This window comes from Alteromonas sp. KUL17, from assembly GCF_006538305.1.
GTDB lineage: Bacteria > Pseudomonadota > Gammaproteobacteria > Enterobacterales > Alteromonadaceae > Alteromonas > Alteromonas macleodii.
Genome location: NZ_BJKJ01000032.1, coordinates 1 through 46,913 on the forward strand (window position 1 = coordinate 1; position 46,913 = coordinate 46,913).

General features: G+C 44.7%; 38 protein-coding genes. 20 read left to right on the forward strand and 18 right to left on the reverse strand.

What is annotated here, in order from left to right:
- The first annotated feature begins 70 nt into the window (after window positions 1-70).
- The 5 genes from KUL49_RS18750 (at window position 71) to KUL49_RS18770 (ending at window position 4,940) form a co-directional block, all read left to right on the forward strand.
- Window positions 71-922, forward strand: coding sequence for a hypothetical protein (locus KUL49_RS18750; RefSeq protein ID WP_242633894.1), 852 nt, complete (start codon window positions 71-73; stop codon window positions 920-922).
- Complete coding sequence (locus KUL49_RS18755) at window positions 919-1,875, forward strand: hypothetical protein (RefSeq protein WP_308805577.1); 957 nt, start codon at window positions 919-921, stop codon at window positions 1,873-1,875. The genes KUL49_RS18750 and KUL49_RS18755 overlap by 4 nt, the downstream gene beginning before the upstream one ends.
- 208 nt (window positions 1,876-2,083) lie before the next feature.
- Complete coding sequence (gene udk, locus KUL49_RS18760) at window positions 2,084-2,707, forward strand: uridine kinase (protein WP_014950808.1); 624 nt, start codon at window positions 2,084-2,086, stop codon at window positions 2,705-2,707.
- A gap of 12 nt (window positions 2,708-2,719) precedes the next feature.
- Window positions 2,720-3,931: a NupC/NupG family nucleoside CNT transporter gene (locus KUL49_RS18765; protein ID WP_131138256.1), complete on the forward strand. Its 1,212-nt coding sequence runs from the start codon at window positions 2,720-2,722 to the stop codon at window positions 3,929-3,931.
- Between the two features lie 169 nt (window positions 3,932-4,100).
- The gene (locus KUL49_RS18770) at window positions 4,101-4,940 is read left to right on the forward strand and encodes an isopenicillin N synthase family oxygenase (RefSeq protein ID WP_014950810.1); all 840 of its coding nucleotides are present in this window, start codon (window positions 4,101-4,103) and stop codon (window positions 4,938-4,940) included.
- Window positions 4,941-4,995: 55 nt separating this feature from the next.
- On the opposite strand, the gene KUL49_RS18775 is transcribed toward KUL49_RS18770, so the two are convergent.
- Entirely contained in the window at window positions 4,996-6,153 is a 1,158-nt protein-coding gene (locus KUL49_RS18775) for a lipopolysaccharide assembly protein LapB (RefSeq protein ID WP_131138257.1), read from the reverse strand.
- 285 nt (window positions 6,154-6,438) lie between these two features.
- Here KUL49_RS18775 and KUL49_RS18780 point away from each other — a divergent pair, with 285 nt between their 5' ends.
- The 3 genes from KUL49_RS18780 to KUL49_RS18790 all read left to right on the forward strand — a co-directional run bounded on the left by KUL49_RS18780 (window position 6,439) and on the right by KUL49_RS18790 (window position 8,702).
- Window positions 6,439-6,945, forward strand: coding sequence for a fasciclin domain-containing protein (locus KUL49_RS18780; RefSeq protein ID WP_039228607.1), 507 nt, complete (start codon window positions 6,439-6,441; stop codon window positions 6,943-6,945).
- A 222-nt stretch (window positions 6,946-7,167) separates the two neighbouring features.
- On the forward strand, window positions 7,168-7,587 hold the full coding sequence (locus KUL49_RS18785) for an MAPEG family protein (RefSeq protein WP_014950813.1): 420 nt from the start codon (window positions 7,168-7,170) through the stop codon (window positions 7,585-7,587).
- Between the two features lie 134 nt (window positions 7,588-7,721).
- Entirely contained in the window at window positions 7,722-8,702 is a 981-nt protein-coding gene (locus KUL49_RS18790; RefSeq protein ID WP_131138258.1) for a diguanylate cyclase domain-containing protein, read from the forward strand.
- 32 nt (window positions 8,703-8,734) lie between these two features.
- Here the strand turns inward: KUL49_RS18790 and KUL49_RS18795 are convergent, their stop codons facing one another.
- From KUL49_RS18795 to KUL49_RS18810, 4 genes are all read right to left on the reverse strand, one after another.
- Window positions 8,735-9,424 (reverse strand): 3'-5' exonuclease, encoded by a 690-nt coding sequence (locus KUL49_RS18795; RefSeq protein WP_131138259.1) that lies wholly within the window; start codon window positions 9,422-9,424, stop codon window positions 8,735-8,737.
- A gap of 4 nt (window positions 9,425-9,428) precedes the next feature.
- Window positions 9,429-11,258 (reverse strand): putative nucleotidyltransferase substrate binding domain-containing protein, encoded by a 1,830-nt coding sequence (locus tag KUL49_RS18800; protein WP_131138260.1) that lies wholly within the window; start codon window positions 11,256-11,258, stop codon window positions 9,429-9,431.
- Window positions 11,259-11,356: 98 nt separating this feature from the next.
- Window positions 11,357-13,063, reverse strand: coding sequence for a sodium:solute symporter family protein (locus tag KUL49_RS18805; protein ID WP_131138261.1), 1,707 nt, complete (start codon window positions 13,061-13,063; stop codon window positions 11,357-11,359).
- A 3-nt stretch (window positions 13,064-13,066) separates the two neighbouring features.
- Window positions 13,067-13,333 (reverse strand): DUF4212 domain-containing protein, encoded by a 267-nt coding sequence (locus KUL49_RS18810; RefSeq protein ID WP_014950817.1) that lies wholly within the window; start codon window positions 13,331-13,333, stop codon window positions 13,067-13,069.
- 257 nt (window positions 13,334-13,590) lie between these two features.
- Here KUL49_RS18810 and KUL49_RS18815 point away from each other — a divergent pair, with 257 nt between their 5' ends.
- Window positions 13,591-17,034 carry a PAS domain-containing hybrid sensor histidine kinase/response regulator gene (locus KUL49_RS18815; protein WP_131138262.1) on the forward strand — a complete coding sequence of 1,148 codons (3,444 nt, stop codon included), beginning with the start codon at window positions 13,591-13,593 and terminating at the stop codon, window positions 17,032-17,034.
- Between the two features lie 47 nt (window positions 17,035-17,081).
- Here the strand turns inward: KUL49_RS18815 and KUL49_RS18820 are convergent, their stop codons facing one another.
- Window positions 17,082-17,705 carry a mechanosensitive ion channel family protein gene (locus tag KUL49_RS18820; RefSeq protein ID WP_131138263.1) on the reverse strand — a complete coding sequence of 208 codons (624 nt, stop codon included), beginning with the start codon at window positions 17,703-17,705 and terminating at the stop codon, window positions 17,082-17,084.
- A gap of 538 nt (window positions 17,706-18,243) precedes the next feature.
- On the opposite strand from KUL49_RS18820, the gene rimK reads away from it, so the two are divergent.
- The 4 genes from rimK to KUL49_RS18840 are packed head-to-tail and all read left to right on the forward strand — an operon-like array spanning window position 18,244 to window position 21,739.
- Complete coding sequence (gene rimK, locus KUL49_RS18825; RefSeq protein WP_014950820.1) at window positions 18,244-19,149, forward strand: 30S ribosomal protein S6--L-glutamate ligase; 906 nt, start codon at window positions 18,244-18,246, stop codon at window positions 19,147-19,149.
- A gap of 48 nt (window positions 19,150-19,197) precedes the next feature.
- Window positions 19,198-20,229, forward strand: a complete 1,032-nt coding sequence (locus KUL49_RS18830) for a succinylglutamate desuccinylase/aspartoacylase family protein (protein ID WP_014950821.1) — start codon at window positions 19,198-19,200, stop codon at window positions 20,227-20,229.
- A gap of 17 nt (window positions 20,230-20,246) precedes the next feature.
- Window positions 20,247-20,681: a RimK/LysX family protein gene (locus KUL49_RS18835; RefSeq protein ID WP_014950822.1), complete on the forward strand. Its 435-nt coding sequence runs from the start codon at window positions 20,247-20,249 to the stop codon at window positions 20,679-20,681.
- 59 nt (window positions 20,682-20,740) lie between these two features.
- Complete coding sequence (locus KUL49_RS18840) at window positions 20,741-21,739, forward strand: amino acid ABC transporter substrate-binding protein (RefSeq protein WP_242633895.1); 999 nt, start codon at window positions 20,741-20,743, stop codon at window positions 21,737-21,739.
- Here KUL49_RS18840 and KUL49_RS18845 read toward each other — a convergent pair.
- Together KUL49_RS18845 and acs are read right to left on the reverse strand one after the other, a co-directional pair.
- Window positions 21,699-22,343, reverse strand: a complete 645-nt coding sequence (locus tag KUL49_RS18845; RefSeq protein ID WP_014950824.1) for a response regulator transcription factor — start codon at window positions 22,341-22,343, stop codon at window positions 21,699-21,701. The genes KUL49_RS18840 and KUL49_RS18845 overlap by 41 nt on opposite strands.
- An 18-nt stretch (window positions 22,344-22,361) precedes the next feature.
- Window positions 22,362-24,308 (reverse strand): acetate--CoA ligase, encoded by a 1,947-nt coding sequence (acs, locus tag KUL49_RS18850; RefSeq protein ID WP_131138264.1) that lies wholly within the window; start codon window positions 24,306-24,308, stop codon window positions 22,362-22,364.
- Window positions 24,309-24,553: 245 nt separating this feature from the next.
- Between acs and KUL49_RS18855 the strand changes: the two genes are divergently transcribed.
- Entirely contained in the window at window positions 24,554-25,717 is a 1,164-nt protein-coding gene (locus KUL49_RS18855) for a DcaP family trimeric outer membrane transporter (protein WP_014950826.1), read from the forward strand.
- Window positions 25,718-25,809: 92 nt separating this feature from the next.
- Here the strand turns inward: KUL49_RS18855 and KUL49_RS18860 are convergent, their stop codons facing one another.
- The 3 genes from KUL49_RS18860 to KUL49_RS18870 all read right to left on the reverse strand — a co-directional run bounded on the left by KUL49_RS18860 (window position 25,810) and on the right by KUL49_RS18870 (window position 29,268).
- Window positions 25,810-26,964: a Na/Pi symporter gene (locus KUL49_RS18860; RefSeq protein WP_131138274.1), complete on the reverse strand. Its 1,155-nt coding sequence runs from the start codon at window positions 26,962-26,964 to the stop codon at window positions 25,810-25,812.
- Window positions 26,965-27,074: 110 nt separating this feature from the next.
- Window positions 27,075-28,127 carry an aldo/keto reductase gene (locus KUL49_RS18865; protein WP_014950828.1) on the reverse strand — a complete coding sequence of 351 codons (1,053 nt, stop codon included), beginning with the start codon at window positions 28,125-28,127 and terminating at the stop codon, window positions 27,075-27,077.
- An 82-nt stretch (window positions 28,128-28,209) separates the two neighbouring features.
- Window positions 28,210-29,268 carry a chemotaxis protein gene (locus tag KUL49_RS18870; RefSeq protein WP_131138265.1) on the reverse strand — a complete coding sequence of 353 codons (1,059 nt, stop codon included), beginning with the start codon at window positions 29,266-29,268 and terminating at the stop codon, window positions 28,210-28,212.
- Window positions 29,269-29,661: 393 nt separating this feature from the next.
- On the opposite strand from KUL49_RS18870, the gene KUL49_RS18875 reads away from it, so the two are divergent.
- From KUL49_RS18875 to KUL49_RS18900, 6 genes are all read left to right on the forward strand, one after another.
- Window positions 29,662-32,139 carry a S8 family serine peptidase gene (locus tag KUL49_RS18875; RefSeq protein WP_131138266.1) on the forward strand — a complete coding sequence of 826 codons (2,478 nt, stop codon included), beginning with the start codon at window positions 29,662-29,664 and terminating at the stop codon, window positions 32,137-32,139.
- A gap of 92 nt (window positions 32,140-32,231) precedes the next feature.
- Complete coding sequence (locus KUL49_RS18880; RefSeq protein ID WP_014950831.1) at window positions 32,232-33,077, forward strand: DUF6689 family protein; 846 nt, start codon at window positions 32,232-32,234, stop codon at window positions 33,075-33,077.
- Between the two features lie 154 nt (window positions 33,078-33,231).
- On the forward strand, window positions 33,232-34,071 hold the full coding sequence (locus tag KUL49_RS18885; protein ID WP_075177944.1) for a GAF domain-containing protein: 840 nt from the start codon (window positions 33,232-33,234) through the stop codon (window positions 34,069-34,071).
- Between the two features lie 79 nt (window positions 34,072-34,150).
- Window positions 34,151-37,309 (forward strand): serine/threonine-protein kinase, encoded by a 3,159-nt coding sequence (locus tag KUL49_RS18890; RefSeq protein ID WP_131138267.1) that lies wholly within the window; start codon window positions 34,151-34,153, stop codon window positions 37,307-37,309.
- Complete coding sequence (locus KUL49_RS18895; RefSeq protein ID WP_131138268.1) at window positions 37,302-37,991, forward strand: sensor histidine kinase; 690 nt, start codon at window positions 37,302-37,304, stop codon at window positions 37,989-37,991. Before KUL49_RS18890 ends, KUL49_RS18895 begins: the two co-directional genes overlap by 8 nt.
- On the forward strand, window positions 37,988-38,617 hold the full coding sequence (locus KUL49_RS18900; RefSeq protein WP_131138269.1) for a response regulator transcription factor: 630 nt from the start codon (window positions 37,988-37,990) through the stop codon (window positions 38,615-38,617). Before KUL49_RS18895 ends, KUL49_RS18900 begins: the two co-directional genes overlap by 4 nt.
- 274 nt (window positions 38,618-38,891) lie before the next feature.
- On the opposite strand, the gene KUL49_RS18905 is transcribed toward KUL49_RS18900, so the two are convergent.
- The 7 genes from KUL49_RS18905 to KUL49_RS21550 form a co-directional block, all read right to left on the reverse strand.
- A complete protein-coding gene (locus KUL49_RS18905) occupies window positions 38,892-41,339 on the reverse strand; it encodes a S8 family serine peptidase (RefSeq protein WP_131138270.1) in 2,448 nt (815 codons plus the stop codon).
- A 223-nt stretch (window positions 41,340-41,562) separates the two neighbouring features.
- Window positions 41,563-42,105: a hypothetical protein gene (locus KUL49_RS18910; protein WP_014977495.1), complete on the reverse strand. Its 543-nt coding sequence runs from the start codon at window positions 42,103-42,105 to the stop codon at window positions 41,563-41,565.
- A gap of 108 nt (window positions 42,106-42,213) precedes the next feature.
- Window positions 42,214-42,831 (reverse strand): ankyrin repeat domain-containing protein, encoded by a 618-nt coding sequence (locus KUL49_RS18915; RefSeq protein ID WP_131138271.1) that lies wholly within the window; start codon window positions 42,829-42,831, stop codon window positions 42,214-42,216.
- 150 nt (window positions 42,832-42,981) lie between these two features.
- Entirely contained in the window at window positions 42,982-44,538 is a 1,557-nt protein-coding gene (locus KUL49_RS18920) for a catalase (RefSeq protein ID WP_131138275.1), read from the reverse strand.
- A gap of 56 nt (window positions 44,539-44,594) precedes the next feature.
- Window positions 44,595-44,771, reverse strand: a complete 177-nt coding sequence (locus KUL49_RS20880; RefSeq protein ID WP_155279885.1) for a hypothetical protein — start codon at window positions 44,769-44,771, stop codon at window positions 44,595-44,597.
- Window positions 44,772-45,044: 273 nt separating this feature from the next.
- The gene (locus tag KUL49_RS18925) at window positions 45,045-46,397 is read right to left on the reverse strand and encodes an alkaline phosphatase PhoX (RefSeq protein ID WP_131138272.1); all 1,353 of its coding nucleotides are present in this window, start codon (window positions 46,395-46,397) and stop codon (window positions 45,045-45,047) included.
- 431 nt (window positions 46,398-46,828) lie between these two features.
- The coding region (locus tag KUL49_RS21550; protein WP_131138255.1) for a hypothetical protein at window positions 46,829-46,913 on the reverse strand (85 nt) is incomplete at its 5' end.

The following is a 46,913-nucleotide window of genomic DNA, read 5'->3' on the forward strand; positions in this document are numbered from 1 at the left end:
ATCTATTGCAATAAATAACCTTAACTGATGAAATTACCCAATAAATCGTTAATTCATTTGGTCGTTTTTTTTGACGAATCTTAGACTTATTGCATCCGGAAAGTGGGTAATATTTTTTATCGCTGCTATTACTTGCGGCTCGATAAGCTATTTCCAAAATTTAATATATTATCCAGATATCGCCCCTCAGACTGGCCAATATTTAACCTGCGAAACAGGCTTAGAGCGTAATACAGACGCTTTTTCTGTTTATGTTACAGACGCGAAAATTGCTGAAATGGCGAGAGAGAAGTTGTGTAGCAACTACACGATAAAAAGGCAATACGGCAAGGTGAAAGTTACTGTTGGGCAGAACGATTATGACACTTTTCGTTATATTAATCACGGTGTTGTCGATTTGGTATTGGTTAAGAGCAACGTAGTCGATGCCTTTGGTGCAGACGAGATTTATGGTTTTACTAAAATCGCCTCACACCCTGATTATTCTGCCTTTTTCATTGCAGTACACGAGAGACCTCAGCTTTCTAAAGAGTACCTGTTAGGTAAGCGTATTGGTCTTCTCGACTATCCAAGCAGTCGTTCGGGACATATTGTCCCAAAAACTGTTATGCAAAACTTAGGGTTGAGCGACAGTAATATAGATGTTGTATATTACAGTTCTCACCAAGAATTAAGGCAAGCTTTGCTTGCTGGAGACATCGACATTATCTCCTCATACTGGGCGGAAGACGATAAGGAAAAGTTCTCAAGAAACTATGCTACACCGTTGCAAGAGAGTGTGAGTGGAATGCAGTGGTACTTGAAAATGCAAACGCAAAATACCGACTTATTCTGTGCTATGCAATCGGTGGTTCACGAAATCGCAACGTCACACCCAAGACCCTATTACAAAACCATATCGCTTGAAGAAGGGTGTAAATGATGGGCAATAAGAGTATTCATTTCAGGTCTCGAGCATTTATCTCATGCATTACTTTAGCACTTGTGGCGAGTCTACAAATAGTAGCATTTATTGCCCAATTTCTGTCATACCAGTCTTCTTTACATCAAGCCGTAGATAACGTACAAAAAAGAATTGGTTTAGATAGTGCGTTTCTAGATGTTGGAAATAAAACGCTTAACACACCTGTCAATCAATTTGCTATTTCCCAATATTTGGGACGACTAAACGATACCCTCAAACAGGAAGGTTACCCTGTTTTAGTAGAAAGAATTCAAGGTGTAACTTTAGATTCAGAGGATTTCAGGTCCTACCCTAATGTAATTACAGTCAATTTTGTTAATGCTGAACAAGAAATTAATGTCAATTTGCGTAGCAAATCGGCTTCAAGCTTTTTAACCTTCAATTGGAGCGGATTTATCATTTCGTTGTTCATAGCGCCCCTATTTTTTGTTTCAAATAGAACGAGAAAAAGGCGTAATGCTATTGAAGAAATCGCCCCCGCGTCTCCCAAGCTCGTAATCAATCTAAAAGATAAAACCATTTCTAACGGTATAGATGAGAAAGCAGTGACGCTGCAGAATAAGCCCCTGTGTTTCTATACTGCGCTAGTTAGGTACTGCATAGATAATCCACTGGAACCACTGCCTCCTCACAAAGATGTGCCACAAGAACTAATGACATTAGCAAACAAGTGCTTCGGCCGACTTATCGAGTTGGGTCACACTAAACGTAAACGTCCAGATTTCAATGCGAACTTAGATAAAACTCTAAGTGAAATAAGGGCAGCTCTCGACGAAGTGTTTTCGGCTTACAACGTAGAAAAAGAAACTTATTATCCACCTAGAGCACAGGGCGAAGGCTCTCGCTCAAAGCAACACTCATACGCGCTACCTAATGTTAAGGAAGAGGATATAGAAATTATTGGAAACTAGTGCATTCTTAATATTGACAGTTAAAAACTGACCACTTGGAGAACTTTTTGGTATTTTTTGCATGCTGACTAAACGCCCTGCAATACCTTGAAAATACGATAAAGTTCTAGCAAAGACCGATCCAAAAACCGAGAACTTGTGAATATAACATTGATTCGCGAGGCCTAAACGCGTATCTTTGCACCAACAAAACCAGCTTTATAGTACTATGCAATCGCCACTTATTATTGCCATTTCTGGAGCTTCTGGCTCTGGGAAGTCTCTTTTTACAAAAAATTTGTTTAACGGCTTCAGTGCTCAAGGCCGCCCAGTTCAAGTGTTGCGCGAAGATCACTACTACCGCGCGCAAGATCATCTTCCCATGGAACAACGTGAGAAGAATAACTATGATCATCCAAATGCATTTGAACATGAGCTCTTGAAGGCACATTTGCAAGCATTGCGCGATGGTCAACCCATTGATTATCCCCACTATTGCTATAAAACGCATACGCGTTTGCCTGAAACTGAGCGCCTCAATCCAGCGCCGGTAATTATTCTTGAAGGCATTATGTTACTTGCCCGTACTGATCTACTTCCTTTGTACGACGTGAAGATCTTCATTGATACTCCTCTTGATATTTGTTTGATGCGCAGAATGATGCGCGACCTAAAAGAACGCGGTCGTAGTATTGAATCTGTGGCAAAACAGTACGAAGAAACTGTTAAGCCTATGTATCATCAATTTATCGAACCTAGCCGCTTCACTGCCGACGTAGTAGTGACGCAAGGTGGTAAAAACCAAATTGCATTAGATGTGATCAAATCACACATCCAGCAAGCGCTTCTTTAAGGGAACATTACTATGGTGAGTTTACTGGGCATTGCAGTCCTTCTGGGTATTGCCTTCGCGTTATCATCGGCGAAACGCAATATAAATTGGCGCACCGTTGGTGGCGCATTTGCTATTCAAGCATCCGTTGGCGCGTTTGTCCTGTATTCTGAACCTGGTAAAGAAGTATTGTTGAGCGCGACGCGTTTTGTCGCCAACATCATTGCTTATAGCCAAGAAGGCATTAATTTCTTGTTCGGTCCTATTGGCGACAAGTCGATCGCGTTTATTTTTGCCTTTAACGTGCTTCCAGTTATCGTGTTTTTCTCGGCGCTTATTGCCGTTCTTTATCACCTCAAAGTAATGGGTTTGATCATCAAGGTTATCGGTGGCTTTTTACAGAAAGCGCTGGGAACTAGCCGACCTGAATCCATGTCTTCTGCTGCCAACATTTTTGTGGGCCAAACAGAAGCGCCTCTTGTGGTTCGCCCTTTTATTCCACACATGACGAGCTCTGAGCTATTTGCCATTATGGTGGGTGGTTTGGCGTCAATTGCTGGTTCAGTAATGGCGGGCTACGCTGGCATGGGGGTAGATCTTAAGTATTTGCTAGCAGCCAGCTTTATGGCTGCGCCAGGTGGCTTACTTATGGCAAAAATCATGTTGCCAGAAACCAGTAAGCCAAATGAAGATTTACATGACGTAGATGCTGAAGATACCGGCTACGCCAATGTATTTGATGCAGCCGCCAGTGGCGCAGCGTCAGGCATGCAGCTTGCGTTAAACGTAGGCGCCATGCTGCTCGCTTTCATAGCACTCATTGCCATGTTCAACGGCCTTATTGGCTGGACAGCATCGCTATTTGGCTATGAAAACGTTACGTTTGAAGGGATCCTGGGTTATGTGCTTCAACCTCTCGCATGGGCAATCGGCGTACCATGGGAGGAAGCGCAACTTGCAGGTAGCTTCATTGGTCAGAAAATGGTGGTTAACGAGTTCGTTGCTTACCTTAATTTTCTAGAGAACCAATCACAGCTATCTGAAGCATCTCAGGCCATTATCACCTTTGCACTCTGTGGTTTTGCAAACTTCTCTTCTATCGCTATTTTGATGGGTGGAATTGGTGCCATGGCACCAACACGCAGAAAAGAAATTGCGAGACTGGGGTTAAAAGCTGTTATTGCTGCAACGTTATCTAACTTAATGAGTGCCGCGCTAGCGGGCTTTTACCTCTCTCTTGGTTAAATTTCATTAATTTGGACCAGTTGGTCAAGATTTTACTAGACTAACTGGTCAGGTTTCTGTAAATTACGCGCAAATTCCTCGCGGGGTTGATTTATGTCAATTTCTGCGACTTTTTTCTGTAGCCCGTCTACCTTTATAATGCCGCAGTCAAAATATACGGGATAAAGTTATGCAATTAGTTGCTGTTGATTACCAAGCGGAAAACGCACAAGAAGAATTCGTGAAGTCACTTCGCGAGACAGGGTTCGGTGTTTTAAAAAATCACCCTATCCAACAGTCATTAGTTCAAGGTATTTACGACAATTGGCAGGGCTTCTTCGACAGTGAAGAGAAGAACGATTACCTGTACAACAAGGGTAAACAAGACGGATTTTTCCCTCAGAGCGTATCTGAGGTAGCCAAAGGCTTTACGAAAAAAGACATTAAAGAGTATTACCACTTCTATCCGTGGGGTCAGTGTCCAGAAGCGCTACACCCGCAGATTTCCCAGTACTATGGGGAAGCAAACACACTAGCGAAAGAGCTATTGGGTTGGATAGAAAAACATTCTCCTTCAGAGGTGAGCGATAAGTACAGTCAACCGCTGGGTGACATGATCAAAGATTCTGATCAAACCTTGCTACGTATACTGCACTACCCACCACTAAAAGGTGATGAAGAAGTAGACGCAATTCGCGCAGCTGCTCACGAAGATATTAATTTGATTACTATCTTGCCTGCAGCCAACGAGCCTGGATTGCAAGTACAAGCTAAAGACGGTAGTTGGATTGAAGTTCCGTGTGATTTCGGGAACTTGATTGTGAATATTGGCGACATGCTTCAAGAAGCATCTGGCGGATACTTCCCATCAACTACGCATAGGGTTGTAAACCCAGATGGTGCTGACATGACGAAATCTCGTATTTCATTGCCGCTGTTCTTACACCCTAGACCAGATGTTGTTCTTTCAGAACGTCATACCGCAGGGTCATACCTGCAAGAGCGCCTTCGTGAGCTGGGCGTTATATAAATTAAGTTCCTTTTGTAGTGTTATTCTTTTGCCGCAGCTAGTCTGCGGCTTTTTTTTAACTGCTTGCTAACGTTGCCAGTTTTGACGAATAGCGTTGCTTTTCTTGCTCATTGGACGAATACCTGACCGCTCGCTCTAGATAACGTTGAGCTTCACTTACATCACCTAACTCGTGATAGGCCTTTGCCATCCCAAATAGAATCTCATGGCGCGCATTATCAAGTCTTAGTCCTCTTTCGTAATGAACTATTGCCAATGCAATATCACCTGCCTCAAGTGCCTGTTCTCCTAAAATGTAATGGTAATAAGGATTATGCTTCCGCTTAGCTTCTACCATTTGCGTTATTTTTAAAGCCTCGTCATCTCTATCTTGATAAGTGTAAAGAATGGATAAATTTTCCCATGCGGTTAAGTTTTCTTCATTTAACGATAGTGCGTGTTTGTATGTCATTTCAGCCTGCTCATATTCACCCACCATCCTATAAAGCACACCTAAGTTCACCCAGCTCTGCTGAAGTTCGGGAGCGACTTTTGCTGCTGCACGAAAATAGCTGTAGGCCCGAGTGTAGCTGTTCGCCACTAAGGCATCTGCTCCTTTGTTGTTGTAATACATTGCTATTACTTTGTTTTTGGAAACGGCATTTCTTGGGAAGTAATTTCGCAGCATTTGTGGATCAAAATCAACGTCTGCCCACGTTCCTCCCACAGCTGCAACAGGACTTTCATTTGGCAATGAGAGTCGAAGGTTAATGTGCCCATTCAGTAAGCTATACCCTTCTCGTCGTGTCCAGTATTCCGGAATTTCCACCTCGTAAAATGTTGCATTGAGTCCAACGTGTTCTGCCAAAGCGTACGCCATAATAGAAAGAGACAGGCAGTTCGCGGCTCGGTTATTAAATGTTGTATTTGCCGTTGTATTTGCGCTGTTACGATAAAGCATCCCACGATCAGAATGATCGAAAATTGCTTTTACTAACCCTTTTACATTCTTTTGCAGGATACTTTTTTCGTAAACTGCCCCCTCGGCAAAAAACTGTGCGTCTTCGTCTAAGTAAAAAATTTCATCTGAAGACTCTACGGGAAATAACGTATAGGAAGGAAAGAGACTGTCATTTAACAGAGTGGGCGCAGCTTTTACATGCTGATTATCAGTAGATTGGCAAGCGGCAAGCACTATGCATAACAACAAAGGAACAGCGAGTCGAGCATTCATAATAGGCACCTTTCTTATTTACTCGATAGATTAAGTATAGCAGAGCGCCATGAATTTACATTTTATTTACAACTCACTTTAAAGCCCGTTCAACGCATAATTTTACTCGCTTCATTAGGTGCTCATACATTGCGACTTGGCATTACACAAAGTTAATCATCAAATTTCCCTGAAGTGCCGTAACAATTTTCAGTTCAGTAGCTTTCAGTGGCGTAGGTCAGTAGTTGACGAAACGAAGGATGTTGAATTTCACTTAACGTAATGTAATAGGTAAAAGGAAAGAGTATGAAAAAGTTAATTAGTGCGTTCTTCTTAGTTGTATTGAGTGCCTCAGCGGTTGCTGGCCATCATGCAAAGGATGGACATAAAGATATTGTCGACACCGCAGCAAGCAACGACATGTTCTCAACACTTGTCACCGCAGTTAAGTCTGCAGACTTGGTCACTACACTAAAGGGAGACGGGCCATTCACTGTTTTCGCTCCCACCGATGAAGCTTTTGCTGCACTCCCGGCAGGCACCATTGAAATGCTATTGAAACCTGAGAATAAGCAAACCCTTGTTAAAATTCTCACTTATCACGTAGTAACGGGTAAAGTCACAGCAAAAGATGTAGCTGGGCTATCTGATGCCACTACCGTCGAAGGAAGCAAGGTAATGGTCTCAACTGATATGAATAAGGTTATGATAAACGACGCAAATGTGATTAAAGCCGACATCATGACGAGTAACGGTGTTATTCACGTGATCGATACTGTGTTGCTTCCAAACGATGTTAAAGCGGCGCTGTAATCCCTCTTGCAAAGAAAAGCGCTGAAAACGAAAGCACTAAAAATTAGTGCTTTCGTTCATCGATTTATGCATGTGCTTCGATCTCTTCAAGAAGTCTGGGCGTAAAAACATTAAACGGTTAGTTGGTCACGGGCATGTTTAACATACGCATGTTTAAACAAACCTTCGTTGTCATCTAACCAGTCGTCTGAATCCATTCAAGGAATAAAGAAAGGAGTTCACGTGTTCACAGTCTACACATATAGTATTGCGGGTCTTTTGCTTATAAGCTTTACCGTTTTCGTGCAAAACATCGTTGCCGCTATCGCTCACAGAAAACAGTCTCGCTATATTCCTGGGAAAGTCAGCGAGGAATTGAGTCATGATAGTTTCGTATTCAGAAGCCACAGAACATTTCACAATTCGCTCGAAAATATTCATCAGTTTACGCTCCCAGCTCTTCTTTGCATTTTTCTTGGCGCATCAACCAGCATACTTGCAGCACTTGTTTGGATTTACGCGCTAAGTCGCATCATTCATATGGGACTGTATTACGCAATCGCTACAGAAAAAAATCCAAGCCCAAGAAGCTATTTTTATATGATAGGTACGCTGTGTACCTTCGGCGTATTTGGCCTTGCAGTGTTTAATTTGTTTTCTTAGAAACGATATAAAGTAAGAAGATAAGAGTGAAATTGAACCAAATGGTTAAATATTAAACTTTTGGTTAATCCACATTTTCTAAAATTAGGCGTACTCTTGAACCTGAACACTCACTTTTGTGTTTAGGAGTACTTGTGTATATTGAACAAGTTGGCGACCGAACTTTAGCAGATTGCAAAGTACTGATTGTCGACGACCAAGCCAGCAGCAGACTTGTTCTGGAAACTTTACTTGAAGACACAGTCGCCTGCGCCTCTGTGGGCTCAGGTAGAGAAGCAATTGAATATTGCAAGTACCATACGCCTGACCTAATCCTCATGGATGTTTCAATGCCCGAATTAGACGGGCATCAGACCACCGCATTGTTAAGAAAAAAGCCGTTGTGTGCTCACATTCCTATTATTTTCGTGACCTCTTCGTCAAGTGATGAAGAAGAGTCGAGATGTTGGGAATCAGGCTGCGTTGACTTTGTGGTGAAGCCGGTAAACGCTTGTACCCTACGCAACCGTGTAAAATCACACATCAATCACAAGCTTAGAAACGATTTGCTCGAAAAGCTTATCTATGTAGATAAGTTAACAGGTGCCTACAATCGCCACTATTTAGACGACTATTTACCCCGTTTAGTGAGAGATGGGTTGCGTAATGTTACTCCTCTCTCCTTGGTTATTTTTGATGTTGATCACTTTAAACTGTTCAATGATATGTATGGTCATATAGATGGCGATAGCTGTTTGTGGAAGGTCAGTAAAACGATCAACGACGCCCTTCTTCGACCTATGGACAAATTAGTGAGAATTGGCGGTGAAGAGTTTTTGGTTATTCTGCCTAACACCGATGTAGACGGTGCGAAGGCCGTCACTGAGCGCTTATTGCGAACGGTTTATGACCTGAATATTCCTCATGCGGCATCTGAGTATGAGCGCGTTACGCTAAGTGCAGGCTTAGCCGTCAAGCATGCTGATGACAATAAAACTATAGACTACGTCATGTTAGAAGCAGACAAAAATCTGTATGTGGCTAAAACCTCTGGACGGAATCAACTCGTGTCGCCGACAGCGGTAAGCGCTGGCAAAATAAACGCACCGAGTCACCCCACAAAACTTAAGGCCTAGGCACTATAATTAGCATTGCCTCGCTTTAGACGCTAGTGCGGTGCTCCCAGCTTAAAACGGCCGACAGCATTCGTGTGAGCCAAAGACTCGAGTGAATTCTCCCAAGTAATTCCCAATTCATTTAGCTGGGCGTAAAACAATTGTATTGTCGCTAACGCATCATCTAGTGCGTTGTGTTCAGGAAACGCGGGTAAGTCTAATCGTTGCCTACAAACCGTTAGCGTTGCACTATTACTCGGTAACACCTGATGTTGTTTGTTTAACTGATAAAGTGCGAGCTGAAGCGTATCAATATAGAGCACTTCCATCTGCGGTAATCCACACCGTTTGAAGGCACTATCAAGCGCTATCAAATCTAATCGCGCATTGTGAAAAATTAGAACATGTGTCTTCAGTAGTGGTAGCAATGAATTGATGGCGTCTGCTAAGCCTTCGCCTTGTTGCAAAATATCTAAGGTCAATCCGTGTATTACAGGGCTTTGTCCTAAGTCCGCTGACGTATTAATAACGTGATAGCCACTGGAGGAAAGCGTAATTTTTCCAGCTGAACCACTTACATAGCCAATCGATGTAATTTGAGTTGTCACAGGGTCTAACGATGTGAGCTCTAAATCAACAGACGCCAAAGGGGTGTCGCCCAACGTTTTATCACGTAACGACTTTCTGAATTGACGCTTCCCAAACAGTACCGATGCACAGGCTTCGATTATTCGCGTTATCATGGGGTTAACTTACGCCGCCAGAGAACTTCATAACCATTGCTTGATTGGTTCGTTCTATAGCCTTGAATGCGGCTTTTAGCTGATGCTTTTCTATCGATGATAAACTTGAAACCGACACACGATTGTCCGTTACTTTATTTTCCAACTGATGACGCCAACGCAAACGATTTAAAAATAGCCAAATATCACGTAGGTTAGTCGCATCTCTTTTTGAGAGCTGTGAATTTTCCGATAGCGCGTCTAACCGGGCAAGTGTATTAGGCAACGTCACGCCATCAGCTAGCGCGTATATGCGGGCGATATTGTTGATTAAGGCCACGGCTCGGGTTTTAAGGTCGATCACGTCCTTCTCTTTACGGCCTTTTTCATAAATGAACTTTTGAAACATGGAAAGCGGAACCGATATTTCGTTACTATTTCTCGTAAGCGCTGCTAAGAACATATTTTGCTTCATCAAGGGGGCCCTTTGACGCTGCAACTGCTTAAATAAACTTATATCCCCGGCTGCGCAGCGAACATCAAGAAAAATATTAAAGTGCATAATCGCATCTTTAGTTGGCGCCTTTACCCATCGCTTAGCTTCTTCAATGGCTTCTTCAAGTGAGAGTCTAAGCTTAGGATTGCTCGCCATAATATTACCATCGCACAGTTTAATGCCGCATTTGGCCAAACCGTTACACACATAATCAGCCATTTTTGCGAAATATTCTGCTTGCGCTTCGCTTGGCCGCTCAGCAAGAAGCAGTCCATTATCTTGATCCGAACCCATCGTCTGATCTTCTCTTGCCTGTGAGCCATAAACAAGCCACGCAAACATCATGGGTGCTTTACCGTTAGCCTGTTGGAAAAAGCCAATAAGCTTTCTTGTCATAATATCGGTAGCTTGAGACAAAATTTTGCCAGCAATGTCATAGTCCCCTGCTTTTTTCGCATGAGCAGAGAAATAATGCGGCAATTGCCAGGATAGCCGTGTTAATTCGTAAAGGTTTTCCGCTTTGCTTAGCTCTCCAATTATAAAAAGAACGTTACCACGCTGATGACGAATAATATCGCTGGCTGTCACCATACCCAATGGCACAAGGGTTTGCTGGTCGATAACGGGTAAGTGATGGATGTTCCTTTCGGTCATAAGCGCCAAGGCATCAAATAGCGTTCTATTTCCCATTATCTGCGCAGGATTAGGCGTCATTATATGGCTGACTGGAAGATGAATATCGAGAGAGGCAGCAACCACTCTTGAACGTAAGTCTCGGTCGGTGATAATGCCAATAAGCTTATCTTCTCGTGTAACCAGCAATGACGATACTTTCTGAGTTGTCATAAGCTGCGCCGCGGCTGTAATTGAGGTTTCTACGTCCACCGACACGGGAGACTTATTAATAACATCCTCAAGCCCTTTATAAAGCCACATGGAATTACTATCGGAAATAGCATGGTTTTGAAGGGCATTATTGCGCAGCCCATCAAAAAAATTTCGAATTGCTGGCAGTTCAAATAACGGGGTAACAGCAGATGCTTCAAAACAGTAAACCAGACCTGGGCTGTCTACACTGATGCTTAATGAAAAATTACGTTTTTCCATTATATTGGTGTAGCCGAAGTAGTCGCCCTCACTTAAATGGCGTAAAGGGGCATCTGAATCTTGGACGGAAAACTGTCCATTTTGAATAAGAAAAAGTGACGCTTCGCCCTTTTGCAGGTCGCCCACATTATCCGCTGTCAGGTAAATCAATTCAGTATGTTTTACTAGCTCAAGCTTTTGCTCTTTATCCAGCACGTCAAAAGGTGCTGATGTGTTGAGAAAGTCTTCAACTTGTTTAGCCATCGCAGTCATAGGAAATGTCCAGTTCACAAAAAGAAAAAACCAACCTACTCACTTTCGCCAGTAGATTGGTTTTATTTTGCTAAAGCCTATCTTAAGGCAACATTAGTTTAGTGCGCTGATGCTTCACCCGCTCCCTTAGGATAACGAATGCTTTCAACCAGTTCTTGGATTTCTTCTGGCGCTTCATCTGTTGCTTTGAACACAAGGAAAGCCACAATGAAGTTCACCATCATACCTAAAGTACCAATACCTTCAGGAGAAATACCAAACCACCAGTTGTCAGACGTATTGGCCGCTGGGTTTACAAATTTGAAGTAAATAATGTAAGCCGCAGTGAAGGCAATACCTGAAATCATACCAGCAATAGCACCTTTATCGTTCATGCGCTTGCTGAAGATACCCATAATAATTGCCGGGAAGAAACTCGACGCCGCTAAGCCGAAGGCAAATGCCACCACCTGTGCAACAAAGCCTGGCGGATTGATACCGAAGTAACCTGCTATAACAATGGCCACCCCAGCAGCAAGTCGCGCATACATGAGCTCGGCTTTATCGGTTATGTTTGGCATAAAGTTTCGTTTCAGTAAATCATGGGAAACAGAGGTTGAAATAACCAGCAGCAAGCCTGCGGACGTTGACAGTGCTGCTGCCACACCACCCGCTGCAACGAGTGCAATAACCCACGCAGGTAAGTTCGCAATTTCAGGGTTAGCCAATACCATGATATCGCGGTCAACTTTCATTTCGTTGCGCTCGTCACCCGAATAGAACATCTTGCCATCACCGTTCTTATCCTCATATGTGATAAGGCCAGTTTGTTCCCAGTTTTTAATCCACGACGGCGCTTCTTCATAGCTGGTTCCCGTCATTTCAGGTCCATTAATGGTTTCGATCATATTCACACGGGCAAACGCTGCTAGTGACGGTGCTGTGGTATATAGAATTGCGATAAACGCTAGTGCATAGCCTGCAGATTTACGCGCATCGTGAACTTTAGGCACAGTGAAGAAGCGAACGATTACGTGTGGAAGACCCGCTGTACCTACCATTAACGCAAAGGTGATAAAGAATACATCAATGGTACTTTTTGTTCCTGAGGTGTATTCGTTAAAGCCTAACTCGACAGATAAATTATCGAGTTTCTGCAGCATATGCACCCCCGAACCGTCTGCTAAGGTTGCACCAAAGCCGGTTTGCGGCAGGATATGTCCTGTTACCATCATAGAGATAAATACCGCAGGTACAATGTAGGCGAAAATCATTACACAATACTGTGCAACTTGCGTGTAAGTAATGCCTTTCATACCGCCAAGTACGGTGTAGAAGAACACGATAACCATACCGATAACCACGCCAGACACAATATCAACCTCTAAGAAGCGGCTGAATACCACACCTACGCCACGCATTTGACCTGCAACGTATGTAAAGCAAACGAAGATTGCACAAAATACAGCAACCGTACGCGCGGTTTGTGAGTAATAACGATCCCCAATGAAGTCAGGTACCGTGAATTTGCCAAATTTACGTAAATAGGGAGCTAAACAAAGCGCAAGTAGAACATAACCACCTGTCCACCCCATTAGATATACTGCACCGTCATACCCCATAAATGAGATAAGACCCGCCATTGAAATGAACGAGGCTGCCGACATCCAATCTGCTGCCGTTGCCATCCCATTCATAACGGGAGGTACACCGCCACCTGCAACGTAAAAATCGTTAGTTGAGCCTGCGCGAGCCCAAATAGCGATAGCGATATAAAGCGCAAACGATGCGCCAACGATAATAAACGTTAAAGTTTGAACGTCCATGATTTACTCCTCATCTACGCCGTAGCGTTTGTCCATGGCGTTCATCTTCGCCATGTAGACAAAGATCAATGCAACAAATACGTAAATTGCGCCCTGCTGTGCAAACCAGAAGCCTAATTTAAAGCCAAAAAATTGGATTTCATTTAAGATATCGACAAAAATAATGCCGGCACCGAATGATACGATAAACCAAACAACTAAAAGCTTGGCGAGAAGAGCGAGATTCTCCCTCCAATACGCTTTTTTGTCCTCTTCGTTTCTAAATGCCATTGTTTCACCCTCATGTCAGGTTAATTGATTGTTATGATTTTACATATTCCTAACGCCCGGCTTTGTTAACGTTATTGCTGCGTGTCACGTGGTTGAGGAAAGACAATCACAGGCAGCAAAGTCAAGCATTTAGGAGCTCGCGTATTACTCTAGACCTGCCTTTAAAATTTCAAAATGAGACCATGGTCGTAGGTAGACCATGGTCGAAATGATTATAATAGCAACAGCATTGTTAAAACTAAGTTAAAAGGAACGTTATGGTTTTTGGTTGGGTAACACTTGCAGTACTGTACCTCTTCTTGCTGTTTTCACTGGCGAGTTGGGGTGAAAAGAACTCGCCCACCGCTAGAGCACTAACGTCACATCCCGCTATATATTCGCTGGCCCTCGCTATTTATTGTACTGCATGGACTTTTTTCGGCATGGTAGGCCAAGCAAGTAGAGACACCTGGATTTACCTGCCAATCATGCTTGGGCCTATTCTCGTTTACGTCTTGGGTTATAAGTTTATTTACAAGTTAACCCTCGTCAGCAAGAAGCAACACATCACTACCATTTCCGACTTCATCGCGTCGCGCTATGGAAAGCGCCAAACCGTAGCTTTGGTAGTTACGCTTATCGCGCTCCTTGCCACTATTCCTTATATCGCGCTTCAATTAAAAGCAGTGGGCGCTACTTTCCAACTTCTTACTCAGCAGCCTAACAGCAACGGCATTATTATTGCCGCCACTGGTTTCATCGCGGCATTCGCAATATATTTCGGTACTCGGCAAACGGACGTCACCGAATACCGACGGGGTTTGATGCTGGCTATCGCCTTCGAGTCGACCATTAAATTACTGGCGTTAGTGCTGGTTGCCATTGTTGGTTATAGTGCGTGGAAGCGCACCCAGTCTGGTCCATTTTTCGAAAGTTTCACCAATGAAATAGCCTTGGCGCAGTTTGGTTCGTTTACTTTTATCGCTCAAACTATCATGGCGGCAGCGGCCATTGTTTGTTTACCTAGACAATTTCACGTTGCCATTATTGATAACTTAAGCCTAGGCCATCTGCGCACGGCAAGGTGGTTATTCCCTCTTTACCTGACCATCATTTCAGCGGTAATTCCTATTATTGCCATTGCAGGCAAAGCCATTTTTGCTGGCGGTAATATCGAGCCCGACTCTTACGTACTGTCGCTGGCTGTATTTTCAGAGTCAGTTCTTCTTCAAGTGATTGTTTTTGTAGGCGGGCTCTCTGCCGCAACAGCTATGATCATTGTGGCAACACTCACACTGAGTACTATGCTCACCAACGATGTGATTCTGCCGCGTATTCTTGCATTTACAGGCAATACCGATGACAAACAGGACGTGTCGAGCAAAATCAGGCTTATTCGCCGTATCGTCATCGCGTTTATCTTGCTTATGGCGTTTTTGTACCACCAGCAAATGACCAGCAGCCGCTCGCTTCATTCAATTGGGCTTATTGCGTTCTCGTTAGTTATCCAGCTTATGCCAGCCATTGTTGGCGGACTTTACTGGAAGCGCGCGCATGCGCACGGGGTTTACGCAGGGCTAATGGTGGGACTAGTGATTTGGGTGTTGTGGCTTGTACTTCCCATCGTGAGCGAGCAAGTTTCACAAATGGAACAAAACGAACTCATTAGCCAAGGCGCTATGATTAGCTTAGCGGCAAACAGCTTTGTTTACATACTCTTTTCACACTTTGCACCGCAGCGTCTTATCGACAGAATGCAAGCTGAAGCCTTTGTGTCTCCTGCCATTTCCACTAACAATACCGTTAAAGCGCAGGCAACTAACGTGACCGTCTCCGATCTTATAACGCTATTGTCGACCTTTATGGGATCCGGTCGTTGTGAACAATTGTTGGAACAATATCAGCAACTCAATAATTGCCAATTAAAGCACGACGATACGCCGAATGAGTCGTTTTTATCATTTTGCGAACGCGCCTTGGGTGGCGTTATTGGCGCATCGAGTGCCAAAGTACTGCTAGACAGCGCATTGCGTGGTAAGAAGATGGACTTTACCGAGGTTATCAACTTCTTCGATGACACAACGCAAGCCATGCAATTTAATATGACTGCACTACTCACGTCACTTGAAAACATGGACCAAGGTATTAGCGTAGTCGACAAACACTTAAATTTGGTAGCGTGGAATAAACGCTATGCCAACCTCTACCCTTACCCTGATAACTTGTTGGCAGTAGGTACGCCTATAGAAAAGCTTATTCGGTATAACGCTTCACAAGGTGAGTTCGGCACAGATAACGTAGACGGTGAAGTAGAAAAAAGGCTGGCTCATTTGCGCTCTGGTATGCCCCATCGCTTCACACGACAACGAATGGATGGACGGGTTATTGAGATGGTAGGTAATCCTTTACCTGGCGGAGGCTTCGTAACAAGCTTCAACGACATCACCGGACACGTGGAAATACAGCAAGCGCTTGAAGAATCAAACATTGACCTTGAGGCTCGTATTAAGAAGCGCACTGAAGAAGTACACTCCATAAACGCCGAGCTTCGACTTGAAATAGAACGGCGCTCTGATGCCGAGAAAGAACTGATAAGGGCACGAAAGGCTGCAGAAGATGCCAATGCCAGTAAAACCCGCTTCTTGGCGCTTGCAAGCCATGATGTTTTGCAGCCGCTAAATGCGGCCAAGCTCTACGTGAGCGCCCTTGAAGAACAAGAACTGACTGAGTCAGCGCTAGCCATTATTCAAAAGCTTAGCCATAGCGTGACGTCTAGCGAAACACTGATTGGCACTTTGCTGGATATTGCACGCTTGGATCAAGGTGAAATGAAACCCGATATTGAGTCTATTGATGTAAGGACCCTGCTGTCACCACTTGTGGACGAAATGGCGATGCGCGCGCGGGAAAAAGGACTTGGTTTTAAAGCGATTATACGCCCGTGCTGGGTAAAAGCTGACAAAACGTACTTATACCGAATAACCCAAAACTTGCTTTCAAATGCGGTGAAATACACGGAAAGTGGACGCGTCTTGTTCATTATTAAGCCTGTCAAAGACACCGTTTATTTCAAAGTTATCGACACAGGCATTGGCATATCTACCGATAAAAAAGACAGCATTTTTGGTGACTTTTTCCGCGCAAACGAAAGCAAGGAACACGGTATAGGTCTTGGCTTGGGGGTTGTTCGACGTTTAAGTCTGCAGTTGAACAGCGATATTAGTGTTACCTCGAAAATAGGCAAAGGCAGCTGTTTTGCGTTTAGCTTGGATAAAGCTGAGCCGAAACAGGTATCCAACGTTACAGCAAAGCCCCGCAGTACAACATTTACAGGCATGGACGTGCTTTGCGTGGACGATCAAAGAGAGAACTTAGATGCCATGCAGACCCTATTACAGAAATGGGGAGTCAATGTGGTGCTTGCGAACAACTGGGATGACGCTTTAAAAGTCTGTGAGACTATTCAGCCTCAAATCTTACTCATGGATTATCAGCTCAGTCATGACAGCGAGAAAAATGGGCTGGCTTTGATTGAAGAGATAAGACATCGACTTAACATTGTGGTGCCAGCAGCGCTCATAACGGCGACACCAGATGAAAGCTTAGTTACACAGTGTAAAGCCCAAGGCGTAAACTTCTTAGCTAAACCGCTAAAACCAGCGAAACTGCGCGCACTACTTCAAAGTATGACGCGCTACATCAGGGAGGCGAAAAACGTGTAGCTAGTAGCTCGCTGCAGGTTTTTCGCTATATGTGTAAGGAAAGACGTCTAGAGTAATTCGTCGTGTGGTTTACTTTCTTCAGTTTTAACCACCGGCGTTTCTACGCTCGATTTCGCCACCACTTTCCCCATTGCTCCCCACTTCTCTTTAGGGTTGAGCAAAACAGGACGGGTTAAAATTAGGTTATTAGGATACATGAGGGTTTCACGTTCAGCGGTAAGCAAGCGCGTGCTAAACGGCCCTACATCGGCAATCACACCTTCAATGAAGTTATCGCCGTCGAGAATGCGCACATAATTACCTCTGCGATACGCTACGTTTGTGAGCAAAATAAAATACGCAGTGATGTTACTGATGAGTGACCAACTAGCAAAAAGCGCAACACCGGTTACCGTGATGATAGAAGTGGAAAGCACTAAGAGCCCAGAAAAATCGATCCCCCATGCTAGCAACAACAAGGCTAACGATACCGTAGCGACAATAACCCGTGCAGCAAAAAGTCCTTTAATAGCACTATTTGATTTTAACTTTGACTTTACGATATTGGTTTCTAATTTTGGCAGCAACTTGCGAGACATTGCCAAATAAATTAGTAAAACCAAACCACTCCACACGACATTTGACTGGTATTGAGTTAACCACGCCAAAAACCCATGCCACCACTCATTCATTAACCCAAATCCTCACATTTTTTGTTAAGCAGACTGACCTTAAATTCTGATTTTACGTTAAAAAGGCCAACGCGCTCTAATGCTAACGTGAAAAACAGTCAAGTTCATGCATTAAAAGCAATCGACACAACAAGAATTATTCGTAAGACACCCCCGAACACTTACATTAGTATGCGCGCAAAAATGACTTGTCTAATTAATACCAGTCCGCATAGATAATTACCCACTCAGCGAGAGTTAAAATGTTCGTAATCGCGGCGTGTTACCGCAGGCATAGTGGTTCTACATCAAGGTGACACAACAAAGAGTACGGACATTTTAAACTCGCCCTTCGGGAAGGTCTGGCAAGCTTCCTAGCTTCATTCTGGGAATTTGAAAGGGAACAGCCATTCCTGCATTCCCACGCTTCGCTAGGAAACTTGCCAGCGCCTTCTGAATGGGCAATTATCTATACGGATTGGTATCATCACGTTCTAACGTGGTAATAGATTGGTCAATAAAACGACAAAATAAAACACAAACTACAGGCTTTTTTATAATGCGCATTGCAATTCTTTCTAGAAATCCTCGTCTTTACTCTACTTCACGCTTAGTCGAAGCTGGGCAGGCTCGCGGGCATCAGGTTGACGTTATCGATACCATGCACTGCTACATGGATATCACCAGTGCGCGACCGTCGGTTCGCTATAACGGTAAGCGACTACCCTATTACGATGCAGTGATCCCGCGAATTGGCGCATCGGTTAGCTTTTACGGCACATCGGTCGTTCGCCAATTTGAAATGATGGGCACATACAGCCTTAACGAGTCAGTAGCGATTAGCCGCTCTCGAGATAAATTGCGTTCGTTGCAGCTTTTATCACGTAAAGGCATCGGTATGCCGAGAACAGGCTTCGCACACCACCCTGACAAAATCGACGATGTTATTAAGACGGTTGGCGGCGCCCCAGTGGTTATTAAGTTGCTTGAAGGCACGCAAGGTATTGGCGTGGTATTGGCAGACACGCAAAAAGCGGCAGAGTCGATCATTGAAGCCTTTATGGGTCTTAACGCCAGTATTTTAGTACAAGAATTCATTAAAGAAGCGGGCGGTGCAGATATTCGTTGCTTCGTGGTAGGTGGAAAAGTTGTAGCAGCGATGAAGCGCCAAGCAGCACCTGGGGAATTCCGCTCTAACCTTCACCGTGGCGGTCAGGCAAGTTTAGTTCGTCTAAGTCCAGCGGAACGCAAAACTGCGGTAGATGCGGCTAAAACGATGGGACTAAATTGTTGTGGCGTAGATATTCTTCGTTCGAACAACGGTCCAGTCGTTATGGAAGTAAACTCTTCGCCGGGCCTTGAAGGCATTGAGAAAGCGACCAATAAAGATGTCGCCAGCATGATCATCGAGTTCATTGAAAAAAGCGCAGAGCCGCACAAAACAAAAACCCGTGGAAAGGGCTAGCGCCCTTTAACCTTTGCTATGCAATAACGTAAATATAGGAAAACGTTAGTGGTAAATGATGTTTTAAGAATTGGGGGTGAAAACATTGCTCCTGGCGAAACAAAAAAGATTGAGTTAGAAATGCCGCCGTTGTACACGGCCACCAATATGAGCATTCCGGTTTACGTTAAACGAGGAAAGCGACCAGGTCCCATTATGTTCGTCAGCGCAGCCATTCACGGTGACGAATTAAATGGCATCGAAATAGTAGGCAGACTTATCCGCTCAAAAGCGATTGAACGCCTAAGAGGAACCCTTATCGCGGTGCCTATGGTTAATGTGTACGGCGTACTAAACCAGTCTCGTTATTTACCCGATAGACGCGATTTGAACCGCAGTTTTCCAGGGAGTAAAAAAGGTTCGCTTGCCGGTAGATTAGCCAACTTGTTTTTCAAAGAAGTGGTAAGTAAGTGCGATGTCGGCATTGACCTTCATACCGGCGCTATACACCGTAGTAACTTGCCTCAGATTCGCGCTGACTTAGACGACCCAGAAGTACTGGAAATGGCAAAAGCGTTTGGCGTACCTGTACTTCTTAACGCAGAGTTACGCGATGGCTCTTTGCGCGAATCGGCCAGTGAAAGTGGCGTTAAAATTCTGCTTTACGAAGCAGGCCAAGCGTTACGTTATGACGAGTTTTCTATTCGTGCCGGCGTAAGAGGCATTATTAATACCATGCGTCATTTGGGCATGCTGAATAAAAGCCGCAGTAAGGGCCACAGTATCGAGCGTTTTATAGCGCGCCAAAGTGGATGGGTTCGCGCGCCAGAAAGTGGCTTTGTGACGCATCTAGCACAGCTAGGTGACCATGTTGAGAAAGGTGACAAACTGGCCATTATTGCTGATCCGTTTGGCAATTATTTAGACAGCCTTGAAAGCCCTGCAGAAGGTGTTGTAATTGGTAAACAAAATATTCCGCTTACCCAAGAAGGTGAAGCGGTATACCACATTGCATACTTTTCAGAGCCTGATACTGTTGCAGAACACGTAGAATTATTACAAGACAATTTATTGCCACCAGAACAGGGTCCTGTTTTATAAAATTGGTAGAAAAACTGATGAACAATAAAAAAATTGTTGGTGCGGTAGAGCTGTGCGATTTACCCAAACTCGCCATCTCTGATTTGAACGTACGCGTTGATACAGGGGCGGCAACGTCTTCACTTCACGTTGATAACATTGAAGAGTTTGATCAAGACGGTGAATTATGGATTAAATTTGATATTCATCCGGACATTCACAACGTTGAACGCGTGGTTCGCAGAGAAGCACGTGTAGAAGGACAAAAACGCGTAAAAAGCTCAACGGCTACACTTGAGAAGCGCTATGTTATAATTACGCCTATAATAATGGACGGGTACCAGTGGGATATTCAGTTAACCCTAACGGACCGCTCTGAAATGACCTATTTGATGCTGCTCGGAAGAGAAGCGATGAGTGGTCAATTTATTGTAGACCCCGAACACGACTTTTTGCTGACGGGGAAAGACTAGCAATACAAGTTTGCCAATGGTTAAACAACGTTAATACCTGCGGCAACTTGCAGTAAGGCATGCGTTTAGTGCATGAAATACAAAATATGGACGTTACGAAAAAAGCCCTAAGTGTTGCCGCTTTACTGTTGAGTGTATTTACACTATTGAGTGCTCATGCTCAGCAGCAAAACACAAATGAGGTAAGTACTGACTTACCTCACACCGTTCTCCGCTTGCCAAATATTCATCCTGGACGAGACGCCGTATACGCCTACGCTAAACGTCTTCTCACAGAATCACTGCGCGTTACTGAACCTCAATACGGTTCTTTTGAACTGATTGTCAGCGACCAAGAAACGGCGCAAGAACGTCAACTACGCAGCCTTGAACACAACATGCTAGACGTGACGTGGAGCGTTACCTCGACAGAGCGTGAACGTCAGTTCCTGCCCATTCGCATTCCCATTATGGCGGGTCTTTTTGGTAAGCGTGCACTGCTGGTCAGAGAAGGCGATACGCGACTTAAAGAAGTAAAGTCATTAAACGCGTTACGAGCATACCGCGCGGTTTTGGGCTACGACTGGCCCGATACGAAGATATTTCGCGCAAACGATATCCCAGTGTTGGAAACGACCTACCGGGCGTCATTTCGCATTGTTTCGGAAGGCTTCGCCGATATGTTTCCAAGAAGCGTAATGGAAATCAAAGAGGAGCTATCAGACAAAACCCTTTCTCGCGGCCTAACTATTGATGAACACCTTATAATATCGTATCCAAGCCCCATCTTTTTCTTTGTAGGAAGCGACAATCAGGCATTAGCCGGGCGGATAGCTGAAGGTCTGTTAAGGCTCTTCGAAACGGGTAAGTTTCAGGAGCTACTGTTAGCTCACGATAACTTTAGAGAAGGTATGGCACTTACCGAAGGGCGAACGGTTATTGAAATTGACAATCCTTTGCTCAGTGAACAAAGCCGCTTGGCATTAGAAAAGTTCTTACCGGAATTTGCTACCTCAGAAGCCGTGCTTAAGTTCGACGTTACTGAACCGGCGGCTCCAACTCAAGTTGTGAAGCAATAAGTACCGCTTGTGTGCGGTTGTTTATGCCCAACTTTTTAAAGATAGCAGTAACATGCGCTTTAACCGTGGCCTCTGCGATATCTAAATTAAAGCCAATTTGCTTGTTAAGCAAGCCGTCTCGCATGTAACAAAGCACCTTGTATTGCGAAGGTGTTAGCGAGGCAACTTTGTCCGCTAATTCAGAGAACTCTTCATTCACCTCATCAACGTCTTCACTTAAGTTATCAGGTAGCCATACATCGCCATCCAGAATTGCTTCTACGGCGTTTGCAATATCTTGCGCACTGGCAGTTTTTGGGATGAATCCTAGCGCGCCCACGCTAATAATCTTTGAAATAAGTGTGGTGTCTTCTGTGCCAGAGACTACGGCAACAGGAAGTTCGGGAAAGAGTTTTCGAATATGCAGCAAGCCAAACAAATCATTGCTACCCGGCATGTGCAAATCAAGCAGCAATAAGTCGATATCCTCGTTGTTGAGAATATCGACTGTAGTGTTAAGGTCTCCCGCCTCTTTGAGGGTTAAGGCTGGAAGTGACAACGACAACGCGCCTCTTAGTGCATCGCGATACAGCGGATGATCATCAGCGATTAGAAGGGTTATCATTGTCTATATCCTTAGTTTCTACTTATTTAGACGTTCCTCTATCAGTGTATCAACAACCGATGGATCCGCCAACGTAGATGTGTCACCTAATTGCTCATGCTCATTGGCGGCAATCTTACGCAAAATACGGCGCATTATTTTACCAGAGCGGGTTTTAGGTAATCCGCGAGACCATTGGATCATATCAGGTGTAGCAATCGGGCTTAGCTCTTGACGCACCCACGCCTTAAGCTCTTTAGTAAGGGCTTCATCTGCTTCAACCCCTTCATTTGGCGTTACGTAAACGTAGATACCCTGCCCTTTGATATCATGTGGGAAGCCAACAACGGCAGCTTCAGCCACTTTAGGATGGGCAACAAGTGCGCTTTCGATTTCAGCGGTGCCCAAACGGTGTCCAGAAACGTTTAACACGTCATCTACACGACCGGTGATCCAGTAAAAGCCATCTTCGTCGCAACGAGCACCATCACCGGTGAAGTACACACCTTTGTAAGCGCTAAAGTAGGTGTTGATAAAGCGCTGATGATCGCCATAAACCGTTCGAGCTTGGCTCGGCCAGCTGTCTTTAATAACAAGATTACCTTCTGCTGCCCCTTCAAGCTCATTACCGTCAGCATCAAATAGCGCAGGCTGAATGCCGAAGAATGGACGAGTCGCTGAGCCAGGTTTCAACTCCGTAGCGCCAGGTAAAGGCAGGATCATGTGTCCACCTGTTTCTGTCTGCCACCATGTATCGATGATAGGACAACGGCTCATACCAATTACGCGGTGGTACCATTCCCATGCTTCAGGATTAATAGGTTCACCTACTGTTCCTAACAGACGAAGCGATGAGACATCACACCCTTCAGCTGGAACATCTCCGTGGGCCATTAATGCGCGGATCGCAGTTGGTGCGGTATATAAACTATTTACTTTGTATTTTTCCACTACCTGAGCAATACGCTTAACGTCTGGATAGGTTGGTACACCCTCAAAGAACACTTGTGATGCGGCGTTCACCATAGGGCCATAAACCATGTAGCTGTGGCCTGTGATCCAGCCTACATCAGCGGTACACCAATAAACATCGTCTTCTTTGTAGTCAAAGGCATATTTAAAGGTCATCGCAGAATATAAGAGATACCCGCCCGTGGTGTGTACTACACCTTTTGGCGTTCCAGTAGAGCCTGATGTATAAAGGATAAACAGTGGGTCTTCCGCGTTAATTACCTCTGGTTCACACTGCGCTGACACGCCATCAACAGCGTCATGCCACCACACATCGTGCTTAGCATTCCAGTCTACTTCTCCTCCTGTGAGCTTATGAACTAAAACATGAGTAATAGACGGACACGCATCACCAGACAGTGCTTTATCCACATTCGCTTTCAGTGGAATACTTCTTCCAGCACGACGGCCTTCATCAGCAGTAATCACGACTTTGGCGTTGCTGTCATTGATACGATCGGCAATAGCGTTAGGTGAAAATCCACCGAAAATCACCGAGTGCACTGCACCAATTCGGGCACACGCTAGCATGGCGTAGGCAGCCTCAGGTACCATGGGCATGTAAATCGCAACACGATCACCTTTTGCTACGCCCATTTCTTTAAGTGCATTCGCTAATTTACAAACTTCATAGTGCACTTGTTGATACGTGATATCTTGGCTATCTTCTGGTGAGTCACCTTCCCAGTGAAAGGCGACTTTTGTGGCATTATCAGCTAGATGGCGGTCAATACAGTTATAGCTGGCATTTAACTCACCATCTTCAAACCACTTAATAGACACATCGTTTTCACCAAACATTGTGTTTTTAATTTTGGTGGGCTTTTGATACCACTCAAGCATGGATGCGTGCTCAGCCCAGAACGCTTCAGGTTGCTCTACAGATTGCTTATACATCTCATCATATTGAGATGCGGTTAAATGTGTAGACTGAAGAATGTTCTCAGGCACAGGATAAGTTTTGCTGGCGGTCATAAAGATTGCCTCCAATATCAATGATGTAAAATTCTTGTTGTATGGTGAAACACTCTAGCCATTCACCCACAAAGCAAAATGAGACTTTGGTCTTAGCAGCATACAACTAAGGTTCTACTAGAAAAGTATTACGACTATAGTCTTATGCGACCATTGGCTTATTTAATTTTGAGATAATAAGTACACAATCAGCAATGCTAACGTTGAATTTACATTTATTTAACCACTTTTTTGGAACAGACACGATGAAAGCTAAAATAAAAAATACGGCTACAGCAGTAGCGCTGTGCCTGGCAGCATCTACAGGTGCAGCACAAGCAGCAACAATCGGCGACACAAGTGTGAAATTCACAGGCTACATTAAAGTCGACGCTATGGTTAGTGACTACTCAGATGGCACCATTGCATCAGGTAGCGTAGGTCGCGATTTCTATATTCCTTCACTAACACCTGTTGGTGGCGTTGACGAAGATCCACAATTTGACGCGCATATCAGAACGTCACGATTCCGCTTTGCTACTTCTACTCCAACTGCTGAAGGCGATACCATTAACGGTGTTTTCGAGCTCGACTTCATTGTAACGAGCGGCGGTGATGAGCGTATCAGTAACTCTTACGTGCCTCGTGTTCGCCATGCATACCTTACCTACAAAAACTGGTTGGTAGGTCAAACTTGGACGACATTCATGGACGTTGGTTCACTACCAGAGTCTCTTGATTTCATTGGTACGACTGACGGTATTACCTTTGGTCGTCAAGTTATGGTGAGATATACCAACGGCGGCCTTCAGCTTGCGCTTGAAAACCCAGAATCAACCATTACGCCATTTGGCGGTGGTAGCCGAATTACGAGTGACGACAACAGCGTTCCAGACTTTGTAGCTGCCTATACGTCAAAGTATGACTGGGGTTATGTAAAAGTTGCGGGCTTATTAAGACAGTTGTCTTACGATAATGCCGCTGGCATTGATGCGGACGAAACCAGCTTTGGTGTATCGGTAACCGGTAAATACAATTTGTCTAATGGCGACGATATTCGCTTCACGTTCAACACGGGTAAAGGTTTAGGCAGATACTCTGCGCTAAACGCAGTTAATGGTGCAGTACTTACCGAAAGCGGCGACCTTGAAGCCATAGACTCAACAGGTTACGGCATTGCGTATCGTCACAAGTGGAGCGAAAAAGCGCGCAGTAGCATCATGTTCTCGGCGTTTGAAGCAGACAATGACGTATCATTAACAGGTTTAGCCACCACTGAAAGCACTTATAGTACACGTGTAAACTACTTGTACTCGCCAACTAAAGCGCTAACCGTTGGTGCTGAATACGCTTTCGCAAAGCGTGAGATTGAAGCCGGCCTTGAAGGCGACATGAACCGCTTCCAAGTTTCAGCAAAATACGCATTCTAAGAAATGCGCTAAGTTAAAAAAGAGAAACGGCACTGAGCTCATCAGCGCCGTTTTTTTGTGCATACAGAAAATAGAATGGCGCGCTACGTTAGCTACATAGTGGTGAAGATAATACCCAAAGGCATAATAAAAAATAAGCCACCGATATAAGCTGCACCGTACATTTTCCGCTCTGCCGCTATCACTGATAATTGATAAGACAAATTGAGCGGAATATTGCGCAATAAAGGCAGCCCGTAAATAAGCGTAACGCCCAGAACGTTATAAATCAGGTGCACAAGCGCTATTTGTAGTGCAAATCCACTATTAACCCCCACTACACCCAACGCTGCGATAAGCGCAGTGATACAGGTGCCTATATTCGCGCCCAATGTGAACGGATAGATATCCTTAGCTTTTAAAATTCCACTACCAACCAAAGGTACCATAAGCGATGTAGTAGTTGACGAGGACTGCACTAGCACTGTCATCACAGCACCCGACGTTATTCCAGAGAGCGGACCTTTTCCTATGCTGGTATGCAATAACGCCTTTGCCTTGCCCACCATAAGTGATTTCATAATTTTACCCATGTAGGTAATTGAAAACATAATAAGGCCAATGCCAAGAATTATTTTCGCTACGCCCGGATAAATAGAAGGTAAAAAGGAGAATGCTTGTGTAACTAAGTCTGTTACCGGTTGCGTCATCGCTTTAATAGGATTAACACCAGACACACCGATGGCTTCACCAGTATGAAGAAGCGCAACCAATTGGGCACTTAAAAACTCCAAAATACCAAACGCCATTTCAAGAGGTAAGAAAATTAGTACCGACAGTACATTGAAGAAGTCATGAATAGTGGCCGCATTGAAGGCTCTTTGAAACTCTTCTTTTTTTGCAACATGACCGAGGCTCACCAGGGTGTTGGTAATACTGGTCCCAATATTGGCACCCATCATCATGGGTATAGCGATAGTTATGGGTAAACCACCCGCTACCATTCCGACAATAATAGAGGTAACCGTACTTGAAGACTGAATAAGTGCGGTACACACCATACCAATAATCAATCCCATGACAGGATTAGAAGCAAAACTAAAAAGAGATTTCGCGTGGTCGCCAGTAGCAAATTTGAATCCGCTGCCAATCATGCTAACAGCTAATAACATCACATAGACTAACAAGGCTAAAAGAAGCCACTTACGCCAGTTATGTGCTTTTTCTAGCACGCTGTTCTGGGCTAGTTGAGGGTCAATCATTGACATAATACGCACAACTTCATACTTGAAAAACTCATAATATGACGTGCGTATTACACAAAAATGACGGGGAGTGAAGTGCTACCCCGCCATTCTTAGGAAGAAAATAAATTCGCTTAGAAGCCTAAAGGATACTGCCTTAGTACACTGTGAATGTCGTCCAATGTTTCCTTCGAAAGTGAAATATCAAACGCGTCTATATTTTCTTTAAGTTGAGGCACAGTGGTAGCACCAATAATTGTTGAGGTAACACCAGGCACTTGCTTACACCACGCCAAAGCGAGCTGCGAAGGTGTTATTCCTGCGTTTTCTGCAATCTTCATATATTCTGCTGTAGCTGCCTGCGCTGGCGCTTTATCTCTAAATAACCCCATACGCTGAGCTAGTGTCCAACGACTACCTTCCGGTCTGGCTCCATCCTGATACTTACCACTTAACATACCCGTTGCTAACGGCGACCACGGAAGGTAAGCAATGTTCTCTAGTTCACACATTTCAATTAAATAAGGCCAGTCTTTCGCATGAAGTAAACTGAACTCATTTTGGATAGAAACTGGAAGCGGCATATCCAGCTCTTTGCAAAGTGTAAGAAAGGCGTGAATGCCCCAAGGCGTGTCATCTGACAGCCCCCAGTGTCTAATTTTCCCTTCATCCAGCGCGCGCTTAATGCCTAAAAGGATGTCACGCATACCATCCAGTTCTTTTTCTCGATTGGTTTTGGTTGGATCAGCACCATCCGGCCAATGCTTACCGAAATGAGGTGTAACTCTATTCGGCCAATGAAGCTGGTAAACGTCGATATAATCGGTTTTTAAGCGCTCTAATGAATAGGTGAGTGCGTTTGCGATAGCGTCAGCTGTAATGGGCCCTGCGTTGCGAATGTACTTCAAACCGCTGCCAGCGATTTTGGTCATTAAAACAATGTCAGAGCGCTTTGATTCGTTCCGTGAAATCCAATTACCGATAATGCGCTCTGTATCGCCATAGGTATCTACATTTGGGGGAACAGGATACATTTCGGCCGTATCGACAAAGTTCACGCCTTTATCCAGGGCGAACGCCATTTGCTCGTCTGCATCTTGCTGGGTGTTTTGAATACCCCATGTCATTGTGCCCAAACACACATCCGACACCTGTAAGTCGCTATTTCCTAAGCGGTTAAACTTCATTTTTGCTTCTACCTTGCTTGGCTTATACCTTATTGATGCAATAATGAGTCGACCGCTTAAGAAATAAAAGTGCCCTCTGTGGTTATGAGGCTTTCTTAGTGGCCAACTCGGCTTCTACACTTGCTAGCCGCGCCTCAATATCTCTTTTGGACTCGACCATTTCATTCGCCAATTCTGCGAGTGATTTTAACTCTGCAAACCCTAACTTTCTCGTATCAATCATTTGATACTGACGCTTACAGCGATAAAAGAAAGTAAGAAAGTTAACAAAAGCTCGGTGAAATGTCGCAAAACTCTTGATCAATACCAGAATTAACACGATAGACGTGAGCGCAGCAATACTTAGACTGTAAACACGCACTTGGCCTTCTTGTTGTTCAATCATAGGTTTCAATGCGGTATCGACACCTTTTAGCTGTGTCTCCACATTATGTGCGCTTTGTCTGAACTCTCCGCGAAGGCCTTCATTGTGAGTTACACCAAACGTTGTGAACGCATCAACTAATTGCAACAGCGCTTCTCTATATTGTATCAATGACTCATCAAGCGCCGAACTATTGCGGTAATCAGCAACTAAACGCTCAGTCATTTCGTTCATCAACTTCGCATAATACCCTTCTTGGGTTATTTGATAATTTCGCGTGGCGAGTTGAATATTGGTTAACAACTCTCTTGATAATGGGTCTTGAGAAAGTGTCCCTTCGTTGAGTACCTTTTCTAGCTCGGAAATACGCCCTCTCAGCCCGTCATTTTGCGTGAGCCCAATTCGCTCTTGAAGCGAGACAACCTGTTGGAATACCCCGCTGTAGGCCTCCATTGAGGCAGACAGGCTTTCGACATCGGCCACAGGAAGACGGTATTCATTGAACATGGGGACAAGGGTAGTAAGTCGCCCTTTGAACAAATACGACTGCTGAAGAAACTTGTCAAAGTAATCGGTGTCGTGGCGAAGTAAAAAATCCTTTTCGTGTCGTCTCATCTGAAGCAAATCTTGCCCCATTCTCAGTAGCGCATCTCGCTGCTGATTTAAGCCAATTAAACGCTGAGTGAAATAGTGCTGACTTATCACCAGCATAGCCATTCCAATCACACAGATAAGGGTCATTAAAACCAATCGAGACTTAATTGAATCAAACTTCATGACAAACTCCTCTTGGGAGAAAACAGAGCGAACAAGGCATAAACAAAAACTAATAAATATTTAAATTTCGCCAACATACGTCATTACTATAGGTGCTTAACGTGACATTTTTTATTAAACCTTTGTAGCAATTTTGCGCATTATTACATCAAAAAAAGTCACACATTTAGGGTGAAACCCCTATGTTCGAACAAAATTCAAACGGCCACTATTAGTGCGTACTTTGCTGCGATGACGTTAATCAAAAAACGCCGCGTTTTAATCAAGTACATGGCACGAATGCCATGCGCTTCAACAACATAAACGCGTTCGGTAATGCTAACGACACAACAAGTCAAATGATTGTCTTAAGCATCTAAGAAAAAGCGCAGCCTCAAGAATTTGGAGAAGAATATGAAGAAGTTCGCCCTATCTACGTTAGCTGCAGCTATGCTAGCAAGCCCTTCAGCCCACACATTTGCCGATGCTTACATCGGCTCACAAATGGCTGAGAAACTTGTGTCGCTCTCCCCTGCTGAATCGCTGATGGCTGTTGTTACGTACGATCAAATGTCACCACTTGCCGAGTCACAAATTACGCAATTATTAAACTTGGGTATTACAGAAGGCGTGCAATTTAAGAACCTTCCAATCATTGGTGTGGTGGCAACGAAGGCGCAAATTGAGGCTATTGCTCAATTCGACGGTGTACGATCAGTTTTTGCGAACCGCGAAATGAAGCTATACAACGCTGATGCACGTGAGATCACAGGTGTTGCTGATTTGCAGGGCGAAGGATTTGCTTCAAGAAACAACGTTGAGTTCACTGGTAAAGGCTCAACTATTTTAGTGATTGATTCAGGTATTGACGCTTCTCACCAAGACCACTTCTTTGGCGATACTGTGGTTGATAACGTGCAAGCAATATTGAATCCGGGTGCGCTTTCTATCGTTGGCGTAACGGGTCCAACACTATCAAACCAAGTGAATACCGACCTAAACTCAGGACACGGCACACACGTTGCCGGTACTATCGCGGGTAGCGGTGTAATGTCTGATGGCAAGCACCGTGGAGCAGCCCCAGATGCTGACATCATTGGCTATGGTTCAGGCGCAGCAGTGCTGCTTTTAGATACTATCGGCGGCTTCGACTACGCAATTAGCAAGCAATACACCTTCGACAACCCTATCAAAGTTATCAGCAACTCGTGGGGTTCTAGCGGCAAGTACGAACCACTCGGCCCTGTTTCGTTGGCAAGTTACAAAGCACATAACATGGGAATGATTAGTGTATTCGCAGCAGGTAACGATGGCCCTGGTGAAGACTCGCATAACCCATATGCACAAATTCCTTGGGGTATCTCTGTAGGTGCGGGTGACAAGTTCGGAAAACTCGCTGGCTTTTCATCTCGCGGATTAAAAGGCGAGACTGGCGACTTTACAATGCCTGACGGCACGCAATGGACGTATAACAACGAAGTCTCTGTTGTCGCTCCAGGTGTGGACATTATCTCTACTCGCGCCGTACTGAACGCCGCCGCGAATGGTGGAGACGCAGACATAGATGCAATTGAACCTCAGAACCTTCCTTTCTACACCATGATTTCTGGCACATCTATGGCGACACCGCATGTTTCAGGCATTATCGCATTGATGCTGGAAGCGAACCCGAATCTTGATAACGCGACCATTAAGCGCTTGCTGCAAGAGACAGCCACTAACATGCCTGGTTATGAGCGCTGGGAAGTCGGAGCGGGTTACGTTAATGCACGTTCAGCAGTTGCTGCTGCCCTACTTGAAGATATGGACCATAAAGTCACGGTTAATAACTTAGATGGTAAAAGCTTTAAGGCAAATGCACTTGTAACCACCAGCGATCGAGTAGAAAACTTCGATGTTTTTTATTCACCGGTAGGAGAGCCTGAGGTTATTCCTTTTGAAGTAGGTACAGAAGAGGTACTTGTTAAAGCGTCTGCCGATAGTTTTGCAAATTTGACCAAGCTTGTTCTTGTAGCCCCTGACGGCACTGAATATCGCGGTAACTTAACTACGCCAGTTCTTTCTACCACCATGCGTGTTGCTGCACCAGCCATGCCTGGTACGTGGGGCGTATATGTTTATGGTTTAACATCACTCTCTGGTGTAGAAGCTGACCCATTAGGTTTAACTAACGGCCCAGGTTTACCTGAAACATTTAATGTAACCGTGTCGTTCGAAAATAGCGGCGGCTTTGAAGGTATGGACGATGTAGAAGGTCACCCTCAACAAAACGCCATAGAGTTCGCGGTAAGTGAGCGCTTAATGGACGCCATCAATAGTCGAGGCTTCTCACCTGATGCGCGTCTTAAACGCAAGGACTTTGCGCGCTATGCGGTTATGGGTGGAGCCGTTAGACAGTACCGTGACCTCTTGAATGAAGAACGTCCTAATATTGGTTCAGTACCTGGTTTTGACAAAGCGTTCGTTGAATCAGTAATGGTTAAAGGTGGCGCACTTAAAGATAAGCTTCGTACACAGTCTCCTGTACTTCGCAGCGAAAATGGTAGTGCTGACCCGTTCGCTAGTGTTACTAAGCTAGATATCGCTTACTCACTGGTACAGATGCTTGGCTTGGAAGAAGCAGCACTTAGTTTTGACCCTAACGCCGACATCGTTGTTGACTATAACGGTGAGCAAATTGTGCTAGAAGATCAAGACAGTATTCCGGCTGATATGAAAGGCTACGTTCAGTTAGCACTTACTTTGTCGTTGATTAACGCAGAGTTTGGTGTAGAGCAAAGTCCATTCAGCATCACGCCTAGTATCACTGCGAGCTTCGCGCCAGATACGGTTATAACAAGAGCGCATTACGCTGTATTGGCTTCGCGCTTCTTTGCTCAGTATTTCGAATAAAATCGCAAACCACTGAAAACGGTGCCATTATATTAATTGATAATGGCACCATTTTAGGTTAAATTTTAACCAATACTGAAAGAGGTCATCCTATGATGTTTACTGCGATGAAATTCAGACAACTTACTACCGTTGTTGCCACCACAGCTCTACTTTTGTTTTCCACTGCACAAGCACAGGTAGTCACGCCTACAACTCTCACTGTCGACGACAACAAGATTCAGGCCAAACTGACGCTAAGCAGCTTAATTGAAGTAGATTTAACTGTAGAGTTCGAAAACAGTATTGGCCTTAATGCTAACAACATTGACATTACCGCTGAGCTGCTTGACCCCACAGACTTGACCATTACAGACCGCCTGCCCTCAGCACTAACAAGCGCTGTTTCGGGTTTTCCGGTTCTTGTATCAATCTCTCCGAAAGCTGACGCCGGTTTTGGATTTGAAGGTTTAGCGATGGTTGAGCTTTACACTAAAGCTATCCACTACACGCCAACCATTCCATGGCGCTTGTTTACGTCTCACGACGGTGGCGAGTTTGAAGACATAACAACGTTAACGTCATCAGGCAGTTTTCGTGCACGCGGCAGCACAGGACAATTTTCAGATTTTATTATCTTATTAGATAATCGCCCATCAGGTTCTGTTATCAATGACAAAGTTGCTTCTTTAAGCACGATCGTAAATGGCAATCGCAATAAAATTGCTGCGCTATTAGAGGCAGCCATAGACAGTGGAATAAACGATGTCCAATCGGCATTGGCGGTAAACGATGACGATGCGGCACTGGCTGCTGTAGATAGCCTTATATCGCTTATTGATAATGCGTCTGGCAATGAAATTGCAGATGTATGGCGCTCAAGTGGTGACGTTGTGAACGTGAAAGGTTTACTACTTACTCAGCTACAAACATTACGCTTTAGCTTAAGAACATTGTAAATCAAGCTGGAAACTGAAACGTTTAATAGCGTCGAAACCAGAGCAATTAAACCAGCGTTTGGCGTCACTGATAAGCAAGAAACTCTCTTATTTGTGTAATTTTATACAAACAGATGGGAGGAGATGGCACCAGTGACGCGACGAGGAATATGCCATGCCGTTACAAATAGCCTTTACAGAAAATAACGGAAGTGTAAGTGAGCACTTGCTTTTTGAAGGTCGCGAGTATCAGGTCGGCCGCGCTGAAAGCGCGGACATCGTTATTCCCCACCCCCAAGTTTCTCGCTCTCATATTGTATTACGAGCAAACAAACAAGCTGACAACGATCACGTTTGGCAGCTAAATGACATGAGCTCTACAGGGTGCTTCAGTGCGGGAATTCAAATAAAGCACCTGACGCTAGACAAACCCCATGTATTACAGCTTGGTCCAGTACCCTGTGAATTTACTCCCCTTGCGCTCAATAATGTGGTCAAACTTGACAGCCAACGAGAGTGGAGAAAGCAACAACTAAAGCAGTACCAAACGCAGCTTCAACAGTGTAATAGCAGTACTGCTCTTATTAACCTTGCCAGAGAATGTTTAACCCAATCATTAGGGTGTGAACGGGCATCACTCATTTTGTTTGATAAGATAAATAACTATCAACTCGGGATAGGCTATGAAAGCTGGATGCAAGGTGAGGACTTTACCGGTAGCCGTACTATCATCAACCAGTGCATGCAAGCTAACGCTGTTCGTGCCATTGGCAATATCGTTTGCGACAAATCGTTAAACAAGCAGCATAGTATAATCAGTCACGGCATTCAGGCTGCCATCTGTGTACCTGTTTGTATTGATGAAAAGCCCGTTGGCGTATTGTACGCAGACTCGACGCTGGGACGCCGTTACTTTACCCAAACGGACATAGATTTTGCCACCTCTTTAGCGAATATGATTTCGATGCGTTTGTTATTCCACACAATTGAGCATAAACTTTCACTTATAAGCTAAAATAAAAATAACAATTTAGTGACGCAATTCATCTATTCGATTTCGTCGCTGTAGTGGTTAGTGAAGTGTGGAGAAGGCTTTGAACAGGCCCGATGTATTCTCGTCGCAAAACAATTCTCTTAAAACTGAGGCGCTAGCTTTAGGGATTTCTATTGCGCCAAATTCCCGTTTAGCTAACCGGTTTCGAATTGTTGAACAACTTGGCTCAGGTGCTCAGGCCGCCGTTTTCAGCGCCATCGATGAATTACTTGATGTGAAAGTTGCACTTAAGGTCATTGACGGTGGCGCCAGCGACCCGGTTAAAATGCAAACCATCCGCAATGAAGTCAACATCGCTAGGCAACTACAGCATCCTAATATCATCCGTGTTCATGACGTTTTCTCTGATGGAGATACCGCCTTTTTTACAATGGCGTTTATTGAAGGCGAGCCTTTGTATACACGCATTCAACAACCTATCAGCAAAGCCGATTTCGACAAGTGGCAGCAACAGCTCGTTGAGGCACTGTTGGCCTGTAAATCGATAGGCATTAAACATGGCGATATAAAGCCAGACAATATCCTTCTTGATCACAATGAAGACATTAAACTGATCGACTTTGGAATTGGGCAGAGCGCTGCGTCTGGCGCTCAAACGAGCGGACACCAACGCTATACCGCTCCTGAAGTCATCCAAACTGGAAAAGCGAGCGAACATTCTGACACCTACAGCTTAGGAAGAGTTTTAGAAGATATGCTGGGCTGTGTCCAAAAAGAAGGATTGGGCTTTTCTCAATACCTGTGGACGAAAAAACGCAAAGCTTGTATTGATCAATTAATACACCATTTGCCAGCGAAGAGACTCTCTTTGGAGCAAGCGCTTAACATTAGCTCATCAGGCGATAACGGCAGTGCTAATGTAACTTACAAAACCCTTGTCACCTTTTCCGCCATTGCCATATTGGTACTTGTGATTAGCGCCAGCATTTTTTCTTACTCTTGGTATCAAAAAACGCAACCCAGACTGCCCTCTGATACTCCTATTCAGCTACTCGTACTCAATGACCCTCAATATCCACTTTTAGATACGATAAACACGTTACTGCGCTATCCCCTGTCTACTCATCCTCACATTGTTTTAGATGATAAAGCGCAAACCCAAACATTGATGTCAAACTTAGCGTTATCCCCATTTAATAACGACAATGACAGAGTAGACTTAGCGGCTTCCACGTCGGTAAACAGCGTATTATTACTTGATGCTACGCCTACCAGTAGCGATAGTTACTTACTTCACGCCAGCGTACTTAGTATGCCCGCTAACAAACCTATTTTTACCGTGTCGCATAATGTAAATGCAAACACCCTGTCAGATGATTTAAGTGTATTTGCTAACAAGCTCATTCAATCGTTATTTGACGCCATCGAAACGCAATCGCCCCAACCACTTCCTGACTTACGCTACCTTGATGCCTTGGATACCGCTTGGCAAAAAGGAGAAGCGTTAAATAGCGCAGACACCGTTGAGGCGATTATAGCAACCACACCGGACTATCCGGGTGGATGGGTGGCAAAGGCTCGAAACGATTTAAATACGGGCGACTATGACGGTGCCAGGCAAGCGGTAGAAACTTTATTCCAACTCTCTGACTTGGCAGTGTATTGGCGTTTACAGGGCGAGCTATTAAGAGCAGAGCTAAACGAAGATCTGTCTCTTGCTCAACAATCAATAGATGCGCTTGTTTCTCAGTTCCCTGACAGACCAGACTTGCTGTCGATGCGTGCAGACATATATCAGTGGGCTGGCGAAGATGCCAAAGCAATGTCCGACTATAAAGCTGCTTTAGTCCTTCGCCCCAATAATGGACAACTTTGGTTTGAACTTGCTCGTCTGCAAATTATTAATGGGGACATTGAAACTGCCACCAGCGACTCATTAACTCGAGCACTCGTAGCGTTTCGTCACGCAAAAGATCCCCGAGGCGAGAGTTTAGTACTTAACGCTTTTGGTATTGCTTACCTACGTACAGCTGACAATGTGGCTGCAGCGCAGTATTTTAAAGACGCACTGGCATTGCGTGATGCAAAAACGCAGCCCTCTCAGCGGGCTAAAACCTTAGCCAACCTTGCCATCGCCACATCTCTTACGGGCGACTATGCCACCGCAGAGGCGTCATTAGAAGAAGCGGTAAAATTACTCCACGATTTAGGTGACTTGGCACAAGAAGCCCATGTAAACGATACACTAGGTTTTATGTTTGAAGAGCGAGGCCAGTTCGCAAGAGCGTTAGAGTACTACAAACGCGGTCTTGATATTCGTGTGCAAACCGATGACAAGGTGCTTCAGCCGCAAAGTATGAGCAACGTGGCCTATATGCATTTTCTAATTGGAGATATCTCTCTAGCTGAGATTTACTGGCAGCAGGCGAAAATGCTATTTGAAAGAAATGGGGACGAGTCTCACTTACTTCGAACCCATCAAAATCTTGCACAATTGAGTTTGGTAAAAGGGGACAAGAATACCGTCACCAATTATTTAACCACTGTCGAGCAACGACTCGGTACACAGCACAATCAAGAAAAGCTTTATAACCACCTGCTATTCAGCTACTTAAACTTTGCAAACGGAAATTTGACTGAAGCCACGCAGCACGCCGCTGACGCAAGGCGCTTAGCTCAGGCTTCTGAAGATGTCAGAGCCCAAACCGAGGTATTACTGTGGCAGGGAGAGATGTGTTTACTTACCGCAAACTGGTTATGCCTAGAAAACAGTCTTGAAACCGTGACGCCCACCATTAGCGAAGAGCGCCACGAGCAATTTGCCGTTTATCAATGGTTAACATTGGGATTGAAACATCATAAAGGCACACTAAATAACGAACGAGACGAGATCTACACTACACTTGTCGATAACACCAACGTACCGGTAATCACTGAAATTAAAATTCTGCTCGACATGCAGCAGCGGCTTTCTTTGAATGAAAATAGCAGCGCCATGGAGAAGCTTGGCTCGCTCATTAAACCAACCTACTACCAGCCTTACCTGCAGTGGCTATACGTAAAGGCGTCACTAGGTGATGAAGAGTCCATCGAAAAGTTAAAGCAAAAATTAGCGTTATATCCTAACTACTGGCGGAACCACCTTTACTATCGCGCCATACCAGGTAAAGAAGACACGGTGGATGACTTAACATCCAAATGGCTATCTCAATTACCTGAGCAACAGGTTGGAGACTACAGGAACGCCTATTTTGACTGACTTGACCACCGAGATAGAGAACATTAAAGCGTTACAGGCGACCCTTCAGGCTCGATTAGATGCTGACCAAGAGGTTTTGCAACAGCTCGCAAAACGATTGTGGGCTCAACAAGAATCAGAAAAAGCGAAGCTTTCTCGTGAATTACATGATGGGATTGGTCAGCTGCTCACAGGGCTGACTCGAAGACTGCAAGCATTATCAACCTCATCGCCTGAGCTTGAGGCACTACACGGCATCGCTGAAATGGCGTTAAATGATGTCAGACAATTATCGCGGCTAATGAGCCCAACAATCCTTGATGACTTAGGTCTTAAGCCAGCACTTAACTGGCTTTGTAGAAATTTGCTTAGTGGTGAAGACATTGAATATCACACCGAGATTACCGTACCACCTGATCTGCCCAAAGATATAAGCACATTATTATTTAGAATTGCGCAAGAAACGCTGGTTAATGCTATAAAACACAGTGAGGCCACCAACCTTACTTTATCAATTTCTTACCATCATCACGTTATTCGTTTGGATATTCTTGATAATGGTGTAGGGTTTGATAGTAAAGCCATAGAGCCCGGCATTGGCCTTTCTAGTATTCGCGACAGAGCAGAAGCGTTCAATGCGACACTGGAAATAGACTCTGCAGTAGGGCAAGGCACCAGAACAACAGTAACGGTACCCGTATGACAATTCGTGTAGTGCTAGCCGATGACCATGTGCTTATGCGTCAAGGCGTGTCTCAAATGCTAAATGCCAACCCAGATATTAACGTAGTGGGAGAATGCGACGATGGTGTCGCGCTAATCGCTGCTGTGTTAAAGCTCTCGCCAGATGTTATTTTAATGGACATTTCGATGCCACGTATGAGTGGTCTGGTCGCTATTGATAAAATTCTATCTCAGCGCAGTGACGCGAAAATTCTTGTGCTTTCTATGCACAACGAAGTGGAATACATTGAAGCCATGCGCGACGCAGGCGCTAAAGGCTACATATTAAAAGAATCTTCCGGTGAAAGCCTGGTTGAAGCCATCAAGAAAGTGGCCGCAAACAAAACCTGTTTTCCCGATGAACTAACCCAGTCATCTAGCGATCAATGCCAAAAGCACGTATCGCCACTAAGTGTATTAACTAGAAGAGAGCGAGAAGTTTTTTTCTTAGTTGCTGCAGGCAACACCAGTAAGAAGATTGCTGAGCTATTAGATATGAGCCTTAAAACTGCAGAAAATCACCGCAGTAATATTTATAAGAAGCTTAATTTAAGCAGTTCGGCAGAGCTTATCAGAATGGCAGGAAAAGCAGGCTTGCTAGAGTAGTTGGTCTTTATTCTCAGTGTGAAACTCTTTTCCATTCCCCCCTACCATATTCCATATTCCATATTCCATATTCCATATTCAGCGAATGCTGGTTGCAGTATTTAAAGCGCTAAACAAAAAAGAGGGGCCTTACTTCAGCCCCCCCTCTCTAAAAAGTGTGCGAGGGCCGGTTGTGGCATTCAAAACCCTCAGCAGCAGGGATGCTGCTGTGGAGCGCCCATGGATGGGTTTACCGCGTGTTTTGAATGTTACAACCGGCCCTCGCCTCAAAGGACTAAAGTTCTGCGTATTGCGTTAGGATAAACGCGGCTTCGCCTCTTGATACCCCATTTTGTGGATTAAAGAAGGCTTTAAGCGTAGGCTGTAGGTCAAATGGGCCTTGCTCTACTTTTACTTCTACCTGCATTAGCCCTGCAGCCAGTGCTTGTTGAACATAGCCGCGATACTCAGGAGCAATCGCATCGGTGTCTTCAACTTCCACCGCTTCACCAAGAACAATTGCGATAACCTTTTGATAGTCAAAGCTTTGCGCTGCATCTTCAAGACCTAATGCTTGAACCATTGAGTACGCCATTTCTTCTTTGCTCACCTGCATGTTGCTACCAAAGAAGTCACCATCAGCTTGCATTACGGGCTGCGTATTCATCTCTAAATCTCCCAACACCGCACCTGTCGCTGTCGCAGAGTTTACCGCTGCAGCATTTTCTGCACTCACATCGGTGTAGTTAACTGTGTTACCGTCGTTTGTTTGACGAAGGTTTGCACTAAGCGCCAACGTATCAGCAAGCTCTACACGAGTTAGTGGTGCGTCTGGCGCAAACCCACTTTCTTTTGCATCCATTAGCTCATTAGCAACGACGTATTCAATGAAAGGTTTAGCGGGATGACCTACTGCATCATCAATACCGGTGTAACCTGATGTGACTAACAAGCGAATATTCACATCGTTAGTGCCAGGGATACCCACACCGTTTGTAACACCTAGTGGGTCAACTGACACACCACTAATGCTACCAATTCCGCGGCTATATAGTTTCCATGTACCCGGCATACCCGGCGCAGCTGTGCCAACAGAAGAACCTAAAACAGGTAGGCCGATACCAGAGCCATAACGGTTGCCTGCCGGGTCTTCTAGTACGAACGCTGTTGCCGTTTCAATTGACGCGCTCGCCACCACCATAGATACGTCAGACGTTACTTCAAACTCTTCTACAGGTGACTCACCTACGGGTAGGTAAGTCGTAGGTAGCGTAAAGCTATCGCCTTCAGCAACATTAGCAAATGCGTTAAATTCGCGATTTTTCTTCACGGTATCGCCGAATACTTCTTCACCTTCAAGCACTGCAGTTACCGCAGCATAAGCGTTAACATAACCAGCGCCCACTTCCCACTCGTCCATACCAGCCATTGGTGTTGCGGTTTCCTGAAGAATACGCTTCACATCTTCCCACTGAAGGTTTGGATTTGCTTCTAGCATTAGTGCAACAATACCAGACACGTGCGGCGCAGCCATTGAAGTACCGCTAGACACGGTATAAAACGGTAGGTGTTGTGGTTCAATCATTTCCGCGTCGTCAGCTGCACTTAAACCGCCTAGGCTAGACAGTGATGCACGAGCAGAAATAACGTCTACACCTGGCGCCGTTACGGTAGGACGGTCTTCCCACGTGAACACTTCACCATCAACAACCGCTTGTCCGCCTTTTCCGTCGACACCGCGAGAACTAAAGTCAGCTAGCTCGCCTTGCTTGTTGCCCGCAGCCACTGTAATTACCCAAGGTGCTTTTTTGAAGTTACCGGTAATTGTCGATTCGCCTGGGCCTGAGTTACCTGCCGAGAACACGGTAATAATACCGTTGTCTGCCAGAGCTTTAGTCACAACGTTTGTTGGATCATCTGGATTAAATTCTGTACCCACATCGCCAGTGTTACCGAACGAGTTAGAAATAACACGAATGTTGTAATCGAACTGGTGTGTTAACGCGTAGTCGAAGCCACCGATCGTATCTAAAATGAATAGACCTGCGCCCGAGCCATAACCGATGATGTCTGCACCGGGTGCTACACCTGCATGCAAGCCACCGCTCTTGGCGCCATTACCGCCTACTGTGCCTGCCACATGCGTTCCGTGACCGCCTAAAATATCGGTGTTAGATACGTTTTCTTGGTATGTAATCGGTAAAATGCCGCTGTAGCTGTTTAAGTTTACTTGCGCTAAGACGTTTTGAACTACGTGATCAGGGAATGCTAAATCACCGTGTGTGCCGTCAACACCCGAGTCGTTTACTACTACACCAATGCCTTTACCTGATACCGGCATGCCATTTATGCGAATGTCACGGTCAGCCTGTAGTGCCTGCACACCCGTGATTTGGGTAGACTCATGGTTTTCTAGTTCTAGTGGATCGTTGTTCCACACTGACACCACTTCATCGCGTTGATAAAGCGCTTCAACTTGCTGTTTGTTGGCTAACACACCAACAATAGGCACGTTACGAAGGCTAACACCTCCAGTGATACCTAACGATTCAAGTGCTGTAATTTGTTCTGTTGTGGCAGGTCCCTTACCTTCAAATGTAACAATAACTTGTTGTAGTTCTAGTGGCGAAGCCGCAAGCGCATCAGCCAATGTTTTATCGAAAGTTTTTGCATTCACCATGCTCGCTGGTAGGGCACAAGCAATAGCTACTGATAATACTGTTTTGTTATTAAGGAACTTCATAATACACCTCTCTTTGAGTACCCCTTGAGTATTTAACAACCAAAGAAGCAAAACTATGGGGAGTTCCCCCTATTCGATGTAATTTATAAAAGCGTTGAAAAAGCAGAAACTTAAAAAGAAAAAAGCCCTCACAAAAGGAGGGCTAAAAACACCAACTATCGAGAAACATAGATATGTTGGAGGGAACGAACGAGGTACCAGAAACACATTAACTTAAAAAGGATTACTGTTTGCGCTTTCTCATTGAAGTAAACGCAAACAGAATTAGCATCGCAGTGGCAAAAGAAGCAGGTTCACTCACTTGAGTTGAGCCATTATTAGATTCAACAGTTTTAACTACTTGAAACAAGCCACCCGCACAGCGGTCGCCACCGTCAAAGAAAACACAGGTGTCTGTTTCGCCTAGACCGGCTAAACCTGAGCTAATAGTGAATTCGTAGGGAACGCTTGAATCTTCAATGTAGAACTCAAATCCTTCACCGCTTTCATCACCAAACACACCATTATTTAAATCAACTACTGCAAATTCAGCGATGTCTTCTTCTAGAATGTTGTAAGAGACGTTATCGAACTTTAACTGAAAGAAAAACGATAGCCATGTATTCATATTGAACTGGGTTTCGTTTTCATCAAAGGTGATTTGCCCAATTAAGCTGGTTTGGTCAGCTTCGTCACCTAACACTAATCGTGTGAAATCATAGGTAATTACGCCAGCGAAAGAAGGCATAGAAAACAGAACGAATACAGCGGCAATTAATGACTTCATAGTAAACCCACTTCTAAATTCTTATGGGCTTAGTATTGAACTTAATGCATTGAATACAAATAGGGAGTTCCCCCTAGTTGTATTCAATGCTATCTAATATGACGTGGTTTAATTAGCGTTTTGTTCGCGTAGTACTTTTGCTAGTTCGTAATTACCTTGCGAAAGAGCGATATCCGCTACCGAATTACCCGCTTTATCCATGTGAGCTGGGTTAGCCCCTTTATCGATAAGCGTATCGATAATTTCTTGTCTATCGAAAAGGCTTGCGAACATCAACGCCGTTTGGCCTTGCTCGTTTTCTTCATCTATATCGCAATCGGCAAAAACCAATTGCTTAGCTACACTGACGTGACCTTTAAATATGGCCCCCATAAGTGCGGTGTTTCCGCGGTTGTCTTCTTGACATGGGTTGGCATTAGCTTCGCTGATAAGAAAGTTCACGGTGTCGGTATGCCCATGGTACGCCGCAAGAATAAGTGCGGTGTAGCCTTTTTCATCGGCCACATTAACATCTAAACCGGCTTGATAAAACGCACTCAGCATGGCGCTATCACCTTCCCGCGCTGCATCAAAATAACGTGCTTTCAAGGTCTCCATATTAGGCCTAGTTGCACTTTGTTGAGTATCAGCTTGAGTGGTTGCGTCACTTACCGCACTAGTATAAAAACTGGTGAAGGTGGCAACGACGAACAGTGCTGCCGTAAGTGTTTGCTTTAAAAAAGACATTGTGCCCCCTTACTGGTAAATCTAAATTTGGTTACTACAAAACTGTTTTCAGTAAAGCTGTTACAGAAAGATTGTTAAAGAAGAATTGTTTGAGAAAAATGGGAGTTACTCAACACTGTGATGTAACTCCCAACCCTATTGCTACTTAGCTTATTGCATTAATGCGGTTAGGCTTTCAGCAACTTGCTTTGCTTTAGCTGCACGTGCAGCCTGCTGTTCCATCAAGTCTTTCGCCGTTTGACGAACTTTAGCCATTGGTGCTTTCGCTAGTTTCGCTACGCCTTTGCCGTAGTCTTTATCTGCGTTGTACATATAAGCACTAATAATGACGCGGATTTCTTCTTCAGGTACCGATGCCAGTGCACCACCTAAGTTACTAATTAGGTTTTTCTGACCTTCTTTAGTTAGGTTTCTGAAAAACTCACCCGCTTGCTTGAAGTTCTGTTCTTTGTAGAACGGAATTTGTTGCGTCATACCTGCAAGCGGCTTGCTTGAGTAACGGAACGCTGGATCTTCGTTAAGATCAAGACGTCGACTTGGCTGATAATTGACATCGCGATTAGTACTCGTTGTGCGTAGCTGACCATGTTGCTCGTGGTTATTGATAACCGCATTTTTAGGCGCATTAACTGGAATGCGGTAGGCGTTTACACCTAGGCGATAGCGCTGTGTATCAGCATACGAGAACAAACGACCTTGAAGCATTCTGTCTTCTGACGGCTCAATACCAGGAATTAAATTGCTCGGAGCAAATGCCGCTTGTTCTGTTTCTTCAAAGAAGTTATCTGGAACACGGTTAAGCACTAAGCGACCAATCTTTTTAGCCGGAACTAGCGATTCAGGCCAAATTTTAGTGGTATCAAGTGGGTTAAACGCAAAATCATCCAGTTGCTCAGGCTCTAGCTCTTGTAAATAAAGATCCCAAGACGCTGTTTCACCTTTTTCACCAATTCGCGTGTAGATGTCGGTAGTATGCGGCTGCATATCCATTCCCTGCACTTTCATGGCTTCTTCATTGGTAAAGTTCTTTATTGGCTGGTTCGACTTCCACGTGAACTTCACGTACTTGTAATTACCTTCGTCATCAACAAACTTGAAAGCATGTACACCTGAACCATCCATATTTAGATAGCTTGCCGGTGTGCCGTAGTCAGAGAAAAGCATAGTTAACGTGTGCGTTGACTCTGGTACGTGCGAGAAGAAATCAAAAATGCGCTTAGGCTCTTGCTTGTTCGTTACCGGCGATGGTTTAAATGCATGCACCATATCTGGGAACTTGATTGCATCGCTAATAAAGAAAACCGGGAAGTTGTTGCCGACGAGATCCCAGTTACCTTGTTCAGTGTAAAACTTCACTGCAAAGCCACGCGGGTCGCGCAGCGTCTCAGGTGACAGATGACCATGTACTACCGATGAAAAACGAACAAAAACGTCGGTCTTTTTACCCGCTGATTGAAACGGCGCAGCCAGTGTTTCATCTGAAAGGTCGACCAGGTTTTCATAATACCCATAAACGCCTGTACCACGTGCGTGAACAACGCGCTCAGGAATACGCTCGCGGTCAAATGCCGCTAGCTTTTCAATAAGGTGCGAATCTTGTAGTAAAACCGGTCCCCATGGGCCTGCTGTTTGCGAGTTTTGATTATCGCCTACGGGGGCACCATTTTGACGTGTTAGTGTATCGGCGCTTACGCCTAAGGTAAGCATACCGGCAGCTACGCCGCCTAGGACAAACTTAGTTAACGTTGATTTCATTGAGGTTCTCACAGCTGTACTCCCACATGAAGGTTGGTACGAGGTTTAGGGGCTTTGACTTCTACGCAAACTTGGTCGCCATAATAGTTATCAGCGTAATTGCATTGCGTTCGAATGGGTTGATTAGTTGTGGAGGAAACACGGTGGCTATTCGCCGTTGTTAGCTTTTTTAATAGTGCGCTCATTTGGCTCTCCTTCTTAAGTTGAGAGCATTATCATTAATTGAACAAAACTATTAAAACGGGTTAAAACGATTCAAATAATCAATTTATTTGATTATAAAGATGCTAGCTAATCGAGAAAAGGTATGAAAGTAAGTAAATGATGCGTGACGAAAGAAAGGTTGATAGAAATTTGCAGTTCACACTTGGGGGATAACGGCGCCATTTTAAAGTAATGAGAATAAATGACGCCAGTTTTCTAGATAACCGTAATATCTGGTCTCCAACCTCTGATCTCTAACCTTCAAGCCATGGCCCGGTTATAGCTAAGGTCTTCGTTGGAGAGTAAATATTCACGAAAAGCGTATTGCCGTCGGGCGAGAAACACGCGCCGGCAAGTTCAGTTTGCGCATGGAGCTTAGCAAAGTTATACACTTCTCCATTTGGTGTAACACCGCGTAAGTGATTATCAACAATGTCGGTATATTGGTCTTCGCACACCAATAGATGCCCGTTTGGACATACGGTTAGGTTATCGCCGAAGTTATATAAGTTCTTGTCTTCACTTTCTAAAAATAGCTGAAGCTTGTCTTGTTTACCATCAGCAGAAGGAACAAGTTTCATCACCTGACCGAGCTGCTTTTGGCCACCATTAGTACAGCAAAAATAAAGCTCATTTTCACCCCAATGTATACCTTCACCGCGAGCGAATAAGGCAGCACCTTTTTCATATCCTCTAGCGCGTAGGTCATCGTTCGGGCTTTCTGGATTGTCTAATGCTATCCACTCAACGTCGAACCACGTCGCCAATGGCATAGTTGTGGAACTCCAGTTACGTGTATCAAACTGAAGTTTGTTTTTTACTACCAGGGCTTCTAATTGGCCGCCAGCTGCCAAGTTAGCGTACTCGTTAGGTACAAAGCGATATAGCAAGCTGTCACCCTGATCTTCAGTCAGGTAAACAATGCCTGTTTTGGGGTCAACACATGCCGCTTCATGGTTAAAGCGGCCCATTGCTTTAAGCGGTTTAGCTTCAATCAATGAGTCAGCGCTTGCAGGTACTTCAAAAATGTAGCCGTGGTCTTTATTTACTACATCGCCGTTAGGACCATGAGGTCGGTCTACAGATTCTTCACAGGTTAGCCACGTACCCCAAGGCGTAATACCGCCCGAGCAATTTCTTACCGTTCCAACAAGGCTAATAAACTCTCGCTCTACCGTTTTGGTGTTAAGGTTATACACCATGGTTGTGGTTCCGCCTGGTAAAGCAACCCCACTATGATAGTTGTCGTAGGCTAGCTTGCTAGTATGCTTTTGAATAGACTGTGGCTGAGCGCCTAAATGCTTCGGGTGCAATTCGTGGTTGCGTATAAGCGCCACTTTTTCGCTGGTACCGTCTATGGGTAGACAACCCATGCCATCCGCTCTGTCAGGTACATGCATACCATCAGACATGCTATTTCCAAGACTTGATATAACTTTATAGCTAAAGCCTTTAGGTAAATCGAGCAGCTTTTGAGGGTCGGCGACTAATGCACCATAGCCTTCACTAATCGGCATAGACGCCAAATCCAACTTTTTACCAAAAGCACTGCTAGCTAGGCCACCAAATGCCAAAGAACCCACTAAAAACTGGCGTCGTGTAATCATGAAAATCTCGCAAAACTGATAAACAGAGCATAGTACCCTTTAATTGTTACAGTATCACAACAAAGGGGTTAAATTTCCACTTCTTAGCTTCGTGAATATCTTATACCGTCAGAAGGGAGTGAATGCTGAGCCTTTTTAATTCAGACAACGCATGGTGCGATTCAGGAACTCTTACATAAAAGCGGGGATGGGTTCGCGGCGGGTTACTTCTTCTCCCCCTCAAATGTTTTGATATGCTTCGAGAAGGGAGTGATTGTTGTGCCCTCTGAAACCCTACACCGCATGGACGCGGTGTCGGAGCTCTTACATAAAAGCAAGGATGGCTTTACGGCGTGTTTTTGATGGGGCTTCACTCCCGAAATTCCAAATCGCAGGCATAAAAAAACGCGCACCTAAGTGCGCTTTTTTTGGCTTGTGTTGCTAAGTCTAGATTAGTCTAGGATCTTAGATACAACACCAGCACCTACTGTACGACCACCTTCACGGATTGCGAAACGAAGACCTTCTTCCATCGCA

What these genes read in the sequence shown, in the direction of transcription:
- KUL49_RS18755 (WP_308805577.1), top strand. Translation starts at nt 919, where the DNA reads ATGATGGGCAATAAGAGTATTCATTTCAGGTCTCGAGCATTTATCTCA.
- udk (WP_014950808.1), top strand. Translation starts at nt 2,084, where the DNA reads ATGCAATCGCCACTTATTATTGCCATTTCTGGAGCTTCTGGCTCTGGG.
- KUL49_RS18765 (WP_131138256.1), top strand. Translation starts at nt 2,720, where the DNA reads ATGGTGAGTTTACTGGGCATTGCAGTCCTTCTGGGTATTGCCTTCGCG.
- KUL49_RS18770 (WP_014950810.1), top strand. Translation starts at nt 4,101, where the DNA reads ATGCAATTAGTTGCTGTTGATTACCAAGCGGAAAACGCACAAGAAGAA.
- KUL49_RS18775 (WP_131138257.1), bottom strand. Translation starts at nt 6,153, where the DNA reads ATGAATGCTCGACTCGCTGTTCCTTTGTTGTTATGCATAGTGCTTGCC.
- KUL49_RS18780 (WP_039228607.1), top strand. Translation starts at nt 6,439, where the DNA reads ATGAAAAAGTTAATTAGTGCGTTCTTCTTAGTTGTATTGAGTGCCTCA.
- KUL49_RS18795 (WP_131138259.1), bottom strand. Translation starts at nt 9,424, where the DNA reads ATGATAACGCGAATAATCGAAGCCTGTGCATCGGTACTGTTTGGGAAG.
- KUL49_RS18800 (WP_131138260.1), bottom strand. Translation starts at nt 11,258, where the DNA reads ATGACTGCGATGGCTAAACAAGTTGAAGACTTTCTCAACACATCAGCA.
- KUL49_RS18805 (WP_131138261.1), bottom strand. Translation starts at nt 13,063, where the DNA reads ATGGACGTTCAAACTTTAACGTTTATTATCGTTGGCGCATCGTTTGCG.
- KUL49_RS18810 (WP_014950817.1), bottom strand. Translation starts at nt 13,333, where the DNA reads ATGGCATTTAGAAACGAAGAGGACAAAAAAGCGTATTGGAGGGAGAAT.
- KUL49_RS18815 (WP_131138262.1), top strand. Translation starts at nt 13,591, where the DNA reads ATGGTTTTTGGTTGGGTAACACTTGCAGTACTGTACCTCTTCTTGCTG.
- KUL49_RS18820 (WP_131138263.1), bottom strand. Translation starts at nt 17,705, where the DNA reads ATGAATGAGTGGTGGCATGGGTTTTTGGCGTGGTTAACTCAATACCAG.
- rimK (WP_014950820.1), top strand. Translation starts at nt 18,244, where the DNA reads ATGCGCATTGCAATTCTTTCTAGAAATCCTCGTCTTTACTCTACTTCA.
- KUL49_RS18835 (WP_014950822.1), top strand. Translation starts at nt 20,247, where the DNA reads ATGAACAATAAAAAAATTGTTGGTGCGGTAGAGCTGTGCGATTTACCC.
- KUL49_RS18840 (WP_242633895.1), top strand. Translation starts at nt 20,741, where the DNA reads ATGCGTTTAGTGCATGAAATACAAAATATGGACGTTACGAAAAAAGCC.
- KUL49_RS18845 (WP_014950824.1), bottom strand. Translation starts at nt 22,343, where the DNA reads ATGATAACCCTTCTAATCGCTGATGATCATCCGCTGTATCGCGATGCA.
- acs (WP_131138264.1), bottom strand. Translation starts at nt 24,308, where the DNA reads ATGACCGCCAGCAAAACTTATCCTGTGCCTGAGAACATTCTTCAGTCT.
- KUL49_RS18855 (WP_014950826.1), top strand. Translation starts at nt 24,554, where the DNA reads ATGAAAGCTAAAATAAAAAATACGGCTACAGCAGTAGCGCTGTGCCTG.
- KUL49_RS18860 (WP_131138274.1), bottom strand. Translation starts at nt 26,964, where the DNA reads ATGTCAATGATTGACCCTCAACTAGCCCAGAACAGCGTGCTAGAAAAA.
- KUL49_RS18865 (WP_014950828.1), bottom strand. Translation starts at nt 28,127, where the DNA reads ATGAAGTTTAACCGCTTAGGAAATAGCGACTTACAGGTGTCGGATGTG.
- KUL49_RS18870 (WP_131138265.1), bottom strand. Translation starts at nt 29,268, where the DNA reads ATGAAGTTTGATTCAATTAAGTCTCGATTGGTTTTAATGACCCTTATC.
- KUL49_RS18875 (WP_131138266.1), top strand. Translation starts at nt 29,662, where the DNA reads ATGAAGAAGTTCGCCCTATCTACGTTAGCTGCAGCTATGCTAGCAAGC.
- KUL49_RS18880 (WP_014950831.1), top strand. Translation starts at nt 32,232, where the DNA reads ATGATGTTTACTGCGATGAAATTCAGACAACTTACTACCGTTGTTGCC.
- KUL49_RS18885 (WP_075177944.1), top strand. Translation starts at nt 33,232, where the DNA reads ATGCCGTTACAAATAGCCTTTACAGAAAATAACGGAAGTGTAAGTGAG.
- KUL49_RS18900 (WP_131138269.1), top strand. Translation starts at nt 37,988, where the DNA reads ATGACAATTCGTGTAGTGCTAGCCGATGACCATGTGCTTATGCGTCAA.
- KUL49_RS18905 (WP_131138270.1), bottom strand. Translation starts at nt 41,339, where the DNA reads ATGAAGTTCCTTAATAACAAAACAGTATTATCAGTAGCTATTGCTTGT.
- KUL49_RS18910 (WP_014977495.1), bottom strand. Translation starts at nt 42,105, where the DNA reads ATGAAGTCATTAATTGCCGCTGTATTCGTTCTGTTTTCTATGCCTTCT.
- KUL49_RS18915 (WP_131138271.1), bottom strand. Translation starts at nt 42,831, where the DNA reads ATGTCTTTTTTAAAGCAAACACTTACGGCAGCACTGTTCGTCGTTGCC.
- KUL49_RS18920 (WP_131138275.1), bottom strand. Translation starts at nt 44,538, where the DNA reads ATGCTTACCTTAGGCGTAAGCGCCGATACACTAACACGTCAAAATGGT.
- KUL49_RS20880 (WP_155279885.1), bottom strand. Translation starts at nt 44,771, where the DNA reads ATGAGCGCACTATTAAAAAAGCTAACAACGGCGAATAGCCACCGTGTT.
- KUL49_RS18925 (WP_131138272.1), bottom strand. Translation starts at nt 46,397, where the DNA reads ATGATTACACGACGCCAGTTTTTAGTGGGTTCTTTGGCATTTGGTGGC.